General features: G+C 55.1%; 52 protein-coding genes (2 of these 52 only partly in view). 23 read left to right on the top strand and 29 right to left on the bottom strand.

The window, feature by feature from the left end; translation table 11 throughout:
- Together G7G_RS0111500 and G7G_RS0111495 are read left to right on the top strand one after the other, a co-directional pair.
- Window positions 1–134 carry the final stretch of a LysR substrate-binding domain-containing protein gene (locus tag G7G_RS0111500; protein ID WP_010441567.1) on the top strand. It extends 796 nt beyond the left edge of the window, so only the last 134 of its 930 coding nucleotides appear in the window; its start codon lies off the left edge, out of view; its stop codon occupies window positions 132–134.
- Window positions 135–229: 95 nt separating this feature from the next.
- A complete protein-coding gene (locus tag G7G_RS0111495; RefSeq protein WP_010441566.1) occupies window positions 230–1,279 on the top strand; it encodes an aromatic ring-hydroxylating dioxygenase subunit alpha in 1,050 nt (349 codons plus the stop codon).
- A gap of 35 nt (window positions 1,280–1,314) precedes the next feature.
- On the opposite strand, the gene G7G_RS0111490 is transcribed toward G7G_RS0111495, so the two are convergent.
- Entirely contained in the window at window positions 1,315–2,103 is a 789-nt protein-coding gene (locus G7G_RS0111490; protein WP_120981236.1) for a phytanoyl-CoA dioxygenase family protein, read from the bottom strand.
- A 286-nt stretch (window positions 2,104–2,389) separates the two neighbouring features.
- Here G7G_RS0111490 and G7G_RS0111485 point away from each other — a divergent pair, with 286 nt between their 5' ends.
- From G7G_RS0111485 to G7G_RS0111460, 6 genes are all read left to right on the top strand, one after another.
- Window positions 2,390–3,640 (top strand): FAD-dependent oxidoreductase, encoded by a 1,251-nt coding sequence (locus G7G_RS0111485; RefSeq protein WP_010441564.1) that lies wholly within the window; start codon window positions 2,390–2,392, stop codon window positions 3,638–3,640.
- Window positions 3,641–3,653: 13 nt separating this feature from the next.
- Complete coding sequence (locus G7G_RS0111480; RefSeq protein ID WP_010441563.1) at window positions 3,654–3,911, top strand: sarcosine oxidase subunit delta; 258 nt, start codon at window positions 3,654–3,656, stop codon at window positions 3,909–3,911.
- Entirely contained in the window at window positions 3,898–6,765 is a 2,868-nt protein-coding gene (locus tag G7G_RS0111475) for a 2Fe-2S iron-sulfur cluster-binding protein (RefSeq protein WP_010441562.1), read from the top strand. The genes G7G_RS0111480 and G7G_RS0111475 overlap by 14 nt, the downstream gene beginning before the upstream one ends.
- A gap of 1 nt (window position 6,766) precedes the next feature.
- Window positions 6,767–7,264, top strand: coding sequence for an aminomethyltransferase family protein (locus G7G_RS0111470; protein ID WP_010441561.1), 498 nt, complete (start codon window positions 6,767–6,769; stop codon window positions 7,262–7,264).
- Between the two features lie 14 nt (window positions 7,265–7,278).
- A complete protein-coding gene (locus G7G_RS0111465) occupies window positions 7,279–7,692 on the top strand; it encodes a RidA family protein (RefSeq protein WP_010441560.1) in 414 nt (137 codons plus the stop codon).
- A gap of 80 nt (window positions 7,693–7,772) precedes the next feature.
- The gene (locus G7G_RS0111460) at window positions 7,773–8,705 is read left to right on the top strand and encodes an AEC family transporter (RefSeq protein WP_010441559.1); all 933 of its coding nucleotides are present in this window, start codon (window positions 7,773–7,775) and stop codon (window positions 8,703–8,705) included.
- A 14-nt stretch (window positions 8,706–8,719) separates the two neighbouring features.
- Here G7G_RS0111460 and G7G_RS0111455 read toward each other — a convergent pair whose 3' ends face one another.
- The 7 genes from G7G_RS0111455 to G7G_RS0111425 all read right to left on the bottom strand — a co-directional run bounded on the left by G7G_RS0111455 (window position 8,720) and on the right by G7G_RS0111425 (window position 16,560).
- On the bottom strand, window positions 8,720–9,931 hold the full coding sequence (locus G7G_RS0111455) for an amidase (RefSeq protein WP_238528788.1): 1,212 nt from the start codon (window positions 9,929–9,931) through the stop codon (window positions 8,720–8,722).
- A gap of 74 nt (window positions 9,932–10,005) precedes the next feature.
- Complete coding sequence (locus G7G_RS0111450) at window positions 10,006–11,199, bottom strand: YlbE family protein (RefSeq protein ID WP_010441556.1); 1,194 nt, start codon at window positions 11,197–11,199, stop codon at window positions 10,006–10,008.
- Window positions 11,196–11,822, bottom strand: coding sequence for a hypothetical protein (locus G7G_RS0111445; RefSeq protein WP_010441555.1), 627 nt, complete (start codon window positions 11,820–11,822; stop codon window positions 11,196–11,198). The genes G7G_RS0111450 and G7G_RS0111445 overlap by 4 nt, the downstream gene beginning before the upstream one ends.
- On the bottom strand, window positions 11,822–12,454 hold the full coding sequence (locus G7G_RS0111440; protein ID WP_010441554.1) for a hypothetical protein: 633 nt from the start codon (window positions 12,452–12,454) through the stop codon (window positions 11,822–11,824). Before G7G_RS0111440 ends, G7G_RS0111445 begins: the two co-directional genes overlap by 1 nt.
- Complete coding sequence (locus G7G_RS0111435; protein ID WP_010441553.1) at window positions 12,451–13,833, bottom strand: aromatic ring-hydroxylating dioxygenase subunit alpha; 1,383 nt, start codon at window positions 13,831–13,833, stop codon at window positions 12,451–12,453. Before G7G_RS0111435 ends, G7G_RS0111440 begins: the two co-directional genes overlap by 4 nt.
- Window positions 13,834–14,076: 243 nt before the next feature.
- A complete protein-coding gene (locus tag G7G_RS0111430) occupies window positions 14,077–15,537 on the bottom strand; it encodes an aldehyde dehydrogenase family protein (RefSeq protein ID WP_010441552.1) in 1,461 nt (486 codons plus the stop codon).
- Window positions 15,538–16,560: a succinylglutamate desuccinylase/aspartoacylase family protein gene (locus G7G_RS0111425; protein ID WP_010441551.1), complete on the bottom strand. Its 1,023-nt coding sequence runs from the start codon at window positions 16,558–16,560 to the stop codon at window positions 15,538–15,540.
- A 125-nt stretch (window positions 16,561–16,685) separates the two neighbouring features.
- Here G7G_RS0111425 and G7G_RS0111420 point away from each other — a divergent pair, with 125 nt between their 5' ends.
- Genes G7G_RS0111420 through G7G_RS0111410 form a run of 3 tightly spaced genes read left to right on the top strand, consistent with a single transcriptional unit; the run spans window position 16,686 to window position 18,897 of the window.
- Window positions 16,686–17,780 (top strand): pyridoxal phosphate-dependent aminotransferase, encoded by a 1,095-nt coding sequence (locus G7G_RS0111420; RefSeq protein ID WP_010441550.1) that lies wholly within the window; start codon window positions 16,686–16,688, stop codon window positions 17,778–17,780.
- Window positions 17,780–18,328 (top strand): decarboxylase, encoded by a 549-nt coding sequence (locus G7G_RS0111415; protein WP_010441549.1) that lies wholly within the window; start codon window positions 17,780–17,782, stop codon window positions 18,326–18,328. Before G7G_RS0111420 ends, G7G_RS0111415 begins: the two co-directional genes overlap by 1 nt.
- Window positions 18,325–18,897 (top strand): thiamine pyrophosphate-dependent enzyme, encoded by a 573-nt coding sequence (locus tag G7G_RS0111410; RefSeq protein WP_010441547.1) that lies wholly within the window; start codon window positions 18,325–18,327, stop codon window positions 18,895–18,897. Before G7G_RS0111415 ends, G7G_RS0111410 begins: the two co-directional genes overlap by 4 nt.
- Here the strand turns inward: G7G_RS0111410 and G7G_RS0111405 are convergent.
- From G7G_RS0111405 to G7G_RS0111385, 5 genes are all read right to left on the bottom strand, one after another.
- Window positions 18,884–19,774: a LysR substrate-binding domain-containing protein gene (locus tag G7G_RS0111405; RefSeq protein WP_010441546.1), complete on the bottom strand. Its 891-nt coding sequence runs from the start codon at window positions 19,772–19,774 to the stop codon at window positions 18,884–18,886. The two genes, G7G_RS0111410 and G7G_RS0111405, sit on opposite strands and share 14 nt — an antisense overlap.
- Window positions 19,775–19,843: 69 nt before the next feature.
- The gene (locus G7G_RS0111400) at window positions 19,844–20,425 is read right to left on the bottom strand and encodes a helix-turn-helix domain-containing protein (RefSeq protein WP_029621947.1); all 582 of its coding nucleotides are present in this window, start codon (window positions 20,423–20,425) and stop codon (window positions 19,844–19,846) included.
- A gap of 173 nt (window positions 20,426–20,598) precedes the next feature.
- Window positions 20,599–21,378, bottom strand: a complete 780-nt coding sequence (locus G7G_RS0111395; protein WP_010441544.1) for a carnitinyl-CoA dehydratase — start codon at window positions 21,376–21,378, stop codon at window positions 20,599–20,601.
- Between the two features lie 3 nt (window positions 21,379–21,381).
- Window positions 21,382–23,397, bottom strand: coding sequence for an acetate--CoA ligase family protein (locus G7G_RS0111390; protein WP_010441543.1), 2,016 nt, complete (start codon window positions 23,395–23,397; stop codon window positions 21,382–21,384).
- A 7-nt stretch (window positions 23,398–23,404) separates the two neighbouring features.
- The gene (locus tag G7G_RS0111385; protein ID WP_010441542.1) at window positions 23,405–24,565 is read right to left on the bottom strand and encodes an acyl-CoA dehydrogenase family protein; all 1,161 of its coding nucleotides are present in this window, start codon (window positions 24,563–24,565) and stop codon (window positions 23,405–23,407) included.
- A 96-nt stretch (window positions 24,566–24,661) separates the two neighbouring features.
- Here G7G_RS0111385 and G7G_RS0111380 point away from each other — a divergent pair, with 96 nt between their 5' ends.
- Window positions 24,662–25,579: a GlxA family transcriptional regulator gene (locus tag G7G_RS0111380; protein WP_010441541.1), complete on the top strand. Its 918-nt coding sequence runs from the start codon at window positions 24,662–24,664 to the stop codon at window positions 25,577–25,579.
- An 8-nt stretch (window positions 25,580–25,587) separates the two neighbouring features.
- Here G7G_RS0111380 and G7G_RS0111375 read toward each other — a convergent pair whose 3' ends face one another.
- Both G7G_RS0111375 and G7G_RS0111370 read right to left on the bottom strand, forming a co-directional pair.
- Window positions 25,588–28,023 carry a GcvT family protein gene (locus tag G7G_RS0111375; protein ID WP_029621945.1) on the bottom strand — a complete coding sequence of 812 codons (2,436 nt, stop codon included), beginning with the start codon at window positions 28,021–28,023 and terminating at the stop codon, window positions 25,588–25,590.
- A 440-nt stretch (window positions 28,024–28,463) separates the two neighbouring features.
- Window positions 28,464–29,438 carry a LysR family transcriptional regulator gene (locus G7G_RS0111370; protein ID WP_029621944.1) on the bottom strand — a complete coding sequence of 325 codons (975 nt, stop codon included), beginning with the start codon at window positions 29,436–29,438 and terminating at the stop codon, window positions 28,464–28,466.
- 277 nt (window positions 29,439–29,715) lie between these two features.
- Here G7G_RS0111370 and G7G_RS0111365 point away from each other — a divergent pair, with 277 nt between their 5' ends.
- A complete protein-coding gene (locus tag G7G_RS0111365) occupies window positions 29,716–31,404 on the top strand; it encodes a Na/Pi cotransporter family protein (protein ID WP_029621943.1) in 1,689 nt (562 codons plus the stop codon).
- 72 nt (window positions 31,405–31,476) lie between these two features.
- Here the strand turns inward: G7G_RS0111365 and G7G_RS0111360 are convergent, their stop codons facing one another.
- Window positions 31,477–32,451 carry a LysR family transcriptional regulator gene (locus G7G_RS0111360; RefSeq protein ID WP_037321357.1) on the bottom strand — a complete coding sequence of 325 codons (975 nt, stop codon included), beginning with the start codon at window positions 32,449–32,451 and terminating at the stop codon, window positions 31,477–31,479.
- Window positions 32,452–32,626: 175 nt separating this feature from the next.
- Between G7G_RS0111360 and G7G_RS0111355 the strand changes: the two genes are divergently transcribed.
- From G7G_RS0111355 to G7G_RS0111345, 3 genes are all read left to right on the top strand, one after another.
- Window positions 32,627–33,622, top strand: coding sequence for a taurine ABC transporter substrate-binding protein (locus G7G_RS0111355; RefSeq protein ID WP_010441535.1), 996 nt, complete (start codon window positions 32,627–32,629; stop codon window positions 33,620–33,622).
- A gap of 98 nt (window positions 33,623–33,720) precedes the next feature.
- Window positions 33,721–34,527 (top strand): taurine ABC transporter ATP-binding protein, encoded by an 807-nt coding sequence (locus G7G_RS0111350; protein WP_010441534.1) that lies wholly within the window; start codon window positions 33,721–33,723, stop codon window positions 34,525–34,527.
- Window positions 34,524–35,789: an ABC transporter permease gene (locus G7G_RS0111345; RefSeq protein WP_010441533.1), complete on the top strand. Its 1,266-nt coding sequence runs from the start codon at window positions 34,524–34,526 to the stop codon at window positions 35,787–35,789. The genes G7G_RS0111350 and G7G_RS0111345 overlap by 4 nt, the downstream gene beginning before the upstream one ends.
- Window positions 35,790–36,405: 616 nt before the next feature.
- Here G7G_RS0111345 and G7G_RS0111340 read toward each other — a convergent pair.
- The 12 genes from G7G_RS0111340 to G7G_RS0111285 all read right to left on the bottom strand — a co-directional run bounded on the left by G7G_RS0111340 (window position 36,406) and on the right by G7G_RS0111285 (window position 50,589).
- Window positions 36,406–37,332 carry a carbohydrate kinase family protein gene (locus G7G_RS0111340; protein WP_010441532.1) on the bottom strand — a complete coding sequence of 309 codons (927 nt, stop codon included), beginning with the start codon at window positions 37,330–37,332 and terminating at the stop codon, window positions 36,406–36,408.
- 38 nt (window positions 37,333–37,370) lie between these two features.
- A complete protein-coding gene (locus tag G7G_RS23700) occupies window positions 37,371–39,227 on the bottom strand; it encodes a family 1 glycosylhydrolase (RefSeq protein WP_010441531.1) in 1,857 nt (618 codons plus the stop codon).
- Window positions 39,228–39,294: 67 nt separating this feature from the next.
- A complete protein-coding gene (locus G7G_RS0111330; protein ID WP_010441530.1) occupies window positions 39,295–41,208 on the bottom strand; it encodes a beta-galactosidase in 1,914 nt (637 codons plus the stop codon).
- Window positions 41,205–42,065, bottom strand: coding sequence for an SMP-30/gluconolactonase/LRE family protein (locus G7G_RS0111325; protein WP_010441528.1), 861 nt, complete (start codon window positions 42,063–42,065; stop codon window positions 41,205–41,207). The genes G7G_RS0111330 and G7G_RS0111325 overlap by 4 nt, the downstream gene beginning before the upstream one ends.
- Complete coding sequence (locus tag G7G_RS0111320) at window positions 42,062–42,667, bottom strand: 2-dehydro-3-deoxy-6-phosphogalactonate aldolase (RefSeq protein ID WP_010441527.1); 606 nt, start codon at window positions 42,665–42,667, stop codon at window positions 42,062–42,064. Before G7G_RS0111320 ends, G7G_RS0111325 begins: the two co-directional genes overlap by 4 nt.
- A complete protein-coding gene (locus tag G7G_RS0111315) occupies window positions 42,664–43,557 on the bottom strand; it encodes a 2-dehydro-3-deoxygalactonokinase (RefSeq protein ID WP_010441526.1) in 894 nt (297 codons plus the stop codon). The genes G7G_RS0111320 and G7G_RS0111315 overlap by 4 nt, the downstream gene beginning before the upstream one ends.
- A 4-nt stretch (window positions 43,558–43,561) precedes the next feature.
- Entirely contained in the window at window positions 43,562–44,329 is a 768-nt protein-coding gene (locus tag G7G_RS0111310; RefSeq protein ID WP_010441525.1) for an SDR family NAD(P)-dependent oxidoreductase, read from the bottom strand.
- Window positions 44,329–46,038, bottom strand: coding sequence for an IlvD/Edd family dehydratase (locus tag G7G_RS0111305; RefSeq protein ID WP_029621941.1), 1,710 nt, complete (start codon window positions 46,036–46,038; stop codon window positions 44,329–44,331). The genes G7G_RS0111310 and G7G_RS0111305 overlap by 1 nt, the downstream gene beginning before the upstream one ends.
- 58 nt (window positions 46,039–46,096) lie before the next feature.
- The gene (gene melA, locus G7G_RS0111300; protein WP_010441523.1) at window positions 46,097–47,437 is read right to left on the bottom strand and encodes an alpha-glucosidase/alpha-galactosidase; all 1,341 of its coding nucleotides are present in this window, start codon (window positions 47,435–47,437) and stop codon (window positions 46,097–46,099) included.
- A 22-nt stretch (window positions 47,438–47,459) separates the two neighbouring features.
- Window positions 47,460–48,308 carry a carbohydrate ABC transporter permease gene (locus G7G_RS0111295; protein ID WP_010441522.1) on the bottom strand — a complete coding sequence of 283 codons (849 nt, stop codon included), beginning with the start codon at window positions 48,306–48,308 and terminating at the stop codon, window positions 47,460–47,462.
- A 1-nt stretch (window position 48,309) separates the two neighbouring features.
- Window positions 48,310–49,236, bottom strand: a complete 927-nt coding sequence (locus G7G_RS0111290) for a carbohydrate ABC transporter permease (RefSeq protein ID WP_010441521.1) — start codon at window positions 49,234–49,236, stop codon at window positions 48,310–48,312.
- A 93-nt stretch (window positions 49,237–49,329) separates the two neighbouring features.
- Window positions 49,330–50,589 (bottom strand): ABC transporter substrate-binding protein, encoded by a 1,260-nt coding sequence (locus G7G_RS0111285; protein ID WP_010441520.1) that lies wholly within the window; start codon window positions 50,587–50,589, stop codon window positions 49,330–49,332.
- A 140-nt stretch (window positions 50,590–50,729) separates the two neighbouring features.
- Between G7G_RS0111285 and G7G_RS0111280 the strand changes: the two genes are divergently transcribed.
- From G7G_RS0111280 to G7G_RS0111270, 3 genes are all read left to right on the top strand, one after another.
- Complete coding sequence (locus G7G_RS0111280) at window positions 50,730–51,524, top strand: IclR family transcriptional regulator (RefSeq protein ID WP_010441519.1); 795 nt, start codon at window positions 50,730–50,732, stop codon at window positions 51,522–51,524.
- A complete protein-coding gene (locus G7G_RS0111275) occupies window positions 51,521–52,579 on the top strand; it encodes an ABC transporter ATP-binding protein (RefSeq protein WP_010441518.1) in 1,059 nt (352 codons plus the stop codon). The genes G7G_RS0111280 and G7G_RS0111275 overlap by 4 nt, the downstream gene beginning before the upstream one ends.
- 63 nt (window positions 52,580–52,642) lie before the next feature.
- The gene (locus tag G7G_RS0111270) at window positions 52,643–53,665 is read left to right on the top strand and encodes a trans-3-hydroxy-L-proline dehydratase (RefSeq protein WP_010441517.1); all 1,023 of its coding nucleotides are present in this window, start codon (window positions 52,643–52,645) and stop codon (window positions 53,663–53,665) included.
- A 37-nt stretch (window positions 53,666–53,702) separates the two neighbouring features.
- Here the strand turns inward: G7G_RS0111270 and G7G_RS0111265 are convergent, their stop codons facing one another.
- Window positions 53,703–54,284: a YceI family protein gene (locus G7G_RS0111265; protein ID WP_010441515.1), complete on the bottom strand. Its 582-nt coding sequence runs from the start codon at window positions 54,282–54,284 to the stop codon at window positions 53,703–53,705.
- Between the two features lie 98 nt (window positions 54,285–54,382).
- On the opposite strand from G7G_RS0111265, the gene G7G_RS0111260 reads away from it, so the two are divergent.
- The 4 genes from G7G_RS0111260 to gmd form a co-directional block, all read left to right on the top strand.
- Window positions 54,383–54,907, top strand: coding sequence for an RNA polymerase sigma factor (locus G7G_RS0111260; protein ID WP_010441513.1), 525 nt, complete (start codon window positions 54,383–54,385; stop codon window positions 54,905–54,907).
- On the top strand, window positions 54,904–55,641 hold the full coding sequence (locus G7G_RS0111255) for a hypothetical protein (RefSeq protein ID WP_010441511.1): 738 nt from the start codon (window positions 54,904–54,906) through the stop codon (window positions 55,639–55,641). The genes G7G_RS0111260 and G7G_RS0111255 overlap by 4 nt, the downstream gene beginning before the upstream one ends.
- 59 nt (window positions 55,642–55,700) lie before the next feature.
- Window positions 55,701–56,783, top strand: a complete 1,083-nt coding sequence (locus tag G7G_RS22960) for a helix-turn-helix domain-containing protein (protein WP_010441509.1) — start codon at window positions 55,701–55,703, stop codon at window positions 56,781–56,783.
- A 94-nt stretch (window positions 56,784–56,877) separates the two neighbouring features.
- Window positions 56,878–57,671, top strand: partial view of a GDP-mannose 4,6-dehydratase gene (gene gmd, locus G7G_RS0111235; RefSeq protein WP_010441507.1) — the 5' portion only. The gene runs 331 nt beyond the window's last position; the window shows 794 of its 1,125 coding nt (coding positions 1–794); its start codon is at window positions 56,878–56,880; the stop codon falls past the right edge of the window.

Raw genomic sequence — 57,671 nt, 5'->3', positions numbered from 1 at the left:
CGCCTTTATCATATTGGCTTGTGCGACGCCCAGAGACAAAGGATAGCCAGAAGGTCAACGAGTTTCTGAACTGGATAAAAGCCGAAGCAGCAGCTCAGCCAGACTTGCCACCGCTTGCGCCAAATTCGAATTAGCCCACCTTATATCTTTTATTACCAATCCGGCATGGCGTATTGCCAATCGAATGCCATAATGCCCCTAGCCACCGGATCGATAAGGAGAGCAGCCCATGTATCTCAGGAATTGTTGGTATGTCGCCGCCTGGAGCAAGGATATCGGCCGTGAGCTGAAAGCGGAAACCTATCTGGGTGAAAATGTTGTGCTTTATCGACAGCAAGATGGCACTCCGGTCGCGTTGGAAGATGCTTGCCCACACCGTAAGCTGCCATTGTCGAAAGGGAATCTGATAGGAGACACCGTAGAATGCGGCTATCACGGGTTGACCTTCGATTGCTCGGGGAAATGCACGGATAGCCCGACACAGCGCGGGATGACGCCCCGCCGCGCGGTCGTGAAATCCTATCCGGTTGTTGATCGCTATCGCCTGCTTTGGATTTGGATGGGCGATCCCGAGTTGGCCAACCCTGATCTGATTTTCCCTATCGAGAACTTTGACAACCCAACCTGGGGCATGACCGATGGCGGCGTGATGGACATCGATTGCCACTACCTTTGGGTCTGTGACAACCTGCTTGATCCCAGCCATGTGGCCTGGGTTCACGTCTCTTCATTTGCAGGGGCCGGAACGGATGAAGAGCCCCTGAATGTTGAAAAAACCGATCGAGGCGTGATCGTTTCTCGCTGGATCGAGAATAAGCCGCCGTCGCCTTACTACTCCAAGCTGGTCGCATTTGAAGGCGAATGTGATCGCCTGCAGCATTATGAGATGTGCCTCCCAGCGATCGGATTGAACAAATCCATCTATACGCCGGTCGGCACCGGCGGCTATGACATAGACCCGGTCGAGCAGACCTTTATCAATATTTCGTACAACTTCATGACACCGATAAACGAAGATGAAACCAGATATTTCTGGTTCCAGCATCGTAATTCTGACCCTGACAATGCAGAGGTTTCGAAATTCATGAACGATGGTGCCCGGATGGCATTTATTGAGGATAAAGAAGTATTGGAAGAGGTGCACAAGGGCATGAAGAATGCAAAGACACCTCATATCGATCTAGGCCTGGATGCCGGAGCAAAGATTTATCGGCGCGTTTTGGATCGGGCGATTGAAGCTGAAACAACGGTAACAGAAAGCGCGCTAAAGCAAGCCTGATTTCTGGTTCGGGGCCGGATCGCCGGCCCCGTATCTTAGGCAGTTTCATAGATGATTGGAAACCGGCCCCCTGCAAAGGGTGCGCCGGGTTTCAAACTATCGTCATGTAGCCATTCTGTAACCGAATCCCGAGGTTCATAGGTCGCACCTTCGACAGCAAATCGAATTGCGTATCCGCGCCTGCGGCGTGTCGAAGTCCGATTGCCCATAGCCGAATGTACGGTCATTCCGTCAAAGGCGAGTGCGTCGCCTGGTTTCATGTTTTCAAAGTGGAAGATGTCATATTGGGCACGGTCGGCCTCAAAATCCGGCATGTCTATGTAATCCGGGTTATCTTCTTCCAGATAGTGCAGGAAACCACCTTGCTGATCGGTTTTGAAAGGCCGGTATTTTGCGCCCCATGCATGTGATCCACGCACAAATTCCAGTGCTCCATTGTCGGGGTCAACCGGGTCAAGTGCGATCCACATCGTCATGATCGGTCCTGCGACGGGCCAATAGGGCTGATCCGTGTGCCATCCGGTTTGGGTCCGCGTTCCCGGCTCTTTTACGAAAATCTGGTCATAGATTAACGATGTCCACGGACTGCCTGATACCTCAGCCACGCGTTGTCCGATATCCGATGTCAGGCAATAGTCCTGAAAAGTGCCGGGGTTTTCGCGCATATTTTTATACGCAAAGTATCGGTCTCCTTTTGTGACTTCGGTATCAACTGCATCCTGCAATTTGCTTAGCCAGTCGTCTGACAGGATACTTTTTAACAATACGACGCCGTCTCGCGCGTAGGATTCCTGCAGGTCCTTAAGTTCAATTGGCTTGGTCATCTGATCCATCCATTTAGTTTCCACTCCGTTTCCGGGCGGGTTCGTAAATTGGCGCGAAGCGCCGCGATCCACGTGGTGTCAGTAAGATGGAGAACTGCGGCAATTGATGATGAAACAAGGCCACCGCGACCGGGCAGACCATTTGCCAGCGAGGTTCCGGTGAAACTGTTTAATGCGGAAGTTCATGACTCACCGTACAACAATTTGGTTAAACGGCCAATAGTTTTGCGTGATGGTAAAATAATTTATTGACCGTACATTGCTTGTGGTCAATATTGGGATCACCATGCAAAAATATTCTGTGTTCTCGCTCGCCCGGAATGCACTTTCAGGGCACCGAAACTGGTCGCGGGCTTGGCGTTCCCCCCCGCTCAAAGACCAGTATGAGGTTGTTGTGATCGGTGCTGGGGGGCACGGTCTTGCGACCGCCTTTTATCTCGCCAAAGAATTCGACATTACAGACGTCGCTGTGGTTGAAAAAGGTTGGCTAGGTGGTGGCAATATCGCTCGTAATACGGTGACCATCCGATCCAATTACATGCGGGACGAGTCGATCCCCTTCTACGTCAAATCCGTCGCCATGTATGAGGGTCTGACGCACGAACTGAACTTCAACATGATGCATTCGAAGCGCACCATGGTGGATGTTGTGCAAACTTGGCCCAAGTTGCGCGAGCTCAGGCGACGGCAACTGGCGATGGATATTTACGGTTCGACTTACGAACAGATATCGGAGAACGAACTGCGTAGCAGAATACCAGCGCTGACCGGGGGCGGCCCGGATGCGCGTTTGCCTGTAATTTGCGGCATGGTGCATACGGATGCTGGCGTGAACAGGCATGATGCAGTGGCGTGGGGATATGCGCGCGCGGCTGATGCGCTTGGGGTCGAGATACACCAGCAAACCGCAATTCAATCTCTGATCCGCGGGGCTGATGGCCATATCAGCGGTGTCGAAACCAATCGCGGTACGATTCGTGCCAAAAAAGTTGTTGTCGCCGTCTCAGGTCATACCACAACGTTGACTGAAACCGTCGGGCTGAAGCTACCTTTGCGCACGATGAACCTGACGGCATTTGTGTCTGAGCCGGTGAAACCACTAGTGGACGTCATAGTGAACTGCCCTGACAGCGGGTTCTATTTCAGCCAATCCGACAAGGGTGAGATGGTGATCGGCGGTGCACCGGATATGGGTCAGAGTTTCCGACGCGATATTAAGCAGAACGTGTTTGAAGACACGGTAACCGCGATGCTTTCCCTGTTCCCGTCGTTCAAGAAACTCAAACTTATGCGGCAATGGGGCGGGCATCTGGATATTGCTCACGATGCCTCACCCATTATGGATCAGACAGACTTGCCGGGTTTGTTTGTAACAGCCGGTTGGTGGGGCGGTTACAAGGCTATCCCCGCCGGTGGGTTGACGCTTGCCCATCTGGTGGCCAAGAGCGAGCCTCATCCACTGATGTCTTCGTTTACGCTCAACCGGTTTCGCCATCTGGATTTTGTGATGGAAGCCGGGACAACCACGGCGCGTTAGGAGGGTAAGGTTCATGATGCTAATTCCCTGCCCATTCTGCGGCAAACGTAATGAAAGCGAATTTATCTTTGGAGGCGCGGTCGGTGCAGACCGCCCCGACCCGAACAGCGTTAACGACGCGGAATGGGTCGAGTATTTGACCGTGGCGCCAAACCCCTTAGGCCCAGTTCAGGAACGGTGGTGGCATGCGCGAGGCTGTAGCGAGTGGGTCACGATTTGGCGTGATACCCGGACCCATGACATTGTGGAGGCCCCAGATGACTCAGAATAACCGCTGTGCATCTGGTGGGCGGATTGATCGAAGCCGAACTCTGCGATTTACCTTCAATGGCAAATCCTATGAGGGGTTTGAAGGCGATACTCTTGCCTCGGCCTTATTGGCCAACGATGTTCGTGTCACGGCGCGCAGTTTCAAGTATCACCGCCCTCGTGGCATTGTTGGTCATGGTCCCGAAGAACCCGCGACACTGGTGGAGCTGGATGGTGAGGATGCCTCGGGGAACCGCCCGGCAACCACCGTCCCTTTGCGCGACGGGCTAAGCGCACGTTCGGTGAATTGCTGGCCATCGCCCGAGTTTGATATTGGCGGTGTAAATCAACTGCTCAGCCGTTTCATACCGGCCGGATTTTATTACAAGACGTTCAAATGGCCCAATTGGCATCTTTTTGAGCCTTCAATTCGCAAAGCTGCCGGGTTGGCTGCTGCACCGGCTCAGCCGCCATCCTCGGGGCATTTCGAAGCGCGCCACGCCCATGCTGATGTCTTGGTCGCTGGCGCAGGCCCCGCCGGACTGAAGGCAGCGCTTAAGGCAGGACGGGCGGGTAAGCGCGTATTCCTTGCCGACGAAGACTCTGAGGCAGGTGGCAGCCTGTTGAACTGCGATCTTTCCATCGACGGGCAACCTGCAATGGGTTGGGTGGAGGCTGCCGTTCTGGAGCTGCGGGGGATGGCCAATGTAACCCATTTGCAGAATGCGACCGTCTGGGCATATCGCGAACACAATTTGCTGATTGTGAATGAGCGTAATCCTGACCAGGGAAGCATCATTGAGCGTTCTTGGCGCGTGAGGGCAGGGGAAGTGGTTATCGCCACAGGCGCAACCGAACGTGCCATGGTCTTCAGCAATAACGACCGGCCCGGGGTTATGTTAGCATCCTCGGTACAGGCCTATTTCAACCGATGGGGGGTTATTCCCGGAAAAAGAGTGGTCCTGTTTACCAACAACAACAGTGCATATGCGGTCGCCTCTGATCTGATCGCGGCAGGGGTGCGGGTTGAGGCTATCCTCGACAGTCGCTCTTGCGTACCTCAGGCCGCACTGGAATTGGTGCCCGAAATCACTGTGCAATCTTCAACCGTTGTTGGAGATGTGCGCGGTCATAAAGGGGTCAAAGCAGTAAAAGCCGTTTCCTCATCGGGTTCTGTAAACTGGATTGAATGCGATTTGCTTGCGCATTCAGGGGGATGGAACCCGACTGTACATTTGTGGTCTCAATCTCGCAGCACTCTAAGGTTTGACGAAGATTTGGCTGCCTTTCTTCCTTATCAACCAGTGCAGAACTGCACAGCGGTTGGCGCTGCGGCTGGGCAACTGACACTTGATCAGATTATCGATGGGGGCGAGGAGCTTGCATATGAGATTGAGCCACTTTGGCGGGTAGACCTGCCTGGCCAGCGCGGAAAGGCGTTTCTGGATATTCAGAATGACGTGTCTGTCAGTGACGTGCATCTGGCTCTGCGTGAGGGCTATGACAATGTCGAACACGTCAAACGCTATACCACCGGCGGCATGGGTATTGATCAGGGTAAGACCGGGAATATCAACATCATCGGCACTGTTGCGATGCAAAAAGGTGTGCCGTTGCAAGAGGTCGGAACAACCACTTTCCGCTCGCCCTACACACCTGTGTCCTTCGGTGCGATCGGCGGGCTACGCGAGGATTCGGTTCTGTTCCCCTATCGGCACACGCCAGTTACCCAGTGGAACAAAGACAATGGCGCGGTCATGTATGAGGCCGGTGCGCGTTGGCGGCGCCCGGGTTATTTCCCTCAACAGGGTGAAGGCCTGCAAGACGCCGTGAACCGTGAATGCCGTGCCGTTCGGGAAGGCGTTGGCGTCTATGATGGCTCACCGTTAGGGACATTCGAGTTGAAAGGCCGCGATGTCCCGCAATTCCTGGATTTTATCTATTCTAACATGGTATCTTCGCTGACGCCCGGCAATGGTCGTTACGGGCTGATGCTATCGGATGATGGGCTGATCCTGGATGATGGCGTGGTGTTCCGGCTTGATGAACACAGATGGCTTGTTTCCACCTCTACCGGTCATGCGGATTCAATAAATCAGCATATGGAAAAGCTGCTTCAGACAGAATTCCCGGATTGGCAGGTGATGATCACAACAGTGACAAGCCAATGGAACAACGCCACGATTTGCGGCCCGCGCGCGCGCGATGTGATGCAGGCTCTTGGCACAGATGTCGACCTCTCGCCCGAGGTGTTTCCATTCATGTCTTTCAGGGATGGGACCGTCGCAGGTTTTCCCGCGCGCATCGTTCGCGTCAGTTTCACGGGTGAACTTTCCTTTGAGGTCAATGTCGCTCCACGCCACATGGCGGAGTTATGGGCCAAGGTGATCGAGGCAGGTGCCCCCTTTGGGATCCAACCGGTGGGCTCGGAATCGAGCCATGTGCTGCGTGTCGAAAAGGGTTTTCTGTCGCTGGGACACGAAGTCGACGGCACAGTGGATGCCTATGACCTTGGGATGGGTTGGGCAATGTCCAAGAAAAAGACAGACTATCTTGGCAAACGCTCGATACAGCTGCGTCGCGAAGGAAAAGCAACTCGGCGGGAGTTGGTGGGCATTCTACCCGAAGATCACAACAGGCAAGTGCCAGAAGGCGCGCCGCTAACCCCCGGAGGTCGTAAAGAGGCCACCGAAGGCCTCGTGACTGCCTGCGTCTGGAGTGTTGTGAACGATCGCTGGGTCGGATTGGCATTGCTGAAGAATGGTCATAGCCGACACGGGGAAATTGCTCATGTCCGCCTGAAAGATGAAGTGATCCCGGTCAAAATCACCAAGCCGGTGTTCCACGATCCCGACGGCAAGCTTTTGAGGTCCTGAGATGACTTATGACGTGGCAATAGTGCGCCAACCCCTAAACGCGCTGTTTGATCTCAAAGGGAGTCCAGCTGCCATTCAAAACTGGGCAGCTGATGTTCTACCTACACTGCCGGAGCGGCCGAACTCGCGGACAGGTCAAGCTTCAGTCGAATTGTATCATGTCGGGCGAAACCACTGGATCGCGCGCGCTCCGCTGGAGCAGGAAGCCGAACTGGAGAAACACCTCAGCCCAACCAATTGCCCGGCGGAAATCAGCATCGTGCGGGTTTCGGATACGCTGACATTCTTTCGAGTGGTCGGTCCGCAAGCTGACGAAGTGATGTCCATTGCGTGTCCGTTGGATATACATGAAACTGAGTTCGGCGAAGAAACCGTGACCTATACTGAATTGTTTGGCCTCAAAGCACTAATTATGCGGTGTGAAGATGGTTTTGAATTTGCCGTAGAGCAGAGCTTTGGTGATATGGCCGAGGATTATCTTTCCCGTGCCGTCGCCTAGAGGGAAAAAAGCGAATGGCACGAACACATATTCACAAATATCAAACCCGCTATCACGCTCAGGCGACCTATTCCAAGGCGATCCGGGCGCGAGGCGATTTTGTCTTCATGCAGGGCCAAGTTGGAACTTTGCTGGATGGGACACTCATCGGCGAAGATGATCCTGGTGCCCAGGCGGATCAGGCCTGCCGCAATATTCAACGCTGGATGGAAGAGGCCGGAGGTAGCCTTGCCGATGTTTGCAAGCTGACGGTCTATGTCACTGATATTTCCTACCGGCCAGCGGTTTACGAGGCAATCAACCGCTGGTTTGAAGGCGTGCATCACTGTTCGACCGGGGTTGTCGTGCAAGGTTTGGCCGACCCTTCACTGTTGGTTGAAATTGATGCAATGGCTGTGATCGACGAAGACACGGACGAAAGCGCTTGAATGGGTGGCGGTCGAGTTGTCTAGAATATCACTGTATGACAGTATGTCGAAGTGCAGCCCAGATTTAATATTAATTTGAGATGCTTACTATTCTGACTTCAATATTACCGATCTTTTTGATTATCGCGTTGGGTCTGGCACTTCGTAAAGGTGGAATTCCCAGCACCGATTTCTGGAACCTGAATGACAAGCTGGTTTATTGGGTTTTGATGCCCTGCCTGTTATTCACGAAGATCTCGTTATCGCCGTTAGATAAATCTGCGCTTGGCCTTTATTCGATGACCATATTGGGTGGGTTTTTGGCGGCGCTGGTATTTGCAGTCATCAGTGCCCGTCTGATGGGATATGCGGCACCGCAGGCGACGTCGATCTTGCAGGGAAGTGCGCGACATAACTCATTCATAGGCCTTGCGCTTGCAGCCAATCTTTACGGTCCAGTGGGGTTTGACATCGCCATTCTGGCGACAGCCATATTGGTGCCTATCACCAACATCGTCATGGTGGTCATGATGGTGGGGGCATTGAAACAGGATACTGCGACCCGATTGCCGATCGCTATCCTGCGTGAGCTTGGGCGAAATCCCTATGTCATCTCGATCCTATTGGCGATTGGGGCAAACCAGATGATCGGTGACCGCATTCCTGTTGTCCACGAGGTGGCTGACATTCTTGGGGCGGGCGCATTGCCCATTACTCTGCTGGCTGTTGGCGCAAACCTGCGTGTCCGGGCGATGGCGGCGAGTGCGCTGCCTCTAATGCTGGCTATTGTCGGCAAGATGATGGTGTTTCCGGTTGCTGCGCTATGTATCGGAATACTTGTCGGGTTACCTCAGGATGTTTTGCAGATTGCAGTGGTCTATTCCGTGGTGCCTACGGGGGCTTCATCGTACACTTTGTCCAAGCAACTAGGCGGGGACGCGCCTTTGATGGCCGCAATCGTCACGCTTCAGACCTTGATAGCAGCCGTTAGTATACCAATTTCGTTGGCGATATTGTTGCCGTTAATCGGTTAGACGAACCGAAAAATTCAACCCAATGGGTTTAGGATGTTACTGACCCATTGCGCAATATCCAGTAGCCGGGCGTCATAGCCCTTTGGCGCGACAAGCTGTATCCCTAGTGGCAGTCCATTTTGGTTGACCCCAAATGGGATGGCGATCGAAGGAACCTGCAAAAGGTTCCACATGCGCGAGAACAAGGGATCTCCGGTCGCTTCAAGGCCCACTGGGGCCGAACCTGGCGCAGACGGCACGAGAAGGGCATCGGTATCCCCAAAAATTTGTTCCAATACTAATTCGGCACGATCACGGAGGATCAGAGCATGCTGGTAATCCGCCTCGCTGATCTTTAAGCCGGCTTCGATCAGCGCATGAAATTGAGGACTGATCGCCGGCAATCCTTTTTCAAATTCATCAAGGCGTAGTCGTGCGGCCTCGTAGGCCATAATGGTATGATGTGCCGCTGTTAGGTCAGCAAGGATTGCAGGATGGGCAATTTCGCCAGAATCCGATCCTGCGGCTGCAATGGCGGACATAGCACGGGTGCAGGTGTCACGCATCTCAATCGAGCCATCCATCCAGTGTGGTCCGCGCATCAGGCTGATCCGCGGCAAACTGTCCTCAAAACGCGCTCGTTGAGGCGACTCGATGCCGCGTAGAACCGCATCGGTAAGTGCAAGATCATATGGATGACGGGCGAGTACCCCAAGCGTATCAAGGCTTGGTGACAACCCCATCACACCGAAAAGCGGGTAGCCATGGATCGTAGGGCGAAATCCATAAACTCCGCAATATGCAGCCGGTCGGATCAATGATGCCGCCGTCTGTGATCCAAAGGCCAGCGGGGCCATGAAATCAGCGACCGCTGCAGCGGAACCCGATGATGAGCCACCCGGAGTATGTTCTGGATTGTGCGGGTTCGCTGTTTTGCCGGGCCGGAAATAGGCGAACTCGGTCGTAACTGTTTTGCCGATAGGAATGGCGCCCACATCGAGAAGCATCTGAACGCAGGCCGCGTTCATTACCGGTTGTCGATTAGAATACAGGTCACTGCCCCAACCGGTCGGCATGTCATCGGTATCGATGATATCCTTGATTACGAATGGGACACCATGGAGCGGCCCGTCAGATTGCCGATTATCGGCAGCCAGTGCCCGATCCATGGCGCGATCTGCATCAAGGTACTGAAATGCCCCGAGCACAGGTTCGCGAAGTGCGATCCGTTCGAGATGTGCCTGCATGACCTCCGATGGCTTGACTTCTCTTATCCGGATCAGTCGGGCCAGGTCGTGCGCGCTGCGGCGGCATAAATCACTCATGCCTTGAGTGCTTTCACAGCAGCTGAAAATGGATCGACCGGCATGTCATAGATGCCACCACCCAACCGACCAGCCTGACCCAACCTATCAAGTATGCCAAGCCCAACTGCTGGACCAGAACCTTGCGCCACCGCTCCGCGCGCAGTTGAGCCAAGCCGAATATCCAGAGAACGAAAATAGGGATGAGAACCTGCTGACAGACCTGTCACCCGTGCGCTGGAATTGTCAGGTAGATAAGCGCCGAGAACCTTTTTCTGCTCGGGGCTAAGTTCGATGGCCATGGCGCCAAGACCAAAGGCTTCGACCACGGCGCTATCTCCGATGGCGCCAAGGGCGCGATCTTCGGGTAAGTCGGTATCGAAGCGACCCTTGGGCGGAGCTGCGGGAACAGTAAACCACCGTCCCGGCAGGCCCGAGATCTGAATGCCAACCTTTCGCCCATTTCCACCTGCTGCCGTCACAAAGCTGGAGCCTTCGACACCTTCGGCAAGCTTCATCATCAGCTTTGTCGCCGCCATCCAGAGATTCAGGAACAGCGAAGGGGAGCTCGCCATGAACTCCAGAACATTTTCGTCATTGATGCCACCGGGTGTGCGGTCCTTAAGTTCATCAACCAACGCTTCGGTTGCGACGGGTGTGCGCCCGTGGCAATCATCGCCACCTACCAACCCCGTAACCGCCAATGGAACCAGCGCAATCCCTTCGGCCAGACCGTTTTGCAGCACATCCAGAAAACGCGTGTTCAGCCAGCGGATATGTTCGAGGACAGCGTCCGAGCGCAGACCCAATCGCAGCGACGGGCGTGCACCACCATTGATCGGTGAAAAAACCCTCGTTTGACCGCGCCATGTGTCGTAGACCGAATGCAACGGCATGGAGGCGGACACCACGGCTGCCAGCGGTGTGACGACGTCGTGATCCTGTGCCGGTCGTAACGCGATCTCACCTGCCATGATCATCGCTTCGGCCTGGTCAAAGTCGCGGGACAGACCTTCCCAAACTGCAGCAACACAAGCTGAATTGAGGATCGGAGCGGTGATATCTGTAGAGCGCGAAAAGGCTGGACCTGCGTGCAACAGTACATTTTCTGGCAGGTCAAGCGCGTCAGCTGCGGTGTTTAATCGATTCCAGACCGGCTGCGTGACCATCGCCCGATCAAAGGCCAACTGGTCTGACGGGTGCAGGGTCATGATCCCTCCGGAGGAATGATCCAAGTTTCCGAGAAATAGAGAAATGCGGTTGTGGTCTCGTACCCTGCCTGCACGCGCGTACCCAACTTGCCCGGCAACACGTGGCCATTGACGATGATCTGGGCCGCATGGGCAGGAACCAGTAGCGAGAACATGTTTTGCTCACCCGAGGCGACCTCATGTGGGGACAGTTCCAATGCACGAGGTGCTTCGAAGCCTTCCCAAACCAGTTCAACCGTCAAGGGGCCGCCTGCAATTGTTTCGGTATACCGATGGCTCATCGGGTCGCCCGAACTGCGCACGGCATGTGCCCCAATTTCAGGCAGGGTTGCGAACGAAGGCGCATTGGCAAAGGCAGCCAGTTTATTGATAAAGTTCTTTTTCAGGAACGCGGTTAGTTCGGGATTGTCGCTGAGGATGACATTTGGGGCATTCGGCGGACCCTCAACCTGATCAGGCGATCCCAGAAGCAACAGCACCTGCCCCTGACCGACCGGAGACCAAGCCACCCGAAAGAATAGCGCCATGGCGCTAAAATTGCCATTCTCGTCTTTAAGCAGGATGCCCGGGTTTTCGCCTGTCCAGTCAACAACGCCGGGGGTAATGGGCTCGTTCAGGGGCATCAGGTGTCCTCCGCAGGGGTAACCCAGGTTTCCGAGAAGGCCAGAAAGGCCGTGCTCATCGTGCGTCCAAAGAATTGGCGATCTGCCACCTGACCGCGCAGCGCGGTGCCGTTGATCCTGACCAGAGCCTGTTTGGCCTCAAGAAATACGGAATACATCTCGTGTTCTTTGGTCGCCGAGTTCTCGCGCGTGACTTCCACCGGCAGCGGTGGCCCCATATCCTGCCAGATCATGTCCAATGTCACACCCGAACCACGCAAGGTCTCGGAATAGCGTGTCTTGAGGTCGCCGGGCCGCTTTTCAACGCTGTCACAATCCAGCCAGGTCATGGCCTGCAAGCCCGGTTTGCCAACAAATGTTGGCATCTTGGATACCCAGCCTTCAACGATCCAACGCATCATACGCTGGTTGTCGGTCATGATCAGGTTTGGGACTTTCGGCCAGCCGCTGGCCTCGTCCGGAGCGCCCAATACAATTGCTGCATGACCACGCCCATATGGCGACAGAACCACGCGAAAGAACAACGCCAGCGTATCGTAATGGGCCTGATCGGGCTGCTGTTTCAGATAGATGCCCGGGTTCTCGCCCGACCAATCAACCCGCCCCGGGTTGTGAGGGATTCGCATGCTCATGACCAGCTTGCCTCGTATTCTTTCAAAGCATTTTCGATGAAAACGCGGCGCTCAAACCCCTGCAGATGATCGCCGGACCTCAGAATATCAGCAACCTTGAACGAGACTTCTTTCTGCAGGGCGCCATCATCGCGACCTTCCTGCAACGGGATTTTCAACACGGTATCCCCGGCATAAGTCGGGATTATACCCTTGAAATTGTCAGTTGGCTGTGCAGGTGGAGTTCCATTTGCCAGGGCCCGGATCGCGTTGCGCAACATCCGGCGCGCCTTGGCCACACCACGATCTGTGAATGACAGGTTCTCTCGGGCATGAATGTTGATTGGGCCCTGGCTGACCCAAGCATCATAATCACCCGGATCGCGTTGCCGCATTTCATAGGTGCGATCAGGACCCTGGCCGTAGAAATCGGTTTTGCCAAAGCCCACTTCGTCCCGATTGGTCATGCCGCGCGGGTCGTCGTTGAACCGCTCTTCCCGAAAGTGACGCCAGGCGATGACCATGGTGTTGGTGTCATCAATCGGAGTGATCCATCGTGACAGCCCACCGCGTCCAAAGTACCTTGATCGATCCGGAATTGGGAAATGCCCGCCATTCTGAGTGAACGATGGCAACATGTGGTCATGTACTCGCACCCAGATGAAATCACCATCCCGACGCACATTGGTATAGAAATCGCCGGTCTGACTATCGTGAAACTCAATCATCGGCATATGCGCGAATGCTTCGTGGAACTGCACCCGCGCAGCCTTGGTGTGCAGATAGACCACATGAAACGGGTCCCACGCGTTCTCCATCACCTGTAGCCAGTTGCAGGGTGACTTGATGAGATACGGTACCAGTTCATCACCTTCATCATCGAAGGTATCCATAACCGGGAAAGGCGGGGTCTTATCTGCCGGACCCATATAAGCAAATGCCAACCCTTTGTATTCGATGATCGGGTACGCCCCAAGACAGGCCTTTTTCTTTACCTGAGACGCAGGGGGTTCGCATGGTGTTTCCAGAACTGTCCCATCCAAGCCATACTTCCAGCCATGGTAAGAGCAGCGAATGCCGCCTTCTTCCACGATGCCGAATTCCAGGCTCATGTTTCGGTGGCAGCAATGCAGATGGGTGCATCCCAGCCTGCCATTTTTCTTTTCGCGAAACAGGATCAAATCCTCGCCCAGAATTCGGAGGCGATAAGGAAGATCACTAATTTGATCAGTCATGGCGACGGGCATCCAAAACCGGCGCAGATACTCGCCGCAGGGTGTTCCCGGACCAACCTCGGTCAATTCCGGGTCGTAGTTTTCTGACCAGACACCTTGCTGATCGTGACCGCGAAAATTCCCTTTTGGAACCGTGAATGGGCTGTTGTCAGATGGGGTGTTCATTTTTGGCCTTCCAGTCGTCGTGGCTTACGCACTCAGCGATTGGCTTCCGCATGTCTCGAGCTTCCACTCGGGAATGACCTGCCGATGTCTCATGCCGGATATGGCTGGACGCTGCAGTGCGCGGATGCTCTGCAAATCTAGCGCTCTCTAATACATTATATTTTTTTATTGATAGTGCCATCCATATGTCAATTAGTTATTTCTTCGCAATTCTGCGTCCTGCCAATTTTTCGGCCAACACAATTAAAGGAACGGGTTGGATACAGGCGTGGTTCCGGTCCAGATTGACTTGACCTGCAGGAAATCGGTGATTGCGCCCGGTCCCAGTTCCCGCCCATATCCCGACAGTTTGACGCCACCAATCGGGCTACCTGGGTCCACGCTGCGGTAGTGGTTGATGTAAACGGTGCCCGCACATATCGCTTCGGCAACTCGGGCGGCTTTCGCTGCATCCGTGGTCCAAACCCCGGCGGACAGTCCATAGTCGCTGTCATTAGCGAGTGCGATGGCTTCGTCCTCGGATTCAAAGGTGGCGATTGAAAGTACAGGGCCGAAAACCTCTTCTCGCCAGATCTGCATGTCCGGAGAGACCTGATCAAAGATCGTTGGCCCGACATAGTAGCCGCCAATCCCTTTCACTGTTTGGGTGCCATCCAGCAGGCAATTGGCGCCGTCTGCCTTTGCTTGCTCGATCATCGCAGTTACCTTTCTCAGATGCGGCTCATTGGCGAGCGGTGCAATCTGAGTGTTCGGGTCAAATGGGTCCCCTGGTTTCAGTGAACGGGATCGTTCCAGCAGTCGCGAGATCATTGCGTCTTTGATCCGGGCTTCGACAATTAGCCTAGAACCTGCGACACAAGTCTGGCCATTTGACAGGAAAATGCCTGACATCACCCCGTTGATCGCCGAATCCAGATCACAATCGGCGAACACAACCTGAGGCGACTTGCCGCCCAGTTCGAGCGTTGTGGGCACGACTTGACCCGCGGCAGCCTGAGCGACCTTGCGGCCACCGATATCTGAGCCGGTGAAACTTACTTTGCGTGTCAACGGATGCCGAACAAGTGCCTCGCCAACTTCGTGGCCCCATCCCGTCACCACGTTCAACACACCCGGTGGAAGACCCGCCTCGCAAACAAGTCGAGTGAATTCCAGGGTTGAGGCTGACGCCATTTCCGACGGTTTAACCACAACCGTGTTTCCTGCGGCCAGAGCCGGAGCCAGCTTCCATGCCAGGATCATCAGGGGTGAGTTCCATGGTGTAATTGCGACCACCACACCGTAGGGCGACCAGTGTCCTTCGCTTGTGACCCCAGGCGTGGAATTGCTCTGTGGAACAGGGGCTAGTTTGCGCGCTTCGGCAGCAAAATGGCGATACCAGCAATGCAATCCAGAAAGCTGACCACGTACCTCGGCAATTCGCTTGCCATTATCCAGAATCTCCGGTTCAACAAGTTCTTCCCAACGCTCCTCAAGCATATCAGCCATAGCCTCAAGCATGTCGGCGCGCCCTGGAGGATCAAGCTGGGCCCACGGCCCTGCGCGAAAGGCGAGGTCCGCATCTCGTATCGCTACATCTGCCTCGGATGTGTCGCACTTGGCGATATGGCTCCAGACCAGTCCGGTCGCAGGGTTGATACTGGGTATGGTGTCCCCTTGCCAATCTATGAACTTGCCTGAAATGAATGGAGTGTAGGATCGCATTCAGTCTCCTTTCGATGCGTTCTGAGCTACCAGCGCCAGCAGGTCGCCCCGACACACCATCCCGCGATTGCCATGCGCGAGCACAAATCCGCTGTTGGGAAAATTTAGTTTCAGAGCGGGTCGGCCAGGATTATCGGGAAAACGCAGATGCCCCGCCAAATCACCCGCCTGAACCTCTTGCCCAGCACAGACATATCGGTCGAATAAGCCATTTTCGGGGGCATAGAGTGAGTCATGCGGGGATGCGATCTCAACCTGCCGCGGGGGTGTTCCAATACCAGAGCTGCCTTCTAGAAGCCCGAGTTCGGTTAGGCAGCGCATCAAACCTGTTTCTGCGGCATCTACAATTTCGGGTGTGATATTGCCGCCACCGCCTAGCTCGGTTGCGATCATAGGAACACCTGCGCGCTCGGCTGCTGCGTTGACTGAACGATTGTCATTATGTGCGCCCAATACCCAGATCTGCGGCAATCCGAATGCGTTGGCCAGATCAAGGTTCGCTTTGGTCAGCTTGGGGTCAGCACAGCGCGACGCCAGTGCGCAAGGTGCAAAGACCGATGCCTTGCCGCCGGAATGCAGATCAATCACTGCATCAACACGTGGCATTAATACTGTTTCCACATAGTGCGCCAACATCGCCGTCGGCCCGCCGTCGGGGTCACCGGGAAAGGCGCGGTTAAGATTCTGCCCGTCCAGCGGAGATACGCGAGAGGAGCTGGCGACTGCCGGAGCGTTCAGGGCTGGTATCATGATGATCTGCCCGGCAATCTGTGAGGGGTCTAAACGCTCGGCTAGCCGCAATATTGCAGCGGGGCCTTCGAATTCATCACCATGAGTTCCACCTAGCAGCAGAACCGTCGGGCCGTCAGATCCGCGAAGACTGACGATCGCAATGGGGTGATATCCCAGTGGCACGGTGTTGTCTGACCACTTCAGCATTAAATCCCCGGTCTGTTTGCCCGGAGAATCCAGATTGATGGTTGCATGCACTCTGCTGGGTTGCGTTTGTTTCGCCTCTGCCATGGCAGGTCCTTTGTTCAATATGCTCCCCATATACCATAATATTTTTGCAAGTGAATTGGCATACAAATAAAAATGTGTGATATATTGAGTTGAGCAGCGTGATTGATCCGTTTCGAGGAAGCAATATGACCATAGTTCTGGCAAAATCTGGAATCGAAAACATCAAGCCACATATGGTGGGTGCGCCGATAGAAGCCGGGCAACCTGCGACCGTGCTGTTGAATTCTAACGAAAGTGTTTTTGGACCCAGTCCCAATGCGCGTGCGGCGGCGCGCGCCGCCATGAGCGATATTGAGCGCTACCTAGAGAACCCTGACCGTGTTCTTGCGCCTGCTATCGCGCGGCATTTCGATCTGGACAAAACATGGATAACAACGGGACAAGGTTCGGATGATTTGCTGGCCCGATTGGCCAGAGCCTATTTGGGGCCGGGCACCGAGCTGATCCGAAGCGCAAACGGATATCTAAAAGTTCCAAACTACGTTTATGCAAATGATGCCGATGTAATTTCAGTCGCTGATGACGGCCTCAAGCCCTCGGTTGATCGAATGATTGATGCCCTGACAAATCGAACGCGAATTGTATATCTTGCGAACCCGGAAAACCCCGCTGGAACCTACTTGAATGGATCTGAAGTGAGGCGGCTACACGCTGCGTTGCCCAAGGACGTGTTGCTGGTAATTGATGCGGCATACGAAGAATATGTCGACGCCGAAGACTATGAACCAGCGCACAAGCTGGTGGAAGAGGCCAGCAACGTCGTTATGTGCCGAACATTTTCTAAGATCTACGGCTTGGCCGGAGCGCGGGTAGGATGGGTGTTTGGCCCTCCGGATATCCTGGATAGTATTCGTCGTATCGCCTTGACCTTTCCCGTTGCTTCACCTTCGGCGGTTGCTGCGATTGCAGCGCTTGAAGATCGGGCGCACACACGCTTCGTGTTTGATGCCAATCAGCGTGGGCGCCGGTGGCTTTCGTCGGAAATGCAATCGCTGGGTTTGACGATAGTGCCAAGTCAGACCAATTTTCTTTTGGTCCATTTTCCAGATCCGGTGAAATCTGCCGAAGGGGCCGACCTCTTCTTGCGCCGGAATGGTATCGCAGTACGGCGTTTGGCATCGGCTGCCTACAAGGATTATATTCGCATAACCATTGGGCGGCCCCATGAACTGCAAGCTGTGCGAGATGGTATTGCTGAATTTTTGAATGGGGCGGGCTAATGGGCGGATCACTTCAATCTGCCGCAAGTGCTCGGGATATTGCCTTTCCGTCGGGCGCTGGCATCATCGCCTGCATAAAGCAATCGCATATTCGGGAAATTGTTGCCCTGCCGGATATCGTCACAAGTGACGGTTTACTTTGGCCGATTTCGAAAGATCCCGATTTTCGCCTGACCCGCATCTGTAAAGAAGATGAGGGAGTTAGCATCTGTGGGGCGATGTCCTACAATGGCACTCGGGCGTTATTGATGATGCAGCAAACCGGTTTGATGGATTCTCTGAACGCCATTCGGGCAATTGGCATGGACTATGAGTTGCCTATCGTGATGATGGTCGGCTTGCAGGGAAAAGAGCCCGATGTGCAACCCGACCAATCAGCTTCATACGGGGTGCGGATTATCCAACCGGTGCTGGATGCGATGGAAATTTCTCACTCGCTGATCGAAGAGCCTGAAGATATTGATCATATTCCGCAAGCCGTCGATGCGGCGTACAACGCGTCGTGCCCTCATGTATTCCTGATTGGACGGAGCCCGGAGACAACATGATCATTGACCGTGATGATGCGCTTGCTGCGTTGATACCCTATGTGAATGAACAGGATATCGTTGTGGCCGTATATCAAAGCTGCTTTGATTGGCTGCAACTCAATCCTCGTGACCTGAACTATGTAGCGGTCGGAGCAATGGGTCAGGCCAGTTCACACGGTTTAGGTTTGGCGTTGGCAAATCCGGACAGGCGCGTGATTGTTTTGGATGGGGATGGCAGCCTGTTGATGAATCTGGGTTCTCTGGTCACGATAGCAAACTCAGGCGTAACCAATTTGTATCACTTCGTGGCGGCCAACCGGGTGTATGAGGTGAATGGTGCGCATCCGCTGCCCGGCGCTGATCGGGTAGATTTCGTTGGGTTTGCGCGTTCAGCCGGATATGCCGGGTCGCAGGGTTTTCGCGAGCTGAAACTGTTTGCAGACGCGTTACCATATATTCTGAATACGCCGGGCCCTCAGTTTGTTTCGATGGAGATTCAGCCGGGCAAATCCTACCCACGCGACTATGACTATATTCACAGTGCAAAGGCGCGACAAAGCTTTCGAGATGCGCTCAATCGGTGCTAAGCGTGTCCTTCGCTATTTCGAGAAAGATATTTGCAACAGCGGATAGTGGTCTGTTGTTGGACCAGAAAAGCACTGTTTGAAAATTTAGCGGTGCAGCAAACGGCAGCACAGCGCATCCTGGAACGGTTTCGGAACGGCCTTTGGACATTCCGACAATCGACACTCCAAGCCCTCGCGCGACAAGACGACAGACGCCATCCGTAGTTCGAGTTTCATATTTTAGGCTACGCGAAATCGATTTGGCATCGAAAAAGCGGTCGACCTCGAACCGGAAGCGGGATGAACCCATGTAGGATATAAAACTCTCATCCGCCAAATCTCGCGCGTGAATGACGGATTTGTCTTCTAGCCGGTGGCCCTTGGGCAAGACGCAGTATACATCGTCATCCGACAGCATCAGGCTGTTAAAAGATGGGTTAGACGGGACGCTGGACGTAATCCCAAAATCAAAACTCTGCGATACCAGCCATTCCACTGAATCGTCATTGGCCTCAAATTCCAACCGCGCCCTAGCCTCGGGGCAGGCCAATGCGAATGAGCTGATCAGATCAGGGGCCAGTTGCGTCGCGAAGGCTGGGGTAGTTACCAGGCTTAGTCGCGCGTGTCCAAAACTGCCGATCGCTGTTGCCGCCTGCTTGATATGTTCCATACCGCTGACGGCTTGGCGCACCTCCTGTACAAGCAGCCGCGCTTCGTCTGTAGGAATCAGGACCCTTCCTGAGCGTTGAAACAGAGCAAATCCGACTTCAGCCTCAAGATCGGCGATTAACCGACTAACTGCAGGTTGCGAAATGCCCAGCATTGTCGCGGCTTCTGTTACAGATCCGGTAGATACCACGGATCGAAATGCATCGACCTGTCGAAAGGTAATTTTCATTCTCTAGGTCTTTTCACTCCCGGGTCACTTAGGCAAGGGTTCAGGCACGGTGACGCCAGCAGATGGTCATTACTGTGGCCGGGTTGAAACGGTAATGAACTCGATCTCGTCCGATAGGATTTCGTGTACTCCGTGTGGTAGTTTGGCGTCAAAGCTAAGCGTGTCGCCCGTCGCCATCAGAAATTCTTCGGCACCGCACAGATACCGGGCACGCCCTTCGATCATATAAATGAATACGTGTCCCTCGTGTTGGTATTTGGGCAAGGTGTTTTGGTCTTGCTTAGAAATACGGATGCGTGCGGATTGAAAGGACCCGCCCGGCCCGCTGTGCTTACCCAGTGTCAGGTAGTCATGTGCGTGGTCATGCGTAATCCGCCGCGACGGCAACCCTGTGCCTGCGGGAACATGGTGAACGTCTGCCGTGTGCTCGGAATGGCTGAACAACGCCATCAGAGATACTGACAAGGCATCGGCCAAAGCCTGCAATGTGCCAAGAGAAGGCGAAACGTGGCCGTTCTCGATTCTGCTGATCATCGCCGTCGACAGGTTTGCCTGAGTTGCCAGTTCTGTGACGGTCAGGTTTCGCTCTTGCCGCAGTCTTTGCAGAGTGCGACCGATCTCCAGTTCAGTCTCTGATTTTTTGTCCTGCATCAGGTCACGTTGATCCCAAATATATGCATAAAGCAATTTGTGACCTGATTTTCAGGCGTGTAAAGTATGATCTACTCAAAAATTGAGCTGACTTTGATGAACTAGCTGGACCTGTGTGATCAGGGGCTGTTCTTCCCAGATTCATTTACGTAGTTAGAAAACGAATGGGTTTGTTATTTCCCTTTCCAGACCGGGTCGCGCTTCTCAGCGAAGGCCCTTGCGCCTTCAAGCTGATCTTCACTGGAGTAAAGTACATCTACCGTACGCAACTGCCGTTTGGTGATGCGGTTCATCGCATCCTGAAACTTGCTGTCTTCGGCTTCGCGCACAACTTCTTTGATCGCTGCATAGACAAGTGGTGGACCCGAGGCGAGCAGGCGCGCAAGCTCCCAAGCGCGATCCATGAGCTGATCGGAAGGCAAGATCTCATTGACCAATCCCCAGCGGTGTCCTTCTTCGGCATCGAACCAGCGACCGGTAAGTAGCAATTCCATTGCGATGTGATAGGGGATGCGTTTAGGCAGTTTGACGCTGGCGGCATCCGCGACGGTGCCAGACCTGATTTCAGGCAAGGCAAAGGTAGCGTGATCTGCGGCCAGAATCATGTCGGCTGAAATCGCAAGTTCCAACCCACCCCCGCAGGCAATTCCATTGACGGCGGCGATGACTGGCTTGTTGAGGTCGCGCAGTTCCTGAAGCCCCCCGAAACCACCCACACCATAATCCCCATCCACCGCGTCGCCGTCGGCGGCGGCTTTCAGGTCCCAGCCGGGGCAAAAAAACTTTTCGCCAGCACCGGTCAGAATGGCGACGCGCAATTCGGGGTCATCGCGAAACTCAGCAAAGACCTGCCCCATGACGCGGCTGGTGGCCAGATCGATAGCGTTGGCCTTAGGGCGGTCCAGAGTAACCTCAAGGATTGCGCCCTCGCGGCGGGTCTTGATCGGGTCCATATCTCAGGCCTTTCTGACTAGGGCATCCACTGCAACCGCGCGGGTCGGCGTGCAAAGAAGCGGGTTGATTTCGACCTCGCCGAGCGTATCGGCATTGTGCACGACATAGCTCTGAACGGCCAAAACAGCAGCAATGATCTCATCCATATCAGCCGCTGGTTGGCCGCGATAGCCGGCCAGAAGCGGGGCGATCTTTAGCGCGTCGAGCGCGCCACGAATATCATCGGGCGTCGTCGGTATCAGCAGCGAAGCGGTATCACGCAAGATTTCGGTCATGACACCACCCGCGCCGAGGGTCAGAACAAACCCATGGGCGGGGTCGCGCACGACGCCGACCAGCAGTTCGGCCACGGTTCCCGAGATCATCTCTTCTATCAGGATCTCGTCGGTTCCGATTTCTGCGGCAACTTTCGGCACGTCAGAGGCCTGAACTCCCAGTCTCACGGCGGCGTGTTCGGACTTATGGGCAAGTCCGACGCCCTTGACGGCGAAAGGTGCGGTCATCTCGTGCGTCGCGCATTGGGCTTCTTCTGCACTCCGAACCGAACGGTTCTGGGGCACACGCAGGCCATGTCCTGTAAGTGCCTGCTTGGCGTCCGCTTCGGTCAAAGTTCGTTTGGCTTCCAGATCGCCTGGCAAGCAGATTGGTTCGTGCGAAGGCGCACAGATCTGCCCCGCAGCCCGAGTAGCTGCGAGAGTTTCACTTAAACCCATGAACGGAACCACTCCACCCGCCATCAAGGTTTGCGCGACATCCTCTGGCAGCAACTCGGGCAAGGTCGCCGCCACAGCAAATCGTGCTCCGGTTTCTTCCCGCACCTTGAGTGCCGCGTTCGTTGCGCAAGCCCAATCCGTCAAGTCGGTGGTTGGATAGTCGACGATCGAGATGGTCAGATCGATATCGTCCCCGGTCATCCCGGCCCAGGCGCTCGCCATTGCTGCTTCGTCGCGCCAGACATACGTGTGATAGTCGAGCGGATTGTTCAGCGCGACCATCGGACCAAGCGCATCGCGCAATCGGGTTTCTTTGTCTTCGCTCAGTTTGGGAAAGCCGAGGCCTGTGCCAACTGCCATATCCGCAATCAGGCTTGCCTCGCCTCCGGAACAGCTGATCGATGCAATGTTGGCTCCTGTTAACGGTCCGTAGCAGTGCAGCAATTTCAGCGTTTCTAGAAACTCTGGGAGAGATTTTAGTCGCGGTATGCCAAGACGGTTCAGCAAAGCCTGCGCACCCACGTCGCTGCCTGCCAGTGAAGCGGTATGTGACACAGTCGCTGCCTGCGCCTGTTCAGACGCACCAACCTTCAGCGCGATCAGGGGAACGCTTTTCTCAAAAGCTTTGGCGGCAAGGGCTTCCCATTCGCGGACATCCTTGAAGCCTTCGACATGCAGACCTACTGCAGTGACCCGCGGGTCATCGATCAGCGCTGCAGCGATCTCTGCCTGGCTGGTTTGTGCCATGTTTCCACAGGTCACCATATAGGCAATGGGCAAGGCACGGCGCTGCATGGTCAGGTTGATCGAGATGTTTGAGCTTTGGGTCAGAATGGCGACGCCGCGCTCAACTGGAAATGCTCCATGTTGGTCAGGCCATAACAGCGCCCCGTCCAACGCGTTGATAAAGCCATAACAGTTTGGCCCCAGAATGGGCATGGAACCTGCCGCTTTGATCAACTCTGATTGCAAGTCTCCACCCGTATCATCCTCGGCCACAGCTTCCGAGAATCCGGATGCAAAGCAAACTGCACCACCGCTGCCCATTTCGGACAAGATCTGTACCGCCTCAATCGTGGCGTGTCGATTGATGCCAACAAAGGCGGCATCCGGGGCGGAGGGCAGGTCCTCAAGCCGCGCGTAGGCTTTGTGCCCCGCGAGTTCAGCCGCCTTGGGGTGGATGGGCCAAATGTCCCCGGCATACCCCATTAGTTGGGATTGCTGGATAACCTGCTGGCACCACGCACCACCTCCGATGACCGCTATGGATTTCGGACGCAGAAGGCGAGAGATATCCTTGCTCATCTACGCCTCAGGCACCCAGAGGCCGCAGCAGATCACGGCTGATGATGTGGCGTTGAATTTCGCTTGTGCCGTCCCAGATTCGTTCGACACGCGCATCCCTCCAGAACCGTTCGATTGGGAAATCGTCCATCAGCCCCATCCCGCCATAGATCTGCAGCGTGGTATCCGTTACCCGCGCCAGCATCTCCGAGGCGTACATTTTGGCCGACGCAATCTCGCGGTTTGAAGGCAAGTCCTGATCCAGTCGCCATGCGGCCGAGAGTGTCAGCCAATCGGCGGCGTCGATCTCGGTGATCATGTCGGCGATCTGGAAGCTAACACCCTGAAACTTGCCGATTGGTTGGCCAAACTGCTTGCGTTCAGCGGCGTAATTCAGCGCGTAATCAAAACAGCGCCGCGCCCTCCCGACTGAAAAAGCAGCGACCGTCAGGCGCGTCGCGTAAAGCCATTCGTTCATCACGGCGAAACCGCCATCAACCTCACCTAAAACCTGTGCGTCTGGCAGGCGGCAATTGTCAAAATACAGGATATAATTCTTGTAGCCTTTGTGGCTTACCGAATTGTACCCCTCGCGCACCTCAAAACCCGGCGTACCCCGATCCACAAGGAATGTGGTGATACGCTTTTTTGGGCCTTTCGGGGTTTCATCCACACCTGTTGCGATGAACACGATGAAGAAATCAGCGTGTTCTGCGCCTGATATGAAGTGTTTCGAACCGTTTACGACCCAGTCGCCGCCATCGCGAACCGCCTGGCATTTCATGCCTCGGACATCCGAACCTGCATCGGGTTCGGTCATCGCCAGCGCGTCCATTTTTTCACCGCGTACAGCGGGCAACAGATAGCGTTCACGCTGCTCGTCATTACACGCCATCAGAATGTTCTGCGGGCGACCGAAGAAATGGGTCAATGCCATGGACCCGCGACCCAGTTCGCGCTCAACCAGAGTGAAGTCGAGATGCGACAGACCTGCACCGCCCACTTCTTCAGGGAAGTTGCAGGCATAAAATCCCAGATCGATGCACTTCTGCTTGATCTGTTCGCCCAATTCGGGCTGGACTTGGCCGGTCCGTTCGACCTCGGCCTCATGCGGATAGATCTCATTCTCGACAAAACTGCGCACGGTCGAGACGATCATGTCCTGTTCTTCGGATAAGCCAAATTGCATAACGCGGTTCCCCTGATGCCTGATTGGGAATGAAACGGCATTGTCTGGGCCTATGACATGCACTAATCGTAGTTTATCATGCAGAGTTAGAAAAAATTGACTCAGACCTACAACTTTTTGCTGTTCGATGGTTTCTCGAACCTGTGCCTTGCCAACATGGTTGAGCCGCTGCGCGCCGCGAACACTTTGGCGGGGCAGAATCTCTATGCCTGGCAATTCTATTCGCCTGACGGTGCACCTGTGGAAAGTTCCAGTGGGTTGCAGGTGGCACCTCACGGTGCCATCGGGGCTGCAGTGGGCGATGCTCTGATCGTCATGCCGTCATATGGATATCTGGAGCATTCCGTTTCCGAAACGTTGCGCGCTTTGCACCGTGCGTCAAGTCGACATTCTCGGCTGGCTGGCTTGGATACCGGAAGTTGGCTGCTTGCAGATGCAGGTCTGTTGAACGGGTATCGCGCAACCATTCACTGGGATGAATTATCGAGGTTCGAAGAGGCATTTCCAGACGTTGATGCCCTGCAAGAGCGCTTTGTGATCGACCGCAACCGGATCACCTGTTCCGGCGCTATGGCGGCTTATGATCTGGCCACGGCGCTGATCCTTGCGGACCATGGACCGTTGCTGTCGATGGAGGTCGCGCATCTTCTGATGAACCGCGGTGAACCAAGCACTGCTTCGCCACAGATGAAATCCGAAGACAGGCTTGTGAATAGGGTGCTGGGCGTCATGCAGGGCACATTGGATGCGCCGGTATTGATAAAGGATATCGCCAGGCAACTCGGGTGTTCTCAGAAGAAGATTGAAACCCGGGTTTTGGCCGAGCTGGGCGTAACACCGCAGGCGCTCTATCGTCGCCTGCGTCTGAATCTGGCGCGCAAACTTGCGGTCGAGACCCAACAATCCGTGGCCGAAATCGCCAGCCGCTGCGGGTATGAAAACCCCAGTGCCATGACGCGTGCGTTCCGGGCTCAATTCGGGCAGACACCGACTGCCTATCGGAACGGCGGGTAGCTTCCGGATCAGCTACGCACGCGTGAGAGGTCTGGGTCATAGGGGGAAGGTGCAATCACTTCGGCACCGATCAATTCTCCGCACAGGTCAAGCTGCATTCGGCTGCCGGGTTCAGAAAATTCTGGATTCAAAAAGCCGTAAGCAAGGTTTAACCCTGTTCGGTGGCCCCAGTCACCTGACGTGATGGTACCAACAACCACGCCGTCCAACATCAGCGAGGCTCCACCATGGGCAGGTGCTTTGGTTGTATCGATTTTCAGGCTTACCAGTTTCTTCTGCGGACCGCTCTCAAGGCGTTTCTGCAACGCGTTTCGGCCAATGAAATCGCCTTTGGTCAGTTTCACAAACCGATCCAAACCGGTCTCAAACGGATCGAACTCTGTGAGCAGATCGGCTTTCCAGTGCAAGAACCCTTTCTCCATCCGCATGGACTCGATGGCGCGGGCTCCAAAGAGTTTCATGCCATGTGTCTCGCCTGCTTTTCGAAGCGACAGATAGGCCGCATAAAGCGAGGCGTTTGGGACATGTATCTCGTAGGCCAGTTCCCCTGAGAAGCTGATATTCAACACAGTTGCCGGCGCGATCCCGACAAAGCACTCGCGAACAGACAGCCAGGGGAAGGCGTCTCGTGACCAATCTCCTCGTGCACAAGCGGACAATACGTCGCGCGATTTGGGTCCGGCTAGCACCAGAATGGTCTGATCATTGGTGAGCGAGCGAATTTGCACGTCTTCGCCATCATGCAGATGTGCCTGCAGCCAATCCATATCGTGATATTCGCTGGCGGCGGCGGACCCGTACCAGACCCGCGCCGGGCCGCGATCGCTGGCGGGCAGGTTGGCGATTGTGGCCTCGGCTTTGATCATCCCGTTGTGATTCAGCAGATAGCCAAGGCCGACCCGCCTGTCGCGTTTCGTCACCGCGCCGCACATCATCCGATCCAGAAACTCATGCCGATCGGTTCCGGTGATTTCCAGACGGTTGAAGCCGTTAACTTCGGTCAGTCCGACATTTTCCTGAAGGTTTTTGGTTTCCCTTGCGACGACGTCAAAGGTCTCATCAAAACTGAAACTCAGCGTTGGGTGAAAGTCAGACCCCGGCTTGATGTAGTCGACCCGCTCCCAGCCGTTGACCACTGTAAATTCGGCCCCTTCTGCTGCGAAGATTGGGGTCAGCGGTGTGGTTTTGGCAGGGCGGCCAGCAGGCCGGTGTTCGTGAGGAAAATGAAAGCGGAATTCATTTTGGTAGTCCTCGATTGCTTTCAGCGCGGTCAGCTCCACATTGGTGTGGCCGGTAAACCGGCGCGGATCAAGGCACCACGTGTCATAGCAGGCTTCGCCATGAACGATCTGTTGGGCCAGCAGCCGGCCATGGCCACCCCCTTCGCCCAGGCCTGCGCGCAGGCCGATGATGCAGAAAGCGTTGCGCTTGCCGGGGATCGGCCCGACCAAAGGTGCACCGTCAATCGTGTAGGTGATCGGACCATTCACGACGGTGTGGATACCAACCTCCATCAGTGCGGGCATGCGTGCGAAAGCGCCCTCCAGCACATCCGTCACGCGGTCCAGATCGTCAGGGCACAGCGCGTTAACAAAATTCGGATCAATCCCATTCATGCCCCAGGTTTTGCAATCCTGCTCATAGAAGCCGACCAGCAAACCGTTCTTTTCCTGACGGCAATAATAGTCACTGATCGGACAGCGTAGCAGGGGCATGCGATGACCTGCGTCGCGGATCGCTGCGATCTCTTCTGTCAGGAAATACTGATGCTCCATCGAGGCAACGGGGTGGTGTACACCCATCATCGCGCCCACTTCGTTGACCCGATAGCCGCAAGCGTTAACCACTATATCGCAATCAATATCGCCGTGTTCGGTGTGCACCGTCCACGTATCGTCCTTGTGCTGCGTCAGCCCGGTGACCGGAGTATTGCGATAAATCTCGGCCCCGGCTTTGCGCGCACGGCGTGCCAGAGCTTGGCACAGCTGTGCCGGATCGATGTCGCCATCAAGCGGATCCCACAGCCCACCCAATAGGTTATCAGTCGAGATCAGCGGGTGGCGGCGGGCGCATTCTTCGGCATCTATGACCTCAAAATGCACATCCATGCCGCGCGCCATGGAAGCAAAGTGGCGATACCCCTGCATCTGCTCCGGCGTGTTGGCTAGCCTGATACCGCCATCGCCATGATGGTAGTTGATCGGGTAGTCTGGATCCTCGGCCAGTTCCTTGTACAGATTGATCGAGTGCGTTTTCAGTCCAACCATAGTCTGATTCATGCCAAAATTTGTCACCTGCGCAGCCGAATGCCAGGTTGTGCCGCTGGTTAGTTCGTTGCGTTCTACCAGTACTACGTCAGTCCAACCCTCTTGGGTCAAATGATACAGTGTCGAACACCCAGCGATACCGCCGCCAATGACAACAACCTTGGTACGCGATTTCATGGCATCACCCTCCGGCTCGTTTTTTTTGGGATTAGCGCGATCTGCGGTGTGGATCACAAGCGCTGCGACCTTTTTGATCACAAAATCGGAAATAATAAAGCAAAATATCGCAATAAACTGCATGTGATCAACATAAGTGACCAGCATTATGTTGAATCTCTCAACCTCATGCACCCCGAGGATCACATGGGCTTTTTCACTAACGATATGGTGCAGAGCATGAAGCGCATTTCCACCGCCAAGGGGCGAGATCGCCTCTTTCGTTCGCTCGCAGACCGGGGCGATCCATGGCATGGGCAGAGAACGGAACATTAAAGGCCCGAATGCGGGCACCCAGGGGCGTAAGAGATTTGCAGGCCATTCTCACCGCTTGCCTATCCGCCGATCAGGATGGGCATATCCGTGAACAAACTAATATCTCTGAAGAGCTTGGGTCGGTTTTATTCAATCAATTTGAAACTGTCTGCCAGCCAAGGGATCTCCGCGCACAGCGGGGCGATGATACGGTTGCTGATCAGTGATCGTGTTTTGTCCTCCACCAATTCAACAACGGATCTGGAGCAATCTGGCGTCGTGACCAGCGCCAGAGTGCGCGCAAAGCTTTTACCTGGAAACGGGTGCATACGCAGGTCGGCTTGAAACCGTTTCGCCCGCGAATACAGCAGTGGGGTTGTAATGGTCCAACCAGCACCGGCTGACACCATCGACATCAGCGTCTGGTTATTGCTGCATTCAAATCTGTGAGAGGCTGATATCCCTATCCGCCGTAGTTGAGCTTCTATCTGACGCGCGATGTAAAGGTTGCTGGAAAATCTCAGGAACGGAAGTTTAGTGCGGCCTTTGACAATATCGCTCAAAGGCGCCTCGTTGGCCTTGGGCAATATGATGACAAATGGATCACTTAGAAGCGAACGATCTTGCAGGTCACGTAATCTTTCGCTGGGTGTGGTGGATATTCCCAGGTCCAACTGTCGATCGCGCAACATCTCGATAATCGAATGGCTGGAATCTGTGTGATACATGAAATTGCAGGCAGGCATGCTCGATGACAGGTAAACGGCCAGTTCCGGTATAATGTCGCTGTCAAAATCTTCGATGGTCCCCAATCGAAGATGGCTGGCTTCGGATACGCTTCCTGCCGACGCCTCAGCCTTTGCTATCCGGATCAACTGTAATGCATCGTCAATGTTTCGTAGAAAAGCCTTTCCTTTTGGGGTCAGAACCATAGGTCTGCGCGAGTGATTGAACAGTTCAACCCCCAGATGGTCTTCGAGATTACGCAGATGGTGCGACACTGTGCTGACAGTAAGACCTGTTTCTTTCGCCGCTGCTTGCAGCGATCCTTTTTGAGCACAAATCTGTAACAGTTCCAACCATTTGAGACTAAGATTTCTCGGAGCAGACTGACGCGGCATTTTAAATCCCATAGATACAGGCATACCTGTGAATAATTAAGCGGCTCATGCGAACATTGATATCAAATTATCGAAATCTGGTACCCGTTTCTCAAATACCAAACGCTGATTTGAAAATCTACAATGCGACTTGCAATTGATCTGCCCTGCCAAATACATTTGCACTTCGAAGCCAGCCGCTAGATGTCGTATCGCCACCATTGTTTGCCTCGTTTGTGCTTGAATTTCATAGAATTTGGACGTTAAACAAGCCGATGCAGCAGAAAGACCGCACCGCATGGCAATACTAGTATTTCTTACTCAACTGGCCGGAGCCACAATGCTCTTGCTGTTTGCGGTTCGAATGGTCCGAACAGGGATCGAGCGGAGTTACGGCGCCTCGTTCCAGCGTGTGCTGACACGAAACAACAGCATGATGGGTTCCAGCCTGACGGGGATGCTGTTGGCAGTTGTTCTGCAGAGCTCTGCTGCGGTGGCGCTGCTGGCCTCAGGGTTCGCGGCGGGCGGATATCTGGCTTTCCCGGCCGGTCTGGCGATTGTCTTGGGGGGTGACCTTGGTTCCGCCCTTGTGATTCAGATACTGTCATTCCGTCTTGACTGGCTCGTACCGCTACTATTGGCCATCGGTGGTTGGTTATTTGTCAAAACCGAACGAAAGCGGCCACGTCAGATCGGTCGAATTCTGATGGGTGTTGCCTTTATTTTGATTTCATTGCGGTTTTTGCGTGAAGCCATGGACCCGATCCGGGACAGCGCGTTCTTGCCCGCAATCGCTGACTATCTCGTACGCGATTATGTGACTGCATTCATTGTCGGAGGTGCGCTGGCCTTTGTCATGCACAGTTCAGTTGCGGCCATTTTGATGTGCGTCACGCTGGTCCAGATAGGTGCATTGCCGTTCTCTGCCGGATTGTCATTGGTGCTAGGCGCAAATTTGGGCAGCGCGCTCATTCCAGTTTGGTTAACGCGTGGGATGGACATACGTGCCCGGCGCATTCCTTACGCAAATCTCGCGCTTCGCGGGGTCTGGGCCGTGCTATGCCTGTTTGCCGCGAACCTGGCTTTGCGCGCTGGGATGATCGGCAGCGATTATCAGGGGCAGATGCTGGTCAATGCGCATTTGGCGTTCAATGCTTCGCTCCTGATCTTGTCTTTACCCTTCTGTGGAATGTTGCAGGCTCCGTTCATGCGGCTGCTACCGGATGAAAAACCAGTCGTAGAGGCCAACCCGCTCGCTCGGCCCGCAAGCGCCCTTGATCCACAAGTGGCGGGGTCTCCAACCCTGGCGATCTCGGCCCTCAAACGCGAGTTGGTTCGAATGGCTGATCTTGTGCAGCTGATGTTCAGCCCCTTGCTGGGGCTCTACCGAACTGGTGAACCCGAGCAGATCAAGGCAATTCAGGCTATAGATCAGGATGTTAACCAATGTTTGACAGATATCCGGGCATTTGTCGCAGCATTGCCTGCGGACAAGATGGATTCGAAAAACTCTGATGCAGCCCGCGATATGCTGGAATATGCAGTCCGGTTGGAAACAGCAGGCGACGTTGTGGCAAAGCGCCTGACGGTGCTGGCCGGTGAATTGCGGGAAACAGGGAAGCAGTTTTCGCCAGAGGGATGGTCGGAAGTGCAACAGATGCACGAGAAAATACTGGCCAATCTAAAACTGGCGACGAATGTTATTATTTCGGAAGATCTGGAAAGCGCACGGCTTCTAAACTTGGAAAAGACTGAGATCAAGCGTGCCGAACGTGACAGCAGAAAACGTCATTTCCGCCGTTTGCAGAATGGCATGGCTGAAAGCTTCGAAACCAGCGATGTGCATCTCGAGACTTTGCGGGCGCTTCGAGAATTCAATAGTCATATCGCCGCTATTTCGACGCCGATCCTCTACTCCAGCGGTCAGTTGCTTGAGACACGGTTGATCGAAGAATTGCCCCCCCGTGAGCAAGAGGCTGAAACCTAGCGGGCGAATGAGGGCTGCAACTTTTGCCGTGTTGAAACATCCGTCTGCTAAGCTCGTATGACGAGGCGTTTACTATTCAGCCGGAGCGGGGATTGTTCGGAAATCATCTTCCAGCCACGGGAACCGCGATTTCATAGGTTCGGTGACATGTTGACGGATCAGCTTTTGCAATACGTTGTGGATCAACCGGGTCGTCGATGACGGATATACATCCGTTGTAAATAACGACACGGTGCGGGCAAAACTTTTGCCGGGGAAAGGCATCGCCCGCGTGTTTTTGTGGAAGCGACGTGCACGATAGTAGCTGGCGGCGGTTGTGATGGTCCAACCACTGCCTCCTGCGACCAGCCCGATAATGGATTGATTGCACTCAAGTTCGAAGCGGTTGGGCAAATTTATCTTGCTGCGCGTAAGCTGCATCTCAATAAGCTTGCCGATGGCGAGATCCCGAGAGTATCGCAGAAACGGCAGGTTGCTATCCGGGTTTGCAAGGTCTTCAACCGGACCGTCGAAGGCCGGTGGAATTATTACGATGAAGGGATCACGAAGAAGAGGAAACTCTTTCAGCCCCTCGACATGGTAGGAAGGTCGAGTTGCGACACCAGCATCCAAACCCTGCGACTGAAGCTTGTCGATGATCTCGTGGCTTTGGCGCGTAAAGTGGCGAAAGCTGCATCGCGGCAGCCGAGCCGAAAGAAGAGTAAACAAATCGGGCGCAACACGGCTGTCGAAATCATCTATCAAACCCAAACGCAAATCTGTTGCATGCTGCCAACTGCCCGAGCGCAGCTCAGCCTCACCACGTTTCAGAGCCATCAGGCCTTCGTGGACATGACGGGAGAACACTGTGCCAGCAGGCGTTAAACCCATCGGTCGGCGGCTGTGATCCACCAGTTCCACGTCCAGAGCCCGTTCAAGGCTGCGCAGATGATTTGAAACCGTGCTGATTGACAAACCGGTTTCAACAGACACCTTTTGGATCGACCCCAATTTCGAGACCAGTTGAAAGATTTCAAGCCATCTGAGGCTAAGTGATTTTTTGGTCACTGCAGGCCCTTCCAAAGAACTATTTATCAAAAGCGAAACAAAGTTACGGTTTTTTCGCAACATGTTTTTTGATTTACGAAATTGAGCCTTACCGACTATGGTTTCTCTTACTGATCCGTAGTCGACCATCGGAAATGGTCGAACTGACGGAACCAGCAGGGAGAAAATAATCGAAATGATCAAAAAATATCTGCTTACAACGGCCTATGCCGGGATTGCCGCTGTAACCGCCTCACAAGCCGCAGCGCTTGATGAAATAACGGTTGCGTACTTTTTGGAATGGCCGATGCCGTTCCAGTATGCGAAGGCAAACGGGACCTATGAAGACGAGATGGGTGTCAAGATCAATTGGGTGTCCTTCGACACGGGCACTGCAATGTCTGCGGCCATGGCTTCAGGCGACGTTCAGATCGCGGTCAGCCAGGGTGTACCGCCTTTTGTCGTAGCCACGTCTGCCGGTCAGGATCTGCAGGCCGTGGATGTCGCGGTAAGCTATTCGGACAATGACAATTGTGTCGTCGCTGAAGCGCTTGAAATCGACAAGACAAATGCAGGTGAGCTGAATGGCAAGAAGGTTGGCGTTCCGATCGGGACCGCCGCGCATTATGGCTTCTTGTCACAGATGGACCATTTTGGCGTCGATCTAAGCTCGCTGGAAATTGTCGATATGGCTCCTGCCGATGGGGCAGCCGCCTTTGCGCAAGGCAACCTGGACATGGTGTGCGGCTGGGGTGGTGCGCTGCGGCGCATGACCGAGCACGGCAATATCTTGCTGACTGGTGCTGAGAAGGAAGAGCTTGGCATTCTTGTTTTCGATGTGACCAGTGCTCCGTCTTCCTTCATCGAAGAAGAACCGGAACTGCTCTCGAAGTTTCTCAAAGTGACCGCAGACGCCAATGCGCAATGGGCCGCTGGGGACAACAAGGATGATATGTTGGCAGTCATCGCCAAGGATGCAGGTATGGATCCAAGCGATGCTGCAGCAACGATCGCTACATTCAGTTTCCCGACAGCCGAAGAGCAATTGTCGGACAAATGGCTAGGTGGTGGTGCCCAAGACTTTATGAAGGGCGTCGCGAACGTCTTTGTATCAGCGGGTAGCATCGATTCCGCGCTGGATTCCTACGAAGGTGCTGTGAATGCAGATCCGCTGAGCTCAGCCTCAAACTGAGATCGGGACGAACATTCGACAACTAAAATAATGCAGATCGCTGGGGACTGGTCCGGTTGCGGGCCGGTCCCCAGATGCAACAGCAGGAAGGAAACAGAATGCCTGAATTGGACATCGTAGACCTGTCCATGCGTTTTGACTTGCCTAACGGTACTTCAGTGCAGGCGCTCCAGGACGTATCGCTTAGTCTGAAAGAAGGTGAACTGGTCTCGGTTCTTGGCCCATCAGGATGCGGCAAGACAACTTTGCTGAACATTGTTGCGGGCTTTCTTGCGCCGACCTCAGGGCGCATTGAGCTGAATGGGCATTTGGTCAAAGGTCCGGATGCGGAACGCGGAATGGTGTTTCAAAAAGGCGCCCTATTCGAGTGGATGAACGTGCGCGAGAATGTGGATTTTGGGCCACGTATGAAGGGCATGCCCAAAGCTGAACGAGACAAGATCTCGGATCATTTGCTTGAGGTGGTCGGCTTACAGGATTTCAAGGAAAAGGCTGTTTACGAATTGTCTGGGGGTATGCAGCAGCGCGTCGCGCTGGCGCGATGCTTGGCAAACGAGCCCGATGTGATCCTGATGGATGAACCGCTTGGTGCTTTGGACGCGTTGACCCGTGAAAAAATGCAGGGCCTGGTTCTGAAGCTATGGAAAGAAACTGGTAAGACAATCATTCTGATCACCCACTCGGTGGAAGAAGCCCTGTTGCTGGGTGAGCGATTGATCGTCATGGCCCCGCGCCCTGGACGAATTCACAAGGAATATAATCTGCCATTTGCCGAGCGTGGTGTGAACGCTGATCTTCGTGACGTGAAAAAGTCCGAGGGCTTTGCGGAAACGCGCGACGAAATCCTTTCGATGATTTGGGAAATGGAAGAGGAAATCATGGGCCGGACGGAGCAAGCATCATGATGGTACTTCTTTTTTATATCGGCCTGTTCGGCGGCGCATTTTTGATCGTACATCTGCTACGCAGGGGTTTGCAAAGCCGTCAGGACTTTACGAGCCTCAAAACTGTGACGTTTGGCGATGAAAGTGCTGTACGCGCAGACCGGGCAGCGTCGATTATCTCGATCCTTGTGATCTTTGTGATTTGGGCCGCGTTTACCGGTTCAAAACTGCTGCCCATCCATGTCCCTGGCCCCTTTGTCGGGGATTTGCAGTTTGCGTACACAGTCGAAGACGCAAACGGCAACACAGATGATGCCACGATCTATGTAAAAGTTCCCCCTTTTGGAGAGGAGGCGGAGAGCTTTGAGGTTGAGCCTGGTGACGGCTTTGCCAAGGATGTCGCCTTTGTCGCGCCCAGCGGTCGTTCCTCGACCATCTTGTTCGACAAAAATGATGAAGTGAAGCGCAAAGATGGCGCGAAGATCATCGCCATCAATGGCACAGCGATTGGTGAGGATGGTTCTGTTAGCGTGGGCGACGGCACAGTATCACTGACCGGAAAAGGCGCGATCAGCTTCACTCCGGCGCAGGGTATGCAGATGAACCCGATCTGGTTGCCGGCACCCGAGACCGTTGTCGCGCGCTTCTTCGAAATCGCCAGCGAAGGCTATCAGAACTTCTCGCTTTGGCAGCATCTTGGTTGGTCGTTGTTGCGGGTTATCGCGGGCTTTGTCGCCGGGGCGCTCATCGGCATTCCGCTCGGATACGCCATGGGATTGTCTGGCTGGTTTCGGGGCTGGTTTGACCCAATCGTCGAGTTCATGCGCCCTGTGCCGCCATTGGCGCTGATCCCGTTGGTCATCATCTGGTTTGGTATCTGGGAGACCGGCAAGATCGTCCTGCTGTTCCTAGCGGCGCTTTGGATCATGACTATTGCTGCACGTGCAGGTGTGTCTGGTGTGAACATCTCAAAAATCCACGCGGCATACTCGCTGGGGGCGTCGAAGTGGCAGATCATGCGCCATGTGATTGTGCCCAACTCGTTGCCCGAGATTTTCACCGGCGCACGCGTCGCCATGGGTGTATGCTGGGGTACTGTTGTGGCGGCCGAACTTGTCGCGGCACAGAAAGGGGCTGGTATGATGATCATCGCGGCCTCTAAATTCCAGCTGACGGATATTGTCATCATGGGCATCGTGCTGATCGGCATCATCGGCTATGGCATCGATATCCTGATGCGCAAGGCTGAAAACTGGCTGGTTCCGTGGAAAGGCCGGAGCTGACCTTCATCACCGAAGTCAGCTTTTGCTGAATTCACAACTAAGCTGCCTCCGAATAAATTTGGGGGCAGCTCTTTATTTGAAGCTGGTCTCTTGCCTCGTGTTGGCTGGCAGTAAAGCACTGATTTGTTTCCATATCTAAAGAAAATCCGATGATAGACAGCGTGAGGATCTAGCTGCGAGCTCTCAGGGGAGCAAAATGTGGCAATCACTTCATGGCGTATTGCGGTATCGGTGTCGGGATATTGGCGGACGCCGATGCAGGGTTTCTGGATGGTCTGTTTTCAAGGTTGAAGAGAGTCTTGACCAATTGGTTAACGGGTGAGGTCGCATCAATCATACTTGGCTGGATCATGTTGGTGCTCTGTCGCTTCAGCCGATCGGGTCCTCAGCGTCGCCAGAGTGCCTGCAGGCCACAATCTCTCTCATCTCGTGTACCTCAAACCTAGAGCCAATATATCCGTAGAGGAATTAAGTTGATCCGCAGATAGCTATCTGCTTGGGCAAGACCTGACCGTGTTGCAGCCAAACTGCCAAATTCACTACGTTTGAAGGGGAATGATATTCACTGAAGGGTGACCTCAAGATGTTTTCCATCACTTCCGGCGTCTGTCCAAAATCAGAGGTCCTGCTCCCAGGGCGGGTTTGCCCCGGCGCGCGATACGGTCACCGCGGCAATTTTTGCCCCAAACTCCAGCGCGTCGCGTAAACTGTTTGACGGCAAGGCGCGCAGGGATGGCTTATCTAATTGACCCGCGTGACTTAGTGCGGCCAGCACGCCCGCATTGAATGTATCTCCGGCACCGACGGTATCGACGACTTTAACCTTCTGAACTGGTACCGAGACCTCAGTTCCATCCGCTAGATAGCCGGATGCACCGTCGCCCCCTTTGGTCACGATCACGACAGCAGGACCTGCTTGTAGCAGCAGTGGGACTTTCTCGGCATGGCTTTCGGGACCGGGGATAATCCAATCAAGATCCTCGTCTGATACCTTAATTATGTCAGTCTTGGCGATCATGTGGTTCAGCCGGGTCCGGTATCGGGTCTGGTCCTTGATGAATCCCGGACGAATGTTCGGGTCCAGCATTACCGCACGCTCTGCGCCATGGCGTTCAAGCAAGGCAGCGTAGGCATCGGCGCAGGGTTCGCAGGCCAAGCTGATCCCACCAAAATACAATGCCGAGATGCCCGGTAGTTTATCGGGCATATCTTCTGGCCTCAGCATTCGCCCAGCAGAATTCTCATCAACAAAACTGTAGGTGGCATGCCCGTCTTTCAACTGCACAAAAGCCAGAGTCGTTGGACGATCCGAGCGAACAGCATGTGTGGTTGTGACGTGGCTGATCTGTAGGGCGGCTATTAGTTGTTCCCCGAACATATCCGTTGACAAACCTGTCAATAGCCCCGTCGGGACACTCAAGCGCCCCAACGCGACCGCAGTATTGAAGATGGCTCCGCCGGAGTGAGGAACAAAACCTTTTGCACCCGAAACCGTTGGTTCTGCGATCATGTCGATCAGAGCTTCTCCGCAGCACAGGATCATCCTGCAGTCCTTCGTTGTTCAGAAAAGGCGTGGTTAGTTTACCGTGCAAGCGCATTCTTACAGAAATTGTTAGCGCCAACAATGCCAAATTCATCTTGTTCCGAAACATACAAGTTCATCGCTTTACGCAAATCATCGAAACGTCCGCCAGCGTTGAATGCACGTAGAAAATCCTGACCGAACAACCAACGGTTCTTTTCAGCCACCCCTCCAACTAGAAACACCCCACCTGTAGGCGTCAGGGCGACGGCAAGGTCTCCCATAAGTGCACCCAGATGTTCGGTAAACATACGAGCGGCTTTTACCGCGCAGGCATCAGAGCCGTCTTGCGCATCCTGAAGAATGTCTTTTGCTGAACGCATGGCGACATTGAGCTGACCTTCAGTCATCCCAATCGCCTGATAAAGCACCGGCAGCCCGGTGCCGCTTAGAAACATCTCGGCTTCGATGGCCAGCGTATCACTGAAGAAACACTCTGGTACGATCTGACGTGCGGCGCTAAAAACCTCGACCTCATCCAGATGGCGCGGCGATAGACCCATATGGCCCCCCTCGCCAGACACAGTGTGAAAATGACCCTCGGAGTAGAGCAGGGCGCCTACGCCCAATCCTGTCCCCGGCCCGACGACCAAGCGCGTCCCTAGAGGCGGTGATGCCTCACCCTGCAGAACTTCGACATCATTCTGGGTAATTTCGGCAACTGACCAAGCGGCTGCTGTGAAATCGTTTATGACATAGGTGTGGTGCGCGCCTGTGGCTTTGGCCAAAGCGTCCTCGGAGAGATCGAGATTGGCGTTGGTCAGACGAATTGTGCCATTCTTAACGGGTCCTGCACCTGCGGCGACAACCGCGCGCGGCTGGGTGCCAATTTCGTCACATAATTCATGAAGCGCCTCCTGCAGATCGCTGACGGTCCCGGTGGGGTGCTTGCGCAGATCAGTCAGTTCCCCCTCAGTCACGACGCCAAGTCTTGTATTGGTGCCACCGATATCGGCAACAAGGTTCCAATGCGCGTGCAGCCCTCCTTTTGGGCGAACCCATGGCGCAGGTTGGCTGCCAACATTCAGGAGTAGCTGAAGCGCATCGGCTGTGCTGCTACTCTCGTATTCAAAGAAAGCCCCTTGAATCAAGCTGCCCTGTTTTAGAGCGATGTGTATCGCATCCAATCCATGGGTCAGGTCTGAAGTATCATTCGAAGCCAGATTGATGAAAACCGGCAATGGCTTTTTGGGTTCAGGAACTATGTTCAGCACGGTGTCAACATCGACGTCCTGACTTACTGTCACGCTGAGCCAGTCAATCGGTTCTGCGATGGTCGCTAAATCATCTGACCAGTTGTCAGGAAAGTAGTCCTTCAATCGATCCAGCAGAACCTCGGCGTACTTCGCGTGCAGAATTGGTTCGAGCAAGACTGGTTCAAGCTCTGCGCCTAGGTTGGTCAAACCATATCTGCGCATTTCTTGACGAGCAGCGCCTTGAGCAAGCAGTTGATGGTGCAGACTGCGGGCTTCGATGCGTGGGCTGCCTTGGTTTTTTGTCCTCAGGCACGAGGTTGAGACCTTGAATAGGCGATCGCCCATCCGCGCCACGATTGTTTCAGCGAAATCCGAGAAATATGCGGCTATTTCTCGATTGCACCAGCCGCCAATGTCTTCCAGTGCTGGGGGTAACTCTGAATGATCTAGCACCACACATGGCCGGAGGTTCAGAGACAGAATTTGATCGATCCGCTGTTCGCACTGATCCAACGCATCAGTATCAGGTGTGCAACCATCTGGCAGGATATCAATCCAACTGATTGGGATGCGGTACATATCTAACCCTGTGGCCATTTCAGCAGGGGCATTCGCCCCAAATAGGAAGCCATCGGGAAAGTCTGAACGGGTGTAATTCATTGTCGCAACCTGTTGGAGCCATGTCCTGCGTCATGCCCTGTATCAGGTTATGTTAGCGGTATCTATATTAACGTTGATATGAGCCGTGTTTCCTGAACAGGACATCACAACCTTCGATCTGAAGGCCGTTCCACGAAACCGGATGCGCATTGTAATTGATCAATACCTCATGCGACTGCGTCTCGCGCCGTCGTAGTCCCGGTGGCATTGGGTGGAGCACAAGATTGGTGTCCTGAGCAGCCATCGTAATCACCCGATCCCAAAGCGCCTCATCCGGGAATCCGGCCAGATACCAAAGCCCCGCTTCACCGTGCAGGGCAGGGGTGCCATCGGTGAATGTTAGCAGAGTCTTGGCTTCACCCGACAAACGTTCAACCCAATGTTCCGACTTGCCACCCCCGTCGACGGTGCGGACCACGCTGGGTGGTAGCGTTTCGATCAGGTTAACATGAGTATCAAGATAGTTGAGGCCGGGAGGCCCTTCGCGAGGGATTTGAAAGTCTTCCGTGATTGCTCCGCTACGCGGACCCAGAATGGCCAGATCACAACCCTGTATCAGCCGCTGTTCCAGATCGCCCAGCACGGCTACGCCCGGTGCGAGGATCAGGTTGTAGTGCTTTTCGCCGACCATAGACGGAGAAAGAAAGTCCACTGACAATCCGGCGCGTCGCAATGCGCGGTAGGCTGAGAACACCAACTTGAAATAGTTGAACCCGGCACCCTGAGGTTGCGTGGCCCATGCCCAGTCCGACGCATAGTCGAACACAATCGCTACAGGCGCGCGTGCCGGATGGACCTCGCCCAGTGCGGCCAGATCGACGGCTGTTTGGCGCGCCTCGGCCAATCCGGGTGCGTCGTGGCCGTTTGGGGCCAACAGGCCGGCATGCATCTGTTCCTGACCGAACGGTGCTTGTCGCCAGCGGAAATAGCTAACAACTTCGGCCCCGTGTGCGACAGCCTCAAGCGACCACAGGCGCACCATGCCGGGAAGAGGGGCTGGGTTGTATGGGGCCCAATTTACCGGACCCGGCTGTTGCTCCATCACCCACCAGCGGCCATGACCCACAGCGCGGTAGAGGTCGTGGTGAAAGGCCTGCATGTCGGGATCGCCCTGCTGCAGAAACGCGGTTTTGTGCGCCTCATCCGCTTCCAGACGATCCGACAGGAAGCCAATCGGATAGCTGTCCCACGTAGCGATATCGAGATCATCCCCGACATCGAAATGATCGAATTCCAGCACGCGGCCCATATAGTTGTGCAGCAATGGTGCATCCGTCAGCGGGCGCAGCGCGTCGACCTGAGCCTTGTTGAACGCCACCACCTGATCCGAACTGAACCTGCGAAACGCCAGGACATGCGCTGGGTTGGGCTCGGTCACGGTTTGGTTCGGCAATTCGATCTGATCGAAGCTATTATACTCCATCGACCAGAACACATTGCCCCATGCTGTGTTCAGTGCATCGATCGAGCTGTAGCGATCCGCGAGCCAATGGCGAAACGCTTCCAAAGCTGCCTCGCTGTAGCTGATTGTCGTATCGTGACAGCCATATTCGTTGTCGATCTGCCACGCCGCGATATGCGGGTTACGGCCATAACGCTGACCTATAATCTGCGCGATCCGCGTGCATTCGTCGATATAGCCTACGTGACTAAAACAATAGTGTCGGCGCGAGCCGAATTTGCGCGGATCGTCATTGGCGTCCATGGCCAGCATGTCGGGATACTTGTCCAGCATCCAACGTGGCGGAGTTGCCGTTGGTGTGCCCAGCACAATCTTCAAGCCCGCAGCGCCTAGGGTTTCAATCGCGCGATCCAACCAGCCAAACTGTAGATCGCCCGGAGTGGGCTCCATCCGGCTCCAAGCAAATTCTCCGATCCTGACCCAGGTCAGGCCGGTCTCGATCATGCGTGCCGCGTCTTTGGCCCAATTCTCTTCAGGCCAGTGTTCAGGGTAATAGCAGACGCCAAGTTCTGGCTTCATATGATAACTCTGTGCTCCGCTTGACCTTCGCCAGCATTTGCGGCGGCGAAGGTCATGCCGTTTGTTGGTGTTTTTGTCAGTGTGTCGGCTTCAAGCCCTTGTCGGGCGGAGGTGCAAAACAACGTTGTCAGATCGTTGCCACCAAAACTCGGGCACGACGTGTGTTTGGCGTTGAAATGGACTGATTTCAAGAATTGACCGGCTGGCGTATAGGCCGCGACCCGGCTTGCACCCCACTGAGCGATCCAGATATTGCCGGTGCTGTCGACAACAGCCCCATCCGGGTTCAAGCCGTCGCTTTGCAGGTCGAGGAACACGGCGGCTTCGCCTATGGGCCAGCCAGTCTCCGCATCCAGCTCCCAGCGCATGACCTGTTTGGTCAAAGTATCGCTGTAATAGGCACAGGCGCGGTCAGGCGCGAAACAGATCGCGTTCGAAATCGTCACATCCCGAACCAATGGCCTTAGCTCACCTTTCCAATACCGGTAAATCGATCCGGCGCCCGTTTCAGCATTCTTGCCCATGGTGCCAATCCAGAACCCACCCCAAGGATCGGCGCGGCCGTCATTAGATCGAGTCACCGGGTTGTCGGCCTCAATCGGAACAATCAAATCCTTGGCGTGGCTACCCAGCTCAAATCGCCACAGACCTGTCTCTGATGCGATCAGCAGGGTTTCGTTGTCAACCCAACCAGCGGCGGAGACATGTTCTTCAAATTCCCAGACCCGAGCTTGGTTGCCTTCTCTGGACATCAGGCGATTGCTAAGAATGTCAAACCAGAAAAGCTGTTTTCGCTCCGGATGCCACAATGGTCCTTCACCCAATTCGCAGGGGCGATCATCATAAACGTGGCTCATTTTGTTGACTCGTCATAGGCTGCCACGATCTGCCGGGCGTGGTCTGATACTTCAGCAACAGACATGCCTGGCTTGTAAAGCGCTGAGCCAATCCCGAAGCCATCGGCACTGGCCTTGATCCATTGATCAAAATTCTCTGGGCCCGCGCCACCGACGGCATATACCTGCGTGCCAGGTGGTAGTATGGCCCGCATTGCGGCCAAGCCTGAGGGGCCGGCCATAGACCCGGGGAACAATTTCAACCCGGTTGCCCCAGCTTGTAGGGCGGCGAAAGCTTCGGTCGGGGTGAAAATGCCCGGCCAGCTTTGCAATTCAAGCGCAACAGCACGCTGGATCACTTTTACATCGCAATTCGGCGAGACGATAAGTTTGCCGCCAGCGTCCGCTACCGCATCAACCTGATCAGGGGTAAGCACAGTTCCTGCGCCAATAAGTGCGCGATCACCGATATCCGAGGCGAGGATACGGATGCTTTCCAGAGGATCAGGTGAATTCAGCGGTACTTCGATCCGGTCAATACCCGCTTGCACCAACGCTTTCCCGACAGGCCCCGCCTCATCAGGTGTCAGCCCACGTAGGATGGCGATTATGGGACGGCTCATGCGGTTTGCCTCGTGAGTGTGCGGGCCTGTGCCAGCCCCGCAAGTGTTGTCGCGGTTGCGTCAACGGTTTCGACCAATGCGCCTTGTTGCTGTAGGGCGGTGGCATACGCCTTGGTTAGACTTTCTGATCCGATGACTGCCAATTGCTGACCCAGCCAATAGGGCCGCGATGCGGCAAGCTCTGCACCTATCAGGAAGCCCGAAAGACTGGCGTGCGCGATGTTCTTATTCTGACCATGCAGCAAGTCAGCCGCCCGCAACCCAAAGAGTCGCGCAGCAAGCTGTTCAGGTTTCGATAGTATATCCGCGACTGCGTCAATGAAGCTTGCTTCGTCCCATCCATCATCAATCGAATGCCGAAGAACGGATTGCCCGCACAGCAGGTCAAACATTTCGCCCGTCATGAATGTACGGAAACTGACAACTTCACCAGCACTGATCTGCGCCCATTTCGTATGCGTGCCGGGCAGGCAAATAACACCGTCCCAATTCTGATGCGCGCTGAGGAACCCTGAGATCTGCGTCTCTTCCCCGCGCATCACATCGGGGGGGCTGTTCTGCTTTAGTCCCGGAACAACGAAGGCCCGAATACGCGGATCGGTGTTTGGAACGCGGAAGGGTACGACCGGGATTGGCTCGGACGGCACGGCGGAATAGGGCGCCTCGACCCAGCCCTGCCGCGCACCAACCATTCCGCAGGCGATCACGTCTACTGGCTTCCCAGGCAGCCAGTCTTCGATCAGAGCCAACAGGGCTGCCTGAAAATCTCCCCCAGCCGTGCGCGACATACCATCCTGCGAAGCCGCCTGAGCGATCACTCTTTCTCCCTGCATGGCCCAGGCGCGCAGATGAGATGTACCCCAGTCAACAGCGATCCACTCAACATTCATAGCGTTACCCCGTTACCACAACGCCGCCGTCGACAACCATGCATTGACCCGTCATGGCGTGGCTTGCGCTTGAGGCCAGAAACAGGGTTGGTGCGATCATGTCTTCGGGCGTCAGATGTTCTTTCAGGCATTGGCGATCCAAATGCGCGGCCAGATCTTCGGGCGTTGCCCACATGTCCAGCTGTTTCTGCGTCAGAACCCATCCCGGAGCCAGTGCATTGACCCGGATTTTCTGAGGCCCAAGCTCGCGCGCCAAAGAGCGAGTCATACCGGTGATTGCCGCGTTTGAGCTGGTGTAGATCGGATAGCCTGCGTTCCCCATCATGTAACTGATTGAACTGAAATTGATGATCGACCCGCCGTTGTCTTTCATCTGCCGCGCGGCTTCCTGACAGGCAAAGTAATAAGCTTTGAGGTTCACCTCGATCATCCAGTCCCAGAAATCGGGAGTGGTTTCCTCAAGCGAGTGACGCTTGTCATTGGCTGCATTGTTGACCAGCACTTTCAGCGGGCCGTGGGCCTCGGCAGCTTTGGCCATGGTGGCATGCAACAGCTCGGTATCGGTCATGTCACCCTGCAGAAATAGAGGGGCGCGGCCATGCTTGTCACGCATCTCTTCGACGAAAGCACTCGCATCGGACCGACCTATGAAGGCAACATTTGCACCTTGGCCCATGAAGCCATCGGTTAGTGCCGCGCCAACACCCGATCCACCGCCCGTAATGTATACGGATGCACCGCGCAGGTCTTGAAATGTAGCTGGTTGATCCATCAGTGGCTCTCTCTCGTCACAAGGCGCGTGTCTTTGCCCACAAGGAAATCAAGGTCGGCGCCCTGATCGGCTTGCAGCACGTGGTCGATGTAGAGTTTCGCGTACCCGCGCGTGTAATGCGGATCGTCCGGTTGCCACAGGGCGCGACGGGCGTCCAGTTCCTTTTCGTCAACCAGCAGTTCCAGTTCGCCTTTGCTGGCGGACACTCGGATGCGGTCACCAGTTTTGACCAAGGCGAGTGTACCACCGGCCTGCGCCTCAGGGCTCACATGCAGGATCACCGTGCCGAAGGCTGTGCCCGACATGCGCGCGTCCGAGATGCGGATCATGTCGCGTACGCCTTCTTTGACCAGCTTCGCCGGGATAGGCATGTTCCCAACCTCCGGCATGCCCGGATAGCCCTTGGGGCCACAGCCTTTGAGCACCAGAATGGTCTCGGGTGTGACAGGCAGTTCGTCGCGGTCGATATTTGCTTTCAGGTCCTCGATGCTCTCGAAAACATATGCTTCTGCCTCGGTTTCCAACAGTGCGTCTGTGGCCGCCGAAGGTTTCACGATCGCCCCGTTGGGCGCAAGATTTCCGCGCAGAACCCGCAGGCCAGCGGCGGGTTTTACCGGATCGTCGAAGGGGCGAATGACGTCTGTGTTGAAACATTCAGCGCCTTCATAATGCTCCGAGATATCCTTGTTCAGAACGGTCGTTGCCGGGCGCAAGAAAGGTTTGAGTTCGCTCAGAACCACTGGCACGCCGCCCGCATAACAGAAATCCTCCATCAGGTATTTGCCTGAGGGCATGCAGTTGACTAGCAGTGGGATTTCTGACCCGATTTCAAAGTCTTTTAACGTCAGATCGACGCCCACCCGCCCTGCCAGTGCCAACAGGTGAACCACCGCATTTGTTGATCCTCCGACGGCCGCATTGGTGAGAATGGCGTTTTCAAAGGCTTCCTTGGTCAAAATGTCCGAGGGCTTGAGGTCTTCGTCCACCATCTCGACAATTCGTTTGCCGGTCAGATGCGCCAGTGCCATGCGGCGGGCGTCGACGGCGGGCAGGGCGGCGTTGGTAGGCAGAGACATGCCCATCGCCTCAACCAGCGAGGCCATGGTACTAGCGGTGCCCATGGTCATGCACACACCTGCGCTGCGCGACATGCCGGATTCGGCGTTCATGAAGTCCTGAAGAGTCATTTCTCCGGCACGAACGGCCTCGGAAAACTTCCAGACGTCAGTGCCCGACCCGATATCCTGACCGCGATACTTGCCGTTGAGCATGGGGCCAGAGCTGACCACGATAGACGGCAAATCGACCGAGGCCGCACCCATCAATTGACCCGGTGTAGTCTTGTCGCATCCGCCCAGCAGCACAACGCCATCGATGCCATAGGCGCGGATGGATTCCTCAACATCCATCGCCAGCAGATTGCGAAATAGCATGGCGGTGGGTTTCATCTGAGTTTCACCCAGCGACATCACCGGGAATTCGACAGGGAAGCCGCCCGCCTCCCACACACCCCGTTTGACACCTTCGGCCAGGTCACGCAGGCCCGAGTTACAGGGCGTCAGTTCTGACCATGTATTACAAATGCCAATGATGGGGCGTCCGTCGAACGCATGGTCCGGAAAGCCCTGGTTCTTCATCCACGACCGATGAATGAACCCGTCCTTGTCAAGTTTTCCGTACCAATGTTGAGAACGGCGTTTTTTAGTCATTTTTGGCTCTGTCTGTCTGGCTTGCGATGGAGTTGATTGTTTTTCGAATAGATGAAGATCAGGCCGCGCGGGCTGATTGGCACCAATCGGGTAGCCAGTCGCCATGGGCGGAAAGCAGATCGGTGACGAGGCTGCGTATTTGGCGCAGGTCTAACTCAGCTGCGGTATGCGGGTCCATCATGGCGGCGTGGTAGATATGTTCGGGGTTCTGCTCTGTCAGCGCCCGAACTGTCAGTTCCTGCACGTTGATCTGTGTTCGCATCAGCGCGATCAGCTGGGGCGGGATGTCGGTGACGACAGATGGCTGCACACCGTTGCTGTCCACAAGGCAAGGTGTTTCCACCGCAGCGCCCAAAGGCAATTGCGGGATCTGGCCTGTATTGGGCAGATTGCCATAGGCTGTGTAGGGTGTGTTAGTGACGATGGCGTTCATAAGGTCGGCGGCAAATTCGTGGCTTCGGGTTACTTCGATATCCCGACCATCGGTCAGTGTCTTGGCTTGGTCCTTCCAATTGGCCACCTGCTCGACGCAGCGGGTCGGGTATTCGTCCAGCGGTATGCTGAACTGTTTGATCAGGTCATCGCGCCCGTCTTTGATGAACCACGGAACATATTCTGCGAAATGCTCGGAGCTTTCGGTGCAGAAGTACCCGAGATGATCCATCACTTCGTACCGCACTTTGTTCGGACAGCGAGACATTAGCAGCGGAGGCTTTGGCAGGTGCCCGGCGTGATAGCCCTGTCGCAGATCGGGATAGATATCACGGCCCTTATGCTCGAGTTTGAGAAAGAAGGCGACGTGGTTAATGCCTGCAACTTTGTAGCGAATATCCGCCTTGGGCAGATCCAGATCATGCGCCAGTTCCTCGACTGTGTTCTGAACGGAATGACACAGTCCCACATGTTTCAGAGCAGGGAAGCGCTCGGTCAGGGCCCAGGTATTGATGGCCATCGGATTCACGTATTGCAGCAGCGTAGCATTGGGGCAGAGTTGCATCATATCCTGCGCGACACCCCACAGAACGGGCACAGTACGTAGGCCGCGCATGATACCGCCTACACCCAGCGTATCAGCGATAGTTTGGCGCAGGCCGTATTGTTTTGGAACCTCGAAATCAGTCACGGTGCACGGCTCGTATCCGCCGACCTGAAAGGCAGTAATCACGAAATCCGCGCCGTCCAGCGCCGCGCGGCGATCTGTGTGGGTCGAGACGGTCGCACCCGTGCCGACTGATCGGATCATGGCCTTGGCCACAGCCTCGCTCTCGGCCAAGCGCACCGGATCAATATCCATCAACGCAAAATGGCTGTCGGCGAGGGCAGGGGTGAGCAGGGCGTCGCCCACGATATTCTGCATGAAGATCGTGGAACCCGCACCTACAAAGGTGATCTTGGTCATGAGGTAAACCTCTGGTTTGACGTTATTTTACAGCACCGAGGGTCAAGCCCGCGATAAAGTGTTTCTGCATCAGGAAGAACATGGCAACAGGTGGCAGGGCTGCCACGATAGAACCGGCACTCATCAATTGATAGGCAGCGCGGAATTGCGCGTTGAAGCTGGTGATCCCGGCGGTCACGGGCTGACTTTCGGCGCCTTGGGTCAGGACAACCGCCCAGAAATAATCGTTCCAGATGAAGGTGAAGATCAGCACGCTGAGCGCGGCAATTGCGGGCTTCATCAAGGGCAGAACGACATACCAAAAGATCCGCCATTCGCTTATGCCTTCTACCCGTGCGGCCTCGATCAACTCGAAAGGCAGGGCGCGGATGAAGTTTCGCATAAAGAGTGTGCAGAAGCCGGTCTGGAAGGCAATATGGAACAGAACGAGCCCGGTTTTAGTGTTGTAGAGGCCCAATTCCAAAGTCAGATCGCGCACCGGGACCATCAAAATCTGGAAGGGCACAAAGTTGCCCGCCACGAACATGAAGAAGATCCAAAGGTTCGATTTGAACTTGTAGATTCCAAGCGCAAATCCGGTCATGCAGCTGAGCGCAACGGCTCCGATCACGGTGGGCACGGTGATCAGGAATGAGTTCAGCAGGTAACGCGGCATGTCCGAATTGAAAAAGACCTGCCCATAGTTGAACGCGCCTTCAAAGCTGGACGGCATGCCCCAGTAGTTGGCGTTTGTGAAGTCCGCTGCCGGTTTGACCGAGAAAAGCGCGACTGCCAGCAGAGGCCCGAGCCAAAGCAAGAGGGCAATCGGCAGCAAAGCCTGATAGCTGATCTGAGCGGCGCGGGGTTGTTTTTCGATGGGTTTGGGAAACATCTCAGTGCCCCTTTTCTTCGCGATACATCGACCACAGGAAATAGGCGATGAAGCAGAGCATGATGAGGAACAGGATTACCGCGATGGCGGCTCCATATCCCATGCGGAAGCCATATTCGGACAAGGCGACTTCGAACATGTAATAGGCCAGCACACGGGACGACCCAAAAGGCCCCCCCTGTGTCATGATTGAGATCAAGTCAAAGCTGCGCAACGCACCGATGATGGTTACGACAAAAGCGATGAACGTCGCGGGTCGCAGTTGCGGCAGGATGATGTGCCACAGCATCCGCCCACCTTTTGCACCGTCAAGCCGTCCAGCCTCGATTTGCTCGGGGTCAACGGCGTTCAGGCCTGTGAGGTAGAGGATCATGCAATAGGCGGTTTGCGGCCAGAGCCCTGCGAAGATGATGCCATAGGTAACGAACCGTTCGTCGCCCAGCACATTCAGCGGGCCCATACCGAATAAACCTAGGAATTCGTTCAACAATCCGAATGTCGGGTCGTAGAACCATGTGAAAACAAGGCCAACAACAACTTGAGAGATGACGAACGGAAAGAAGAACAAAGACTTATAGAGCCGTATGCCCCAGACCGTCTGATTCAGGAACAGTGCGATGAACAGGCCTGCGGGAATTGCAGCAAGATATAGGACCAACCAGATCAGGTTGTTCTTGAGCGAAATGTAGAATGCGTCCCGGTCGACCCATTCCCAATACAGATCTTCGTAGTTGCGCATGCCTACATATTCGGCGGCTCCCAGCCCATCCCACTCGTAAAGAGACAGATTGAAGGACTGAAACACCGGGATGATTACATAGACCATGAAGAACAGCAGGCCCGGAGCCAGAAACAGCCAGGGCGCAATGCGCTGTTGGTTTCTGTGGAACCAGCTTTCCTGTTCTGGGGTGTCAACTACAGCGGTCATGAAACATCTCTGGTTAGGGAGTGAAGGCGGGCTGAAGCCCGCCCTACGATTTTGAATGGTTCAAGGCCGAACTGAGTTCGACCCTAATTACACTTAGTTGTCGTAGATGCGCTCACGCGCGCGTTCCAGCTTGGCTAGAATCTTGTCCGCGTTGTCAGGCTTGACCATGAATTCCTGGAAGCCTTCCATCGAGACTTTGGCCATTTCTGCTGGTGCGTCACGGTCCCAGAACTGGGCAACACCGCCAGGGCTGTTGGACGACAGCATGGTGAAACCTTGCTGCAGGAACTTGTCGTCATCTACCGCAGATTGCGCGTTCACAGGCAATTGGCCGAGGTTTGCACCGTTGTTGATTTCGGTCTGCTCGTCCGCGGAAACCGCAAAACGCAGGAACTCGCGTGCGGCTTCTTTGTTTGAGGCATTGGCCGGAATGTGAAATGTATCGGTTGGCGCGTCTTCTGCCAGTTCAACATCAGGGTTGATGGCAACAAACTGGTAGAAGTCCAACTGATCATCGCTCAGACCTGCCTCGCGCAGGGGTGCCACGGCGAAGTTGCCCATCAGATAGGCCGCCGCCTCGCCGTTGACCATGAAGGGCAGGGCTTCCTGCCAGCTATAAGTCTGGTGATTGTCGATGAACGCGCCCATGTCGATCAGTTGTTTCCAGTTGGCGAAGGTCTGCTTGACCCGGTCGTCTTCCCAGCTGATTTCACCATTTGCGAGCTGGTTGTGGAAATCGAACCCGTTGGTGCGCATATTCAAGTAGTCAAACCAGCCACCAGCGGTCCACAAGAACTTGGTGCCGATGGTGTAGCAGGCGCGGCCTGAATCAACTATCTTCTGGCAATTGGCCAGCTCTTCTTCCCAAGTGGTTGGCTCGGTCAAGCCAAGCTCATCAAAGATGTCTTTGCGATAGTAAACCCCCCATTGATAGTATGTGTACGGGACACCCCATTGCTTTCCATCAATGGTCATCGCGCCTTTGGTCGATGCCAGATTGTCGGCGATTTCAGGCTCGGCCCACAGATCTGAGACGTCCTCGAACAGGCCCGCCTCGACATATGGCTTCATCCGGTTGGCAGCGTACCACGTGGCAACGTCAGGCGTGTCTGCCGTCAGGAAGTTGCGGATCTGGGTCTTGTAAGCCTCACGGTCGATCACGGTGGTCTCGATTTCCAGACCGGGATGTTCAGCCGCGAATCGCTCGATCATCGCTTCCATCGTCGCGCGCGGCGCCGGGTTGGATGTATCGAGGAAGATTCGCAGCTCGCCGGTTAGCTCAGCTGCGGCAGGCGCAGCAAGTGCCACACTGGCAGCCAAAGCAGCTGCTGTGCGCTTGAACATGGAATGCATAGTTTCCTCCCTTAAGCTTCCATATTGGTTCCAAATATTGAAACCTTGTTTTATATATTGAAAACTACACATCGACTCGGCTAGTCTTGTCAAGACCCTCGTGCCCATAGCCGGGGGAAAGTGAAGGAGAACAGGCACCCGTGGCAGGTGACGGAACAATAGGAAAAGCATGTGATGTGTTGGAACAGGTCGCGGCCTTCGGGCGCCCTGTGCGGTTTGGGGAATTGCTGGAAAGCAGCAAATTCCCCAAGGCGACGCTGTATCGCTTTCTGCAATCGCTGACCAATCAGGGCATGCTGCATTACGAACCGGAACGGCAAACATATTCTCCGGGGATGCGGCTGGTGCGGTTGGCTCATTCGGCATGGACCCAAAGCTCGCTTGCGCCCATTGCGCGGCCTTTCTTGGACGCCCTCAGCGCCGAGACAGGGGAAACGGTGCACCTGGCGCAGCTTGATTCCGGGCAGGTGCTTTATGTGGATAAACGCAACGCGCAGCGACCGATCGAGATGTATTCCGAGGCTGGCAAGGTCGGCCCGGCTTATTGTACCGGCGTCGGTAAGGCGATGATGGCTTATCTGGACGAGGCACTGTTGGAGAAGACGATCTCGCAACAAAGCTTTCACCGGTTCACCGACAAAACCCTGGCCTCGGAAAAGGCATTGCGAGCCGATCTCGAGTTGATTCGTAGCCGGGGTTACGCAGTTGATGACGAAGAGCATGAGCCCGGCATCATCTGTATTGCCTGCCCGATTCTGACCACCGGGGGCCGCATGTTGGGGGCTCTATCGGTGACGGGATCGACCGGAAGGATGGATTTTGAACAATTACAATCTTGGGTGCCGCGCGTCCGGCGTGTCGCTGAACAGATCGGCACAGAAGCACAGGCGTGGCGGTTCCCCGAGGGCCAACAGAATAGGATGCAAGCAACATGACAGGCGTAACCCTGAAAGGCGCGATCAAACGGTATGGCCAGACTCAGGTCATTCATGGAATTGATCTCCAGATTGAAGATGGTGAGTTCTGCGTGTTCGTTGGGCCGTCGGGCTGCGGCAAGTCTACGCTGTTGCGGATGATCGCAGGGCTGGAAGAAACCTCGGATGGTGAAATCCATATCGGAGCACGTGAAGTCACGCATGTCGACCCGGCCAAGCGCGGGGTGGCGATGGTGTTCCAGACTTATGCGCTCTATCCGCATATGACGGTGGCCGAGAACATGGGCTTTGGCCTGCGGATGAACGGGGTCGCCAAGGCTGAGATTGACCAGAAGGTTCAGGAAGCGTCGAACATTTTGAAACTCGACCAGTATCTGAAGCGCAAACCCAAAGCGTTGTCCGGCGGTCAGCGTCAGCGGGTTGCGATTGGGCGCGCCATTGTGCGCGGCCCAGAGGTGTTCCTGTTCGACGAGCCGCTTTCGAACCTTGACGCAGAGCTACGCGTGGAAATGCGGGTCGAGATTGCGCGCCTGCATCAGGAAATCGGCGCAACGATGATTTATGTTACGCATGATCAGGTCGAGGCGATGACCATGGCCGATAAGATCGTTGTGTTGCGCGACGGACGGATCGAGCAGGTGGGTGCCCCTATGGATCTGTATCGTGACCCCGATAACAGATTCGTGGCGGGTTTCATCGGCTCTCCGGCCATGAACTTCCTTGAGTGCGATGTCGTGGATGGCATGGTGCGGCACCCCGCGCTGACTGATGCAATCCCGGTTACTGAAAGTGTGCCGAGTGGAGTTACTAAAGTTACACTGGGCATTCGCCCCGAGCATATTCAGGTGGATCGAAACGGTGACACCTGCACTGTTGATCTGACCGAAGCGCTGGGTGGTGTATCCTATTCTTATCTGCTGACGCCCAATGGCGATAAGCTGATTGTGGAAGAGCGGGACGACCAACGCAGTACGACCGGTGACCGTATCGGGCTTTCGATCCGGCCCGAACGCGCGATGCTGTTCTATCCCGAGTCGGGTCAGCGGCTGCGTTAGGGCTTGCCAGACCGGAGCTGTTTTGCATCACTGCGCATTAATCAGCGGCTTTCAGGAGGCCATATGCGCAGTTCCAAAACCATCCATGTGATCTCAGCCCATGCCGAAGGCGAGGTGGGCGATGTAATCGTTGGAGGTGTTACCCCGCCTCCCGGGGAAACGGTTTGGGATCAGAGAACCCATATCGCTGAAGATCAGACCCTAAGGGATTTCATGCTGAATGAACCCCGCGGCGGTGTCTTTCGCCATGTGAACCTGCTGGTTCCACCAAAAAACCCCGAGGCCGCTGCCGCTTTCATCATCATGGAGCCGGAAGACACGCCGCCGATGTCCGGTTCGAATTCCATCTGCGTTTCTACGGTTTTGCTGGATAGCGGCATCCTTCCAATGCATGAACCAGAAACTCGTTTGACGTTAGAAGCTCCCGGAGGGCTGGTCCGCGTCCGCGCCGAATGCCGCAATGGCAAGGCCGAACGCATCTATGTGCAGAACGTGCCAAGTTTCGTCGACAAGCTGGATGCCCGGATCGAGGTTGAGGGCATCGGGACGCTGCGCGTAGATACCGCGTTTGGTGGCGACAGTTTTGTAATTGTCGATGCAGCTGATCTGGGTTTTGACCTGACGCCTGATGAAGGCGCTGATCTTGCCAGAACCGGCGCGCGTATCACCGATGCGGCCAATGAGCAGCTTGGCTTCAATCACCCCACCAAAGACTGGAATCACATTTCATTCTGCCAAATCGCAGGCCCGCTGAATCGACAGGGCGATATCCTCACCGGTCGCAATACCGTCGCCATCAAGCCCGGCAAGCTGGATCGTTCACCCTGCGGCACCGGTGCATCGGCCCGAATGGCTGTTTTGCTGGCCAAAGGTCAAATGTCGATGAATGACCGCTATCATGCGCGTTCGGTTATCGACAGTGAGTTTCGCTGCCGCATCGTGGATCAGCTCGATCTGAATGGGCGCATGGCGATCACACCGGAAATCTCGGGGCGGGGTTGGATTACGGGCACACACCAGCACATGCTGGACCCGGAAGACCCTTGGCCCGGTGGCTACCGCTTGAGTGATACTTGGGGTGCATAAGTCGGGGCCAAAATTGACCCCGTACTTTGGTTGATCTTCAGCTATCGAGATTGAACATCAGTCTTGCAGTCACTGGGACGGTACGGGTGATGCTAGGAAGTTGCGCCAGCTCCATTAGCTTGTCGACACCCGCTGAGACGCCCGCATCCTCGGTGCTAATGAAGACCATATCGTTTGTCGACACCATGACAGTGTCTTCAGCCACGCGCAAAATGAACATATCGGTGTAGAACTCAACCTCGGTCCCGGCCAGAGCCAGTTTGGCATCCACTTCAACCGTGTTGCTGGACCCCACATCCAACTTGGACACCTCATCCAAATCAATCTCTGCGGTCAGCGTGGCTGTTGCTACCTTGCGGAACACATGTTCGATCATCCGCTCGTTGCGGATATCGATATTCGTTTCGACCGAGGACAGGTCGATATCAATCTCAACTTTGCCATCCTCGCTGACATGGCCCGATAAATTGGTGAAGGAATTGACCTCGCCCACATCGTCGATCTTAACCGTGCCATAGGCCAGATGAGAGGCGCTGGGATTTAGTGTCCAATCAGCGGCCAGCGCGGGACCTGCAACAAAAGCCGACGCAATCGTGATTGTTTTGAACAGAAGTTTCATTTCATTCCTCCAGAGTCTATGACAGTTCAGACCAAGCGGGCCCGGTCCCATGACAAAGCAAACACACACAGGTCGCGATTTATTCGATGAGTGTTGAGATGAGCACCGAACAAGCCGTGCGCGGCGCGATCCAGACCCATTCGAAACGGGTTTGGCGGTTTGGATTGGCTCTGTCGGGGGCGTCGGATGTTGCGGACGATCTGCTGCAGGCAACAGCCTTGCGGGCGTTAGAAAAGCACCATCAGGTAACTTCATATGATCGGTTGGACAGCTGGCTGATGACGATCTGCCGCTCGATCTGGTTGAACGAGATACGGGCACGGTCTGTGCGCAAGGCGCAAGCATTGTCGGTTACACCTGAGGCGGAATTGGTTGCACACGGACCCGACTCAGAAACGAATATTTTCGCCGCTCAGGTGTTTACTCAAGTGATGCAACTGCCAGAGGCGCAGCGCGAAACGGTGATGCTTGTATTTGTAGAAGGGTACAGTTACCGCGAAGCTGCGGCCATGCTGGATGTTCCCATCGGCACGATCATGAGCCGGTTGTCCAACGCCCGGCAGAAACTGAAAACCGTAATGCAGCACGAAGCGGGCGACGCGGTGCAACGGAGTGGCAAATGAAGTTTTCCGACGAAACACTTCTGGCCTATCTGGAGGGCAGCCTTGATGAGGCCGAAGTCCACGCCATCGAAGCGGCCGTGGCAGAGGATACGGGTCTTGAAGCCCGCTTGATGGCGTTGGATCCGTTTGCCCCTGTTGTGCAGCAGGTTTTTGATGACGTCCCGGCTGAGGTTCCTGAAATTGATCTGCCTGCGCCCACTCCGCAGCAATACAAATCAGGACCTCTTCGATTGCTGGCGGTTGCGGCCTCGGTTGCCGTTATCGCAGTATCCGCAACCTTCTGGGTGACGCGTCCGAAGGCTTTGGGCTGGGCAGAGCAAGCCGCAATTTATCAATCACTCTATTCAGCCGAAACGATTGCTGATCTGGATAACTCTCCGCAAAAACTGGACGCGCAATTTGCTCAGGCTGAGGCTCAGCTCGGCCGACCCTTAAATCGGGAGGTGTTGGAAAATCTTCCCGGCCTCGACCTGAAGCGCACACAGGTTTTATCATTCAAAGGTAAGCCATTGGTTCAGGTTGTCTTTGCTGATGCACAAGGAAATCCATTTGCGTTCTGCGTGATCCGGCAAGGTCCAAATGCCCCATCGAAGGCAGTCAATCTTGCAGTGCTAAGCGGCCTATCAACCGCGACATGGGCAAAAGATGGGTATGGTTATATGCTGTTGGGTGGCGATCGCGAGACAGATCTGAGTGGAGAGCTGCATGCTCTGACTGCGGCCTTTGCGGGTTGACTATCGGGATTTCGGGAAACCCCTTGTGAACTGCGGCAAATGCTCGAAGAATGCCAGATATGAAGCCTATCCCTCAAGAACCGGACCCAGAAGATGATGAGGCCTTGGACGCAGGGCCGCGCAGCATCTATGACACCGATCCACCGGATGAAGAGGATCTATGGTTTCTCCCTCCAGCGGATAAAGAAGATCCTGAAGAATTTCTTCCGTCTGTCCCAAGGCCTGATCAAAGCCTCCTTTTTGATCCAAGGGATTGGCGCGCGGCTCAATCTGAACTGTCCGCTGAACTTGCTGATCTGGCCGTGACTTTCGGAGCGCTGGATGAACGTTTGCGCGCAGGGCCGAAAGGATGGGGTCACCGTCTGGCCTTAATGGAAGTGTCGGATTTGGGCTGGTGGACCGGAGACCGGATCAGCGTCGATCGTCTAGCGCTATGGATCGGATTGCGGATCGGTGCGACGGGTGATGACGTTCAGGCGTTGTACCGGGCAGGCTGGGCGGTGCGGCGACTATCCTCGGGCGCTGGGCCATCAGAGGGCGGATGGGACCCTGGGCTGACCGCTTTTCTGGATCGTCAGGCCCAGGGCATCGAGGACGCCCCAGAGACCGTGATAGATCTGGCCGAAGTGATGCGAAATGTGGCTGCGTTGCACCCGGTGACCCAGGCTGCAATCGGGTTCCACGCGTGGCGCGCGCTCTCTCCGGGCATTGGACAGGATACCGAAGCTGCCGTTATTGCAGCCCGCCATGCGGCATCGATGGGGCGAGGTGGAGCATTGTTCATGCCGCTTTCCTTGTCGGGACCGGGTGCGTTGCGCGGTGCAGGCTCACTGGATGAAAAACTATCCGCCTGGATAGGTGGGGCAGGTCAGGCCTCGCTTGCAGCTCTGCTGCATCTGGACCGGATCAGCGCTTGGGAAGGACGTGCCCGCGAGGCTGTATCAGATCTGAGTGGGCGAACTCCACCAGTGTTGATCGACGCGCTGACAGCTTGGCCGATGGTGTCGGCACCATTGGCCGAAGAGCTGACCCAAGCCTCGCGCGCGGCCATACAGCGAAATCTGGACAAATTCAGCGACAGAGGATTGATCCGCGAGGTGACAGGGCAGGGCCGTTATCGAGTCTGGACAGCGGCATTATAACCGATCTTTCGAATTCCCCGTTTGCTTGCATTTGGACGAGTCTTGCTGTTTCTGGAAGAACAAACAGGCGAAGTAGAACCATCGGGGCGCAATCATGAGCAAATCAGCACTGATAACCGGTATTACGGGTCAGGATGGCTCTTACCTGGCTGAGCTGTTGCTTGCCAAAGGCTATGACGTTCACGGTATCAAACGTCGCGCATCGTCTTTCAATACGCAGCGGATTGATCATATCTATCAGGATCCGCATGAACCAGATCCCAGACTGCATCTGCATTATGGTGATCTAAGCGATACCTCGAACCTGACCCGGATCATTCAGGAAGTGCAGCCCGACGAGGTCTATAATCTCGGTGCGCAATCCCATGTTGCGGTGAGTTTTGAATCGCCGGAATACACTGCGGATGTGGATGGGTTGGGTACGCTACGCCTGCTCGAAGCGATCCGGTTTCTGGGACTGGAGGGCAAGACCCGGTTTTATCAGGCCTCTACCTCAGAGCTCTTTGGTTTGGTACAGGAAACACCGCAACGCGAGACAACGCCTTTTCACCCGCGCTCACCCTATGGGGTCGCCAAGCTGTATTCCTATTGGATAACAGTAAATTATCGCGAGGCCTACGGGATGTACGCCTGCAACGGTATTTTGTTCAATCACGAAAGCCCCCGGCGTGGTGAGACCTTTGTGACTCGTAAGATCACTCGTGGCCTTGCAAACATCGCGCAAGGTTTGGATGACTGTTTGCATATGGGTAATATCGATAGTTTGCGCGATTGGGGGCACGCGCGGGACTATGTGAAGATGCAGTGGCTGATGCTGCAACAGGAGACGCCCGAGGACTTTGTAATCGCCACCGGCGAGCAGTATTCCGTGCGCCAGTTCATCGAATG

Origin of the sequence: Ruegeria conchae, assembly GCF_000192475.1 — a bacterium.
Classification (GTDB): domain Bacteria; phylum Pseudomonadota; class Alphaproteobacteria; order Rhodobacterales; family Rhodobacteraceae; genus Ruegeria; species Ruegeria conchae.
The sequence above is the reverse complement of the archived record's forward strand: the minus strand, read 5'-3'. Positions and strand labels throughout refer to the sequence as shown.

Bases quoted from the DNA above. Each gene is read 5' to 3' on its own strand.
- G7G_RS0111495 (WP_010441566.1), top strand. From the start codon at position 230: ATGTATCTCAGGAATTGTTGGTATGTCGCCGCCTGGAGCAAGGATATC.
- G7G_RS0111490 (WP_120981236.1), bottom strand. From the start codon at position 2,103: ATGACCAAGCCAATTGAACTTAAGGACCTGCAGGAATCCTACGCGCGA.
- G7G_RS0111485 (WP_010441564.1), top strand. From the start codon at position 2,390: ATGCAAAAATATTCTGTGTTCTCGCTCGCCCGGAATGCACTTTCAGGG.
- G7G_RS0111480 (WP_010441563.1), top strand. From the start codon at position 3,654: ATGATGCTAATTCCCTGCCCATTCTGCGGCAAACGTAATGAAAGCGAA.
- G7G_RS0111475 (WP_010441562.1), top strand. From the start codon at position 3,898: ATGACTCAGAATAACCGCTGTGCATCTGGTGGGCGGATTGATCGAAGC.
- G7G_RS0111470 (WP_010441561.1), top strand. From the start codon at position 6,767: ATGACTTATGACGTGGCAATAGTGCGCCAACCCCTAAACGCGCTGTTT.
- G7G_RS0111465 (WP_010441560.1), top strand. From the start codon at position 7,279: ATGGCACGAACACATATTCACAAATATCAAACCCGCTATCACGCTCAG.
- G7G_RS0111460 (WP_010441559.1), top strand. From the start codon at position 7,773: ATGCTTACTATTCTGACTTCAATATTACCGATCTTTTTGATTATCGCG.
- G7G_RS0111455 (WP_238528788.1), bottom strand. From the start codon at position 9,931: ATGCAGGCACATCTCGAACGGATCGCACTTCGCGAACCTGTGCTCGGG.
- G7G_RS0111450 (WP_010441556.1), bottom strand. From the start codon at position 11,199: ATGACCCTGCACCCGTCAGACCAGTTGGCCTTTGATCGGGCGATGGTC.
- G7G_RS0111445 (WP_010441555.1), bottom strand. From the start codon at position 11,822: ATGCCCCTGAACGAGCCCATTACCCCCGGCGTTGTTGACTGGACAGGC.
- G7G_RS0111440 (WP_010441554.1), bottom strand. From the start codon at position 12,454: ATGAGCATGCGAATCCCTCACAACCCGGGGCGGGTTGATTGGTCGGGC.
- G7G_RS0111435 (WP_010441553.1), bottom strand. From the start codon at position 13,833: ATGAACACCCCATCTGACAACAGCCCATTCACGGTTCCAAAAGGGAAT.
- G7G_RS0111430 (WP_010441552.1), bottom strand. From the start codon at position 15,537: ATGCGATCCTACACTCCATTCATTTCAGGCAAGTTCATAGATTGGCAA.
- G7G_RS0111425 (WP_010441551.1), bottom strand. From the start codon at position 16,560: ATGGCAGAGGCGAAACAAACGCAACCCAGCAGAGTGCATGCAACCATC.
- G7G_RS0111420 (WP_010441550.1), top strand. From the start codon at position 16,686: ATGACCATAGTTCTGGCAAAATCTGGAATCGAAAACATCAAGCCACAT.
- G7G_RS0111415 (WP_010441549.1), top strand. From the start codon at position 17,780: ATGGGCGGATCACTTCAATCTGCCGCAAGTGCTCGGGATATTGCCTTT.
- G7G_RS0111410 (WP_010441547.1), top strand. From the start codon at position 18,325: ATGATCATTGACCGTGATGATGCGCTTGCTGCGTTGATACCCTATGTG.
- G7G_RS0111405 (WP_010441546.1), bottom strand. From the start codon at position 19,774: ATGAAAATTACCTTTCGACAGGTCGATGCATTTCGATCCGTGGTATCT.
- G7G_RS0111400 (WP_029621947.1), bottom strand. From the start codon at position 20,425: ATGCAGGACAAAAAATCAGAGACTGAACTGGAGATCGGTCGCACTCTG.
- G7G_RS0111395 (WP_010441544.1), bottom strand. From the start codon at position 21,378: ATGGACCCGATCAAGACCCGCCGCGAGGGCGCAATCCTTGAGGTTACT.
- G7G_RS0111390 (WP_010441543.1), bottom strand. From the start codon at position 23,397: ATGAGCAAGGATATCTCTCGCCTTCTGCGTCCGAAATCCATAGCGGTC.
- G7G_RS0111385 (WP_010441542.1), bottom strand. From the start codon at position 24,565: ATGCAATTTGGCTTATCCGAAGAACAGGACATGATCGTCTCGACCGTG.
- G7G_RS0111375 (WP_029621945.1), bottom strand. From the start codon at position 28,023: ATGAAATCGCGTACCAAGGTTGTTGTCATTGGCGGCGGTATCGCTGGG.
- G7G_RS0111370 (WP_029621944.1), bottom strand. From the start codon at position 29,438: ATGCCGCGTCAGTCTGCTCCGAGAAATCTTAGTCTCAAATGGTTGGAA.
- G7G_RS0111365 (WP_029621943.1), top strand. From the start codon at position 29,716: ATGGCAATACTAGTATTTCTTACTCAACTGGCCGGAGCCACAATGCTC.
- G7G_RS0111355 (WP_010441535.1), top strand. From the start codon at position 32,627: ATGATCAAAAAATATCTGCTTACAACGGCCTATGCCGGGATTGCCGCT.
- G7G_RS0111350 (WP_010441534.1), top strand. From the start codon at position 33,721: ATGCCTGAATTGGACATCGTAGACCTGTCCATGCGTTTTGACTTGCCT.
- G7G_RS0111345 (WP_010441533.1), top strand. From the start codon at position 34,524: ATGATGGTACTTCTTTTTTATATCGGCCTGTTCGGCGGCGCATTTTTG.
- G7G_RS0111340 (WP_010441532.1), bottom strand. From the start codon at position 37,332: ATGATCCTGTGCTGCGGAGAAGCTCTGATCGACATGATCGCAGAACCA.
- G7G_RS23700 (WP_010441531.1), bottom strand. From the start codon at position 39,227: ATGAATTACACCCGTTCAGACTTTCCCGATGGCTTCCTATTTGGGGCG.
- G7G_RS0111330 (WP_010441530.1), bottom strand. From the start codon at position 41,208: ATGAAGCCAGAACTTGGCGTCTGCTATTACCCTGAACACTGGCCTGAA.
- G7G_RS0111325 (WP_010441528.1), bottom strand. From the start codon at position 42,065: ATGAGCCACGTTTATGATGATCGCCCCTGCGAATTGGGTGAAGGACCA.
- G7G_RS0111320 (WP_010441527.1), bottom strand. From the start codon at position 42,667: ATGAGCCGTCCCATAATCGCCATCCTACGTGGGCTGACACCTGATGAG.
- G7G_RS0111315 (WP_010441526.1), bottom strand. From the start codon at position 43,557: ATGAATGTTGAGTGGATCGCTGTTGACTGGGGTACATCTCATCTGCGC.
- G7G_RS0111310 (WP_010441525.1), bottom strand. From the start codon at position 44,329: ATGGATCAACCAGCTACATTTCAAGACCTGCGCGGTGCATCCGTATAC.
- G7G_RS0111305 (WP_029621941.1), bottom strand. From the start codon at position 46,038: ATGACTAAAAAACGCCGTTCTCAACATTGGTACGGAAAACTTGACAAG.
- melA (WP_010441523.1), bottom strand. From the start codon at position 47,437: ATGACCAAGATCACCTTTGTAGGTGCGGGTTCCACGATCTTCATGCAG.
- G7G_RS0111295 (WP_010441522.1), bottom strand. From the start codon at position 48,308: ATGTTTCCCAAACCCATCGAAAAACAACCCCGCGCCGCTCAGATCAGC.
- G7G_RS0111290 (WP_010441521.1), bottom strand. From the start codon at position 49,236: ATGACCGCTGTAGTTGACACCCCAGAACAGGAAAGCTGGTTCCACAGA.
- G7G_RS0111285 (WP_010441520.1), bottom strand. From the start codon at position 50,589: ATGCATTCCATGTTCAAGCGCACAGCAGCTGCTTTGGCTGCCAGTGTG.
- G7G_RS0111275 (WP_010441518.1), top strand. From the start codon at position 51,521: ATGACAGGCGTAACCCTGAAAGGCGCGATCAAACGGTATGGCCAGACT.
- G7G_RS0111270 (WP_010441517.1), top strand. From the start codon at position 52,643: ATGCGCAGTTCCAAAACCATCCATGTGATCTCAGCCCATGCCGAAGGC.
- G7G_RS0111265 (WP_010441515.1), bottom strand. From the start codon at position 54,284: ATGAAACTTCTGTTCAAAACAATCACGATTGCGTCGGCTTTTGTTGCA.
- G7G_RS0111260 (WP_010441513.1), top strand. From the start codon at position 54,383: ATGAGCACCGAACAAGCCGTGCGCGGCGCGATCCAGACCCATTCGAAA.
- G7G_RS0111255 (WP_010441511.1), top strand. From the start codon at position 54,904: ATGAAGTTTTCCGACGAAACACTTCTGGCCTATCTGGAGGGCAGCCTT.
- G7G_RS22960 (WP_010441509.1), top strand. From the start codon at position 55,701: ATGAAGCCTATCCCTCAAGAACCGGACCCAGAAGATGATGAGGCCTTG.